This window comes from Chlorobium phaeovibrioides, assembly GCF_003968655.1.
Taxonomy (GTDB): domain Bacteria; phylum Bacteroidota; class Chlorobiia; order Chlorobiales; family Chlorobiaceae; genus Chlorobium; species Chlorobium phaeovibrioides.
This window is the reverse complement of sequence record NZ_RXYK01000003.1, coordinates 114,217-171,887: the sequence shown is the minus strand read 5'-3', so window position 1 is coordinate 171,887 and position 57,671 is coordinate 114,217. Positions and strand designations below refer to the sequence as shown.

50 protein-coding genes (2 of these 50 only partly in view) are annotated in these 57,671 nt (G+C 54.5%); 28 read left to right on the top strand and 22 right to left on the bottom strand.

The window, feature by feature from the left end; all coding sequences use genetic code 11:
- Together sppA and EKD02_RS03500 are read right to left on the bottom strand one after the other, a co-directional pair.
- A protein-coding gene (sppA, locus tag EKD02_RS03505; protein WP_126383820.1) for a signal peptide peptidase SppA crosses the window boundary here: on the bottom strand, positions 1–932 show its 5' portion. It extends 883 nt beyond the left edge of the window; only the first 932 of its 1,815 coding nucleotides appear in the window; its start codon is at positions 930–932; the stop codon falls past the left edge of the window.
- Positions 929–1,942, bottom strand: coding sequence for an ABC transporter ATP-binding protein (locus EKD02_RS03500; protein ID WP_041469874.1), 1,014 nt, complete (start codon positions 1,940–1,942; stop codon positions 929–931). Before EKD02_RS03500 ends, sppA begins: the two co-directional genes overlap by 4 nt.
- A 254-nt stretch (positions 1,943–2,196) precedes the next feature.
- Here EKD02_RS03500 and rsmI point away from each other — a divergent pair, with 254 nt between their 5' ends.
- The 5 genes from rsmI to acs all read left to right on the top strand — a co-directional run bounded on the left by rsmI (position 2,197) and on the right by acs (position 10,738).
- Positions 2,197–2,895 carry a 16S rRNA (cytidine(1402)-2'-O)-methyltransferase gene (rsmI, locus tag EKD02_RS03495; RefSeq protein WP_185805690.1) on the top strand — a complete coding sequence of 233 codons (699 nt, stop codon included), beginning with the start codon at positions 2,197–2,199 and terminating at the stop codon, positions 2,893–2,895.
- Positions 2,879–3,757 carry a pantoate--beta-alanine ligase gene (panC, locus tag EKD02_RS03490; protein ID WP_011890657.1) on the top strand — a complete coding sequence of 293 codons (879 nt, stop codon included), beginning with the start codon at positions 2,879–2,881 and terminating at the stop codon, positions 3,755–3,757. Before rsmI ends, panC begins: the two co-directional genes overlap by 17 nt.
- Positions 3,758–3,864: 107 nt before the next feature.
- Complete coding sequence (locus EKD02_RS03485) at positions 3,865–6,063, top strand: polyribonucleotide nucleotidyltransferase (RefSeq protein WP_126383818.1); 2,199 nt, start codon at positions 3,865–3,867, stop codon at positions 6,061–6,063.
- Between the two features lie 112 nt (positions 6,064–6,175).
- The gene (gene leuS, locus EKD02_RS03480) at positions 6,176–8,593 is read left to right on the top strand and encodes a leucine--tRNA ligase (protein WP_126383816.1); all 2,418 of its coding nucleotides are present in this window, start codon (positions 6,176–6,178) and stop codon (positions 8,591–8,593) included.
- Positions 8,594–8,761: 168 nt separating this feature from the next.
- Positions 8,762–10,738 (top strand): acetate--CoA ligase, encoded by a 1,977-nt coding sequence (gene acs, locus EKD02_RS03475; protein WP_126383814.1) that lies wholly within the window; start codon positions 8,762–8,764, stop codon positions 10,736–10,738.
- A 69-nt stretch (positions 10,739–10,807) separates the two neighbouring features.
- On the opposite strand, the gene EKD02_RS03470 is transcribed toward acs, so the two are convergent.
- Positions 10,808–11,290, bottom strand: coding sequence for a TspO/MBR family protein (locus EKD02_RS03470; RefSeq protein ID WP_126383854.1), 483 nt, complete (start codon positions 11,288–11,290; stop codon positions 10,808–10,810).
- A gap of 189 nt (positions 11,291–11,479) precedes the next feature.
- On the opposite strand from EKD02_RS03470, the gene EKD02_RS03465 reads away from it, so the two are divergent.
- Together EKD02_RS03465 and EKD02_RS03460 are read left to right on the top strand one after the other, a co-directional pair.
- The gene (locus tag EKD02_RS03465; protein ID WP_126383812.1) at positions 11,480–12,307 is read left to right on the top strand and encodes an inositol monophosphatase family protein; all 828 of its coding nucleotides are present in this window, start codon (positions 11,480–11,482) and stop codon (positions 12,305–12,307) included.
- A 110-nt stretch (positions 12,308–12,417) separates the two neighbouring features.
- A complete protein-coding gene (locus EKD02_RS03460; protein WP_126383810.1) occupies positions 12,418–13,824 on the top strand; it encodes a bifunctional UDP-3-O-[3-hydroxymyristoyl] N-acetylglucosamine deacetylase/3-hydroxyacyl-ACP dehydratase in 1,407 nt (468 codons plus the stop codon).
- On the opposite strand, the gene EKD02_RS03455 is transcribed toward EKD02_RS03460, so the two are convergent.
- Genes EKD02_RS03455 through EKD02_RS03445 form a run of 3 tightly spaced genes read right to left on the bottom strand, consistent with a single transcriptional unit; the run spans position 13,821 to position 15,718 of the window.
- Positions 13,821–14,375: a CDP-alcohol phosphatidyltransferase family protein gene (locus EKD02_RS03455; RefSeq protein ID WP_011890664.1), complete on the bottom strand. Its 555-nt coding sequence runs from the start codon at positions 14,373–14,375 to the stop codon at positions 13,821–13,823. The two genes, EKD02_RS03460 and EKD02_RS03455, sit on opposite strands and share 4 nt — an antisense overlap.
- 17 nt (positions 14,376–14,392) lie before the next feature.
- Entirely contained in the window at positions 14,393–14,962 is a 570-nt protein-coding gene (ruvC, locus tag EKD02_RS03450) for a crossover junction endodeoxyribonuclease RuvC (protein ID WP_126342040.1), read from the bottom strand.
- A 3-nt stretch (positions 14,963–14,965) separates the two neighbouring features.
- Complete coding sequence (locus EKD02_RS03445) at positions 14,966–15,718, bottom strand: YebC/PmpR family DNA-binding transcriptional regulator (RefSeq protein WP_126342038.1); 753 nt, start codon at positions 15,716–15,718, stop codon at positions 14,966–14,968.
- A gap of 118 nt (positions 15,719–15,836) precedes the next feature.
- Between EKD02_RS03445 and pheA the strand changes: the two genes are divergently transcribed.
- The 6 genes from pheA (at position 15,837) to rpe (ending at position 23,481) form a co-directional block, all read left to right on the top strand.
- On the top strand, positions 15,837–16,679 hold the full coding sequence (gene pheA / locus EKD02_RS03440; protein ID WP_126342036.1) for a prephenate dehydratase: 843 nt from the start codon (positions 15,837–15,839) through the stop codon (positions 16,677–16,679).
- Positions 16,676–19,498 (top strand): DNA polymerase I, encoded by a 2,823-nt coding sequence (gene polA, locus EKD02_RS03435; protein ID WP_126383809.1) that lies wholly within the window; start codon positions 16,676–16,678, stop codon positions 19,496–19,498. The genes pheA and polA overlap by 4 nt, the downstream gene beginning before the upstream one ends.
- A gap of 91 nt (positions 19,499–19,589) precedes the next feature.
- On the top strand, positions 19,590–20,306 hold the full coding sequence (locus EKD02_RS03430; protein ID WP_126383806.1) for a M23 family metallopeptidase: 717 nt from the start codon (positions 19,590–19,592) through the stop codon (positions 20,304–20,306).
- Positions 20,307–20,330: 24 nt separating this feature from the next.
- The gene (locus EKD02_RS03425) at positions 20,331–20,558 is read left to right on the top strand and encodes a DUF2795 domain-containing protein (protein WP_011890670.1); all 228 of its coding nucleotides are present in this window, start codon (positions 20,331–20,333) and stop codon (positions 20,556–20,558) included.
- Positions 20,559–20,612: 54 nt separating this feature from the next.
- Positions 20,613–22,793 (top strand): BamA/TamA family outer membrane protein, encoded by a 2,181-nt coding sequence (locus EKD02_RS03420; RefSeq protein ID WP_126383804.1) that lies wholly within the window; start codon positions 20,613–20,615, stop codon positions 22,791–22,793.
- 22 nt (positions 22,794–22,815) lie between these two features.
- Positions 22,816–23,481, top strand: coding sequence for a ribulose-phosphate 3-epimerase (rpe, locus tag EKD02_RS03415; RefSeq protein WP_126342032.1), 666 nt, complete (start codon positions 22,816–22,818; stop codon positions 23,479–23,481).
- A gap of 29 nt (positions 23,482–23,510) precedes the next feature.
- Here the strand turns inward: rpe and trpC are convergent, their stop codons facing one another.
- The 4 genes from trpC to purD form a co-directional block, all read right to left on the bottom strand.
- Positions 23,511–24,287 (bottom strand): indole-3-glycerol phosphate synthase TrpC, encoded by a 777-nt coding sequence (trpC, locus tag EKD02_RS03410; RefSeq protein WP_126342029.1) that lies wholly within the window; start codon positions 24,285–24,287, stop codon positions 23,511–23,513.
- A 10-nt stretch (positions 24,288–24,297) separates the two neighbouring features.
- Positions 24,298–25,776 carry a carbamoyl-phosphate synthase large subunit gene (carB, locus tag EKD02_RS03405; RefSeq protein WP_126383802.1) on the bottom strand — a complete coding sequence of 493 codons (1,479 nt, stop codon included), beginning with the start codon at positions 25,774–25,776 and terminating at the stop codon, positions 24,298–24,300.
- Positions 25,777–25,837: 61 nt separating this feature from the next.
- Complete coding sequence (locus EKD02_RS03400) at positions 25,838–26,269, bottom strand: M67 family metallopeptidase (RefSeq protein WP_126383800.1); 432 nt, start codon at positions 26,267–26,269, stop codon at positions 25,838–25,840.
- A gap of 64 nt (positions 26,270–26,333) precedes the next feature.
- Positions 26,334–27,617, bottom strand: a complete 1,284-nt coding sequence (purD, locus tag EKD02_RS03395; protein ID WP_126383799.1) for a phosphoribosylamine--glycine ligase — start codon at positions 27,615–27,617, stop codon at positions 26,334–26,336.
- Positions 27,618–27,783: 166 nt separating this feature from the next.
- Between purD and EKD02_RS03390 the strand changes: the two genes are divergently transcribed.
- Both EKD02_RS03390 and lpxK read left to right on the top strand, forming a co-directional pair.
- Entirely contained in the window at positions 27,784–28,401 is a 618-nt protein-coding gene (locus EKD02_RS03390) for a DUF374 domain-containing protein (protein ID WP_126342023.1), read from the top strand.
- Complete coding sequence (gene lpxK / locus EKD02_RS03385) at positions 28,394–29,455, top strand: tetraacyldisaccharide 4'-kinase (RefSeq protein ID WP_126383797.1); 1,062 nt, start codon at positions 28,394–28,396, stop codon at positions 29,453–29,455. The genes EKD02_RS03390 and lpxK overlap by 8 nt, the downstream gene beginning before the upstream one ends.
- Positions 29,456–29,474: 19 nt before the next feature.
- Here the strand turns inward: lpxK and EKD02_RS03380 are convergent, their stop codons facing one another.
- Complete coding sequence (locus EKD02_RS03380) at positions 29,475–30,020, bottom strand: hydrolase (RefSeq protein ID WP_126342019.1); 546 nt, start codon at positions 30,018–30,020, stop codon at positions 29,475–29,477.
- Between the two features lie 112 nt (positions 30,021–30,132).
- Between EKD02_RS03380 and EKD02_RS03375 the strand changes: the two genes are divergently transcribed.
- Positions 30,133–30,639, top strand: a complete 507-nt coding sequence (locus tag EKD02_RS03375) for a methyltransferase family protein (protein WP_126342017.1) — start codon at positions 30,133–30,135, stop codon at positions 30,637–30,639.
- A 42-nt stretch (positions 30,640–30,681) separates the two neighbouring features.
- Positions 30,682–31,338: an isoprenoid biosynthesis glyoxalase ElbB gene (elbB, locus tag EKD02_RS03370; RefSeq protein WP_126342015.1), complete on the top strand. Its 657-nt coding sequence runs from the start codon at positions 30,682–30,684 to the stop codon at positions 31,336–31,338.
- On the opposite strand, the gene EKD02_RS03365 is transcribed toward elbB, so the two are convergent.
- Positions 31,330–32,235 (bottom strand): ABC transporter permease, encoded by a 906-nt coding sequence (locus EKD02_RS03365; RefSeq protein WP_126342013.1) that lies wholly within the window; start codon positions 32,233–32,235, stop codon positions 31,330–31,332. The genes elbB and EKD02_RS03365 overlap by 9 nt on opposite strands.
- A gap of 134 nt (positions 32,236–32,369) precedes the next feature.
- Here EKD02_RS03365 and uvrA point away from each other — a divergent pair, with 134 nt between their 5' ends.
- Positions 32,370–35,198: an excinuclease ABC subunit UvrA gene (uvrA, locus tag EKD02_RS03360; protein WP_126342011.1), complete on the top strand. Its 2,829-nt coding sequence runs from the start codon at positions 32,370–32,372 to the stop codon at positions 35,196–35,198.
- A gap of 84 nt (positions 35,199–35,282) precedes the next feature.
- Here uvrA and EKD02_RS03355 read toward each other — a convergent pair whose 3' ends face one another.
- From EKD02_RS03355 to EKD02_RS03325, 7 genes are all read right to left on the bottom strand, one after another.
- The gene (locus tag EKD02_RS03355; RefSeq protein WP_126342009.1) at positions 35,283–35,792 is read right to left on the bottom strand and encodes a UpxY family transcription antiterminator; all 510 of its coding nucleotides are present in this window, start codon (positions 35,790–35,792) and stop codon (positions 35,283–35,285) included.
- Positions 35,793–35,979: 187 nt separating this feature from the next.
- Positions 35,980–36,714, bottom strand: coding sequence for a YdcF family protein (locus EKD02_RS03350; protein ID WP_318656939.1), 735 nt, complete (start codon positions 36,712–36,714; stop codon positions 35,980–35,982).
- Positions 36,714–38,561: a DNA helicase RecQ gene (gene recQ / locus EKD02_RS03345; RefSeq protein ID WP_244924390.1), complete on the bottom strand. Its 1,848-nt coding sequence runs from the start codon at positions 38,559–38,561 to the stop codon at positions 36,714–36,716. The genes EKD02_RS03350 and recQ overlap by 1 nt, the downstream gene beginning before the upstream one ends.
- Positions 38,562–38,643: 82 nt before the next feature.
- Positions 38,644–40,509: a B12-binding domain-containing radical SAM protein gene (locus EKD02_RS03340; protein WP_126383793.1), complete on the bottom strand. Its 1,866-nt coding sequence runs from the start codon at positions 40,507–40,509 to the stop codon at positions 38,644–38,646.
- Between the two features lie 222 nt (positions 40,510–40,731).
- Positions 40,732–42,360 (bottom strand): hydroxylamine reductase, encoded by a 1,629-nt coding sequence (hcp, locus tag EKD02_RS03335; RefSeq protein ID WP_185805689.1) that lies wholly within the window; start codon positions 42,358–42,360, stop codon positions 40,732–40,734.
- 13 nt (positions 42,361–42,373) lie between these two features.
- A complete protein-coding gene (locus tag EKD02_RS03330) occupies positions 42,374–42,793 on the bottom strand; it encodes a tetratricopeptide repeat protein (protein ID WP_244924389.1) in 420 nt (139 codons plus the stop codon).
- Between the two features lie 56 nt (positions 42,794–42,849).
- Entirely contained in the window at positions 42,850–43,296 is a 447-nt protein-coding gene (locus EKD02_RS03325) for an RrF2 family transcriptional regulator (protein ID WP_011890691.1), read from the bottom strand.
- A 213-nt stretch (positions 43,297–43,509) separates the two neighbouring features.
- Between EKD02_RS03325 and EKD02_RS03320 the strand changes: the two genes are divergently transcribed.
- The 9 genes from EKD02_RS03320 (at position 43,510) to nth (ending at position 53,154) form a co-directional block, all read left to right on the top strand.
- The gene (locus EKD02_RS03320; RefSeq protein ID WP_011890692.1) at positions 43,510–44,436 is read left to right on the top strand and encodes a class I SAM-dependent methyltransferase; all 927 of its coding nucleotides are present in this window, start codon (positions 43,510–43,512) and stop codon (positions 44,434–44,436) included.
- Positions 44,437–44,485: 49 nt separating this feature from the next.
- A complete protein-coding gene (locus EKD02_RS03315; protein ID WP_126383791.1) occupies positions 44,486–44,926 on the top strand; it encodes a heme-binding domain-containing protein in 441 nt (146 codons plus the stop codon).
- A 17-nt stretch (positions 44,927–44,943) separates the two neighbouring features.
- Entirely contained in the window at positions 44,944–45,972 is a 1,029-nt protein-coding gene (locus EKD02_RS03310; RefSeq protein ID WP_011890694.1) for a site-2 protease family protein, read from the top strand.
- 16 nt (positions 45,973–45,988) lie between these two features.
- Positions 45,989–46,939, top strand: coding sequence for a dihydropteroate synthase (gene folP / locus EKD02_RS03305; RefSeq protein ID WP_011890695.1), 951 nt, complete (start codon positions 45,989–45,991; stop codon positions 46,937–46,939).
- An 80-nt stretch (positions 46,940–47,019) separates the two neighbouring features.
- The gene (smc, locus tag EKD02_RS03300; protein ID WP_126383789.1) at positions 47,020–50,556 is read left to right on the top strand and encodes a chromosome segregation protein SMC; all 3,537 of its coding nucleotides are present in this window, start codon (positions 47,020–47,022) and stop codon (positions 50,554–50,556) included.
- Between the two features lie 20 nt (positions 50,557–50,576).
- Positions 50,577–51,278, top strand: coding sequence for an HAD family hydrolase (locus EKD02_RS03295; RefSeq protein WP_011890697.1), 702 nt, complete (start codon positions 50,577–50,579; stop codon positions 51,276–51,278).
- An 11-nt stretch (positions 51,279–51,289) separates the two neighbouring features.
- Entirely contained in the window at positions 51,290–51,784 is a 495-nt protein-coding gene (nusB, locus tag EKD02_RS03290; RefSeq protein ID WP_011890698.1) for a transcription antitermination factor NusB, read from the top strand.
- A 27-nt stretch (positions 51,785–51,811) separates the two neighbouring features.
- Positions 51,812–52,513 (top strand): metallophosphoesterase family protein, encoded by a 702-nt coding sequence (locus EKD02_RS03285; RefSeq protein ID WP_126383787.1) that lies wholly within the window; start codon positions 51,812–51,814, stop codon positions 52,511–52,513.
- A complete protein-coding gene (gene nth, locus EKD02_RS03280) occupies positions 52,510–53,154 on the top strand; it encodes an endonuclease III (protein ID WP_126383785.1) in 645 nt (214 codons plus the stop codon). The genes EKD02_RS03285 and nth overlap by 4 nt, the downstream gene beginning before the upstream one ends.
- 97 nt (positions 53,155–53,251) lie before the next feature.
- On the opposite strand, the gene EKD02_RS03275 is transcribed toward nth, so the two are convergent.
- The 3 genes from EKD02_RS03275 to EKD02_RS03265 form a co-directional block, all read right to left on the bottom strand.
- Entirely contained in the window at positions 53,252–53,710 is a 459-nt protein-coding gene (locus EKD02_RS03275) for a hypothetical protein (RefSeq protein ID WP_126383783.1), read from the bottom strand.
- A 95-nt stretch (positions 53,711–53,805) separates the two neighbouring features.
- Entirely contained in the window at positions 53,806–55,695 is a 1,890-nt protein-coding gene (pabB, locus tag EKD02_RS03270) for an aminodeoxychorismate synthase component I (RefSeq protein WP_126383781.1), read from the bottom strand.
- Positions 55,658–57,211, bottom strand: a complete 1,554-nt coding sequence (locus EKD02_RS03265) for a Ppx/GppA phosphatase family protein (RefSeq protein ID WP_126341989.1) — start codon at positions 57,209–57,211, stop codon at positions 55,658–55,660. Before EKD02_RS03265 ends, pabB begins: the two co-directional genes overlap by 38 nt.
- 163 nt (positions 57,212–57,374) lie before the next feature.
- Between EKD02_RS03265 and EKD02_RS03260 the strand changes: the two genes are divergently transcribed.
- Positions 57,375–57,671, top strand: partial view of a diacylglycerol/polyprenol kinase family protein gene (locus EKD02_RS03260; protein WP_337189547.1) — the start only. 366 nt of this gene lie beyond the right edge of the window; the window shows 297 of its 663 coding nt (coding positions 1–297); the start codon lies at positions 57,375–57,377; its stop codon lies beyond the right edge, outside the window.

Sequence of the window (57,671 nt, the reverse complement as noted above, 5' to 3'; positions counted from 1 at the left end):
GAAATCGTCACAAGGGCCAGTTTCTCCCTTCCTTCATGTTCCAGAGGGCTGTCAAACGAAGCACTGTAACGCCTGCCGTCAACAAAAAAATCGCTCTCCTCCTCCGGCAGGCGGCCGGTCATGGTTTTCTCCAGAGAGGGCTCCAGTTGCCACGCCGGCACCGTTCCGTCAACCAGCTTGAGCCTGATTGCCTCTTCAGCTGTCATAAGCGGCCGGGTATTGACAATCCGCTCCAGAGTCTCCGGTGCCATGGCGCGTCTTCTGGAAACATATCCGAGATACTCCCCGTAAACATCGTCAAGCAGCTCACCCAGCCGCTCCCGGCTCTGGGGGCTCGGACTGCTCCTGACATAAGGCTCCACCCCGCTCTTGTACTCTTTCCACTGCGCGGCCTGAAACGACACCCCTATCTTTGCAAGTGCTGTTTTGTAGTAGAGGGTTTCCGCCCTCAGCCCATCAAGCAGCATGAAGCTGCCTTTTGCCACAATAATAGAATCACAGGCGGAAGCAAGAAGGTAGTCACTGTCTTCAGGGGAGCGGAGAAAAGCAATCACCCGCTTTCCCCCTTTGCGGACCGCTTCAATGGAGGCGCGAAGCTCGCCGATTTTGGCTGGCGCTGCCCTCAGCCCGTCAATTGAAAGGAGGACAGCCTCTACCCGGCTGTCGCCCGAAGCGCGGCGAAGCATAAAAAGCAGCTCCTGCTGGGAAAGCGGTTCCATGGGAACCAGAAAAGGAAGCGCACCGCTCCGGGATGAATGCTCCCGAACCGTACCGGTGAGCGGAATGTGAAGCACAAACCTTTCAGGCAGAGCCGAACGGGAGCGCTGCAGAAAGAAAACCGCAGCGAGAGCAAGCAGAGAAAACACAATCACCGCCAGGCATCCCCTGACCAGGCATCCAGGCCGTTTCCCGCTGTTCCACAACCGGCTCATGCTTTCTCCTCATTCATGCTTCTCTCCTCTTCATAGAGAAGGCAGCTGACAAGATGAAGGGGCCGGCCGGCAAGAGGTTGGAGGGGCGGCCGGCGAAGGGCGCACTCCGGCCTTGCAGACGGGCAGCGGGGATGGAAACCACACCCCGGAGGAACCTGCATAGGCCCCGGCTGGTCACCATGCAGCAGAATCCTCTCCTTCCGGGCACCGGGCTCCGGAGAGGGAACGGCGGAAAGAAGCGCGCGCGTATAGGGATGGGCCGGATTGCGATAGAGTTCATCGGCTTCGGCAATCTCCACAATTTCGCCAAGATACATAACCGCGACCCGGTCGGAGATATACTCAACCACTGAAAGGTCGTGTGCAATAAAAAGGTAGGTCAGAGCGAAATCCCGCTGAAGATCTTTGAGAAGATTGATGATCTGCGACTGGATGGAGACATCAAGTGCCGAAACCGGCTCATCGCAGACAATGAGTTTCGGATTAAGGGCAAGGGCACGGGCAATACCGATGCGCTGACGCTGGCCGCCGGAAAACTCATGAGGATAGCGATTGTAATACTCTCGCGAAAGCCCCACAACATCCAGCAGTTCATGGATTCTCCTCCTTGCTTCGGCCCCACGGGCAACCCTGTGAACCAGAAGCACCTCGGAGAGCATCTGGCCAACCGTCAGGCGCGGGTTGAGAGAACCGAAAGGATCCTGAAACATCATCTGCATCTGGCTGCGCAGCGGACGGAACTCCCCATTGGACAGGGTAGAGAGTTCCTGCCCGTCAAACTCAATTTTCCCCGAAACCCGACCATTGCCGAGCCTCAGAAGCGCACGGCCGAGAGTTGTTTTCCCGCAGCCCGACTCCCCCACCAGCCCGAGCGTCTCCCCTTCGAACAGCTCAAACGAAACCCCGTTCACAACATGGAGAGGTACGGGAGGGCGAAGAAAGCCGCTCCCTGGCATCAGAAAATCCACCCGCAGGTCATCTACCCGCAAGATTGGCTGCCGTTCGCTCATCTCATAATCAGGCTCTGTTAAAAAAGGAATCCATGCCCCCCTGAAAAATCAGGGCACTCTTCATTATATTAAGTAGTATATACTAAAACTGGAGTGAACCTCTATTTATTGTCGCCAGCGCTGTGCGCAACACAGAAAGAGAGGTACCCTGGAAAGCATTCTCAATCCTGCCCCGGCAGAGCTCCTCCTGAATTTTGCACAGAGAACAGCAGCAGAACGGGCCCCCCGCTGGACATCCCAACGGAACCCTTTACATGGTTGCCACCCCGCTTGGCAATCTGGACGACATCACCATACGGGCAGTCGAAACACTGAGAACCGTTGAGGCCATAGCCTGTGAAGACACCCGGCGTGCATCCATACTCCTGCGCCACCTTGGCATAGCCGGCAAAAAGCTTATCAGCTACCACTCGTTCAACGAAGAGAAAGCCATAGAGCGCATTACCGGAATGCTTGAAGAGGGCATCGACCTTGCCCTCATCACCGATGCCGGCACCCCGGCCGTCAGCGACCCCGGATACAGCATTCTGGCCGCTCTCAATAACAAAGGACTGAGAGCCGTTCCCATACCGGGCCCCTCGGCGCTTTCGGCCGCCGTTTCCGTCTGCCCTCTGCCAACCAGCAGCTTTTACTTCGCCGGATTTCTCCCTCATAAAAAAGGGAGAAAAACCAGACTTGAACAACTCTCTGCCATGCAGACGCTTTTCGTCCTCTATGAATCACCCTTCCGCATTCTGAAGCTGCTTGATGAACTGGAGGCACTTATCCCCGACTGCCGGATATTCATTGGACGGGAGATGACCAAAATGCATGAAGAGTATATCACCGGTTCAATCGGGGAAATCCGCCTTCACCTTTCAACAGGAAAAACACGGGGAGAGTTTGTCGTCGCCGTCCAGCCACCTGAACAGAAACCAGCAAAAAGGGGAAAATACGATGCAGACCGTCACTGATCCTGTCGAAATGCAGACAATTTCGGAAAAACTCCGTCTCGGCCGACAGCTCATCGGCGTGGTCATGACCATGGGGGCCCTGCATGAAGGCCACATCAGCCTTGTCAAGCTGGCCAGAGAGCAGGCCGGCACCGTCATTCTCACAATCTTCGTCAACCCCACGCAGTTCGGACCGAACGAAGACTTTCACAGATACCCCCGTCCCTTTGAGCAGGATGCAGCGCTTGCCCGCTCGGCAGGGGTTGACTACCTCTTCGCCCCCGAAGCCGGAGCCATCTATCCCGAAGGGTTCAGTACCGCAATCTCCTGCAGCGGCGTCAGCGATCTGCTGGAAGGGGAAAAACGGCCCGGTCACTTCAGCGGTGTAGCCACCGTCGTCACCAAGCTGCTGAACATAACCCGTCCTCATCTTGCCGTGTTCGGCGAAAAAGATGCACAGCAGCTCGCAGTCATCAGACGGGTCGTCACCGATCTGAACATTCCCGTCAAGGTAGTCGCCGCACCGACAATGAGAGAATCGAACGGCCTTGCCGTCAGCTCACGCAACATCTATCTCACTGCCGGCCAGCGGGAATCAGCCGGAGCAATCTGGCGCTCCCTCCAGCATGCGCTCGACAGGCTTGCCGCAGGCGAAACCGGACTGAAGGAGCTTGCAGAAGCAACAGCCACAATGATTGCCAGTGAATCCGGCTTCAGGGTTGACTATGTGGCCTTTGTGGATGAGGAAACATTCATGCCGGCCGAACGGGCCTTGAAAGGGCGTTCCTACCGGATTCTTGCCGCTGTCTTTGCCGGCGGCATCCGCCTCATAGACAATGCATGCTTTGCCAGTCCGACGCACATTGCCGGGGAAGAAGCATGAGTAAAGTAAAAGGAAACAGATTTTTATACTATATTTAAAGACAGGGCAAAATCCATTCAAGTGGACAGACCCGACAAATTTCCCATCACCAACACCAAACGATGTTTATGATTATCACGAAAGAAATTGATCTCGGCCAGGGCAAAACGATCTCGATTGAAACCGGAAGAATGGCAAAACAGGCAGATGGCGCCACTGTTGTCCGCATGGGTGACACAATGGTCATAGCGACTGTTGTTTCCAGCAAAAAAACGCCCTCCCCCAACCAGGATTTCTTTCCGCTCCAGGTTGAATACCGCGAAAAATATTATGCCGCAGGCAAATTCCCCGGCGGCTTCTTCAAACGAGAAGCCCGTCCCTCGGAAAAAGAGATTCTCTCAGCCCGCCTGATTGACCGTGCGCTCCGCCCTCTCTTCCCGACTGGGTATTACTATGAAACCCAGGTCATCATCAATGTCATTTCCAGCGACCAGCAGAACGATGCCGATGTTCTCGGTGGTCTTGCTGCGTCAGCGGCCATCATGGTCTCCGATATCCCCTTCGAGAACGCAATGTCCGAAGTCAGGGTCGGAAGAGTCAACGGCCAGTTCATCATCAACCCGACCATTGACGAGCTTGAAGGAAGCGACATCGACATCTCCATCGGCGGCACCGCAGGAACCATCTGCATGCTCGAGGGTGAAATGAAGGAAATTTCGGAAGCAGAAATGCTTGAGGCAATCCGTTTCGGCCACGAAGCCATCAAAAAACTCTGCGCACTTCAGGACAGCGTGCAGGCAGCAGTGGCAAAAGCAAAACGCCCCTTCGCTCCTCTCCAGGTACCATCCGAACTCGGTGCATTCATCAGTGACGCATGCAAAGCCCGTCTCAAAGAGCTTGCCTACACCGCACTTGCCAAGGAAGAACGGGCCGAGCGCACCAAAGAGATCTACGGTGAAACCCTCAAAAGCGCGGTTGAACACTTCAGTGCCGCATTCAGCTCCGAAGACCTTGCTGCCGATCCATCCAAGGCGCTCTTCACCAACGAGCACATCATCGAAGAAGAGATCCACTCCGTTGAAAAAGATGTCATGCGCCGCATGATTCTTGACGACGCCAAACGGCTTGACGGACGCACCCTCGACCAGGTCCGCCCCATCTCCATAGACCTTGGAGTCATACCACGCGCCCACGGTTCAGCACTCTTCACCCGTGGCGAAACCCAGGCACTGGTTGCCGTCACCCTCGGCACCAAAAAGGATGCACAGTCGGTCGACACTCTCACCAACAGCGCCGACAAACGCTTTATGCTCCACTACAACTTCCCGCCATTCTCGGTCGGCGAAGTCGGCAGACTCGGCACAACCGGACGCCGTGAAATCGGCCATGGCAACCTTGCCGAACGGGCAATCAGAATGGTAGCCCCAACCGAGCAGGAGTTCCCCTACACAATCCGCATCGTCTCGGAAATTCTTGAGTCAAACGGTTCATCCTCAATGGCCTCGGTCTGCGGCGGCACGCTCGCCCTCATGGACGGTGGCGTCCCCCTGAAGAAAGCAGTATCGGGAATCGCCATGGGTCTCATCAAAGAGGGATCCGAGTACGCAGTCCTCTCCGACATCCTCGGCAACGAAGATCATCTCGGCGACATGGACTTCAAGGTATCGGGCACCCGCGACGGCATCACCGCATGCCAGATGGACATCAAGATTGACGGCCTCGATTACCACATCCTTGAAACCGCCCTCGAACAGGCTCGTCGTGGAAGGTTCCACATCCTCGACAAAATGGAGGAAGCCATTCCCGCCTCCCGCGAAGATCTGGCACACTACGCACCCCGCCTGACCGCAATTCAGGTACCCGTTGAATCAATCGGCCTCATCATCGGAAAGGGTGGAGAAACCATCCGCAGCATCACCGAAGAGACCGGTGCGGAAATCAACATCGAGGACGACGGCACAGTCACCATCGCCTGCTCAAGCAACGAGGGGACCAAAGGAGCTGTTGAAATCATCAAGGCGCTGATTGCCAAACCCGAAGTAGGCACTGTCTACATTGGAAAAGTTCGCGACATTCGCGATGAACTCGGTGCATTTGTAGAATTCATCCCGAAAACCGACGGGTTGGTCCACATCTCCGAAATCGCCAATGAGCGGGTTGCCAAAGTCAGCGACCATCTGAAGGTTGGAGAGCGGGTCAAGGTGAAGCTTGTCGACATCCGCAAGGATCCCAGAACAGGAAAAACCCGTTTCGCCCTCTCCATCAAAGCAGCTCTTGATGCTCCCGATCCGGGAACGGAAGCCGCTGCTGCAGAAACAAACAGCTGAGGCAGAACAGTCAACGAAACTCATCACTGAACCCTTGAAGCCAAAAAGCAGTGCAGAAGACCCTGCACTGCTTTTTCTTTTACGAACAAAGACCAGAACGACACTGCGCCCCATGAGGTACGATTTTTCAAAGACGGAAAAAAAATGGCAGGCCCGCTGGAAACAGCAGGAAACATTCAAAACCGGAGAAGCGCCCGAAAAGCCCAAATACTATGTGCTCGACATGTTCCCCTACCCCAGCGGCTCAGGGCTCCATGTCGGCCATCTTGAAGGCTACACCGCCTCCGACATCTCTGCCCGTTACCGGCGCAGCCGCGGGTACAATGTGCTCCACCCGATGGGATGGGACGCTTTCGGCCTTCCAGCCGAACAGTTCGCAATCAAAACAGGAACCCACCCCAGCGACACGACACAAAAAAACATTGCCAACTTCAAGGAAACTCTTCAGGCAATGGGTTTTTCGTATGACTGGTCGCGCGAAATCAACACCACCGACCCAGGATACTTCCAATGGACACAGTGGATCTTCCTGAAACTTCATGAAATGGGGCTGGCCTATATGTCGGAGGTGGATGTCAACTGGTGCGTTGAACTCCGTGCAGTGCTTGCCAATGAAGAGGTTGAGGAAAAATTGGCAGACGGCCTTACCGTTGTCCGTCGCCCGCTCCGCCAGTGGGTACTGAAAATAACTGCCTACGCCGACCGTCTTCTTGAAGACCTTGACGGGCTCGACTGGCCCGAAAATGTGAAGCAGATGCAGCGCAACTGGATCGGGAGAAGCGAAGGAGTGGAGGTTGACTTTGAACTCCGCTGTCACAGAACAATGCTCCGGGTCTACACCACCCGACCCGATACACTCTTTGGAGCCACCTATCTGGTCATCTCCCCGGAACACGCAATGGCTGAAAAACTTGCCACTGCGCAGCAGCTGGTTGCCGTCAAGGAGTACATCGCAAAAGCGAAGCTCAAAACCGAGCTGGAACGCACCGGACTTCAGAAAGACAAAACAGGTGTTTTCACCGGATCCTACGCAATCAACCCCGCCACCGGCGAACCGCTCCCCGTATGGATATCTGACTTCGTGCTCACCAGCTACGGCACAGGCGCAATCATGTCGGTCCCTGCTCACGACAGCCGCGACTGGGAATTTGCAAAACAGTATGGCCTCCCGATCATCGAGGTGGTCAAAAGCCCCCACGATGTCCAGCAGGAAGTCTTTGAAGGCAAAGACAGTACGGTTGTCAACTCCAGCAACAATGACATCAGCCTCAACGGCCTTGCCTTTCCGGAAGCATTTGAACTGATGGCTTCATGGCTTGAAAAGAAAAAAGCAGGAAAACGAAAGGTCAACTACCGTCTCCGCGACTGGATATTCAGCCGTCAGCGTTACTGGGGAGAACCGATACCCATCAAACATTACCCCGATGGAACACTGAAACCCGAAACCAGCCTCCCCCTGATGCTGCCGGAGGTTGAGGCATACCAGCCCACCGAAACCGGTGAATCACCGCTGGCCAACATCCCCGAATGGCTTAACGGCACTGATGAAAACGGCCCCTTCCGTCGTGAAACCAACACCATGCCGCAATGGGCCGGGAGCTGCTGGTACTACCTCCGCTTCATTGACCCCCACAACAGCAAGCTTCCCGTCGACCCTGCCAAAGAGGCCTACTGGATGAATGTTGACCTTTACATAGGAGGTGCGGAACATGCCGTACTCCATCTGCTCTACGCCCGATTCTGGCACAAGGTACTCTTTGACCTCAAGGTCGTCAGCACAAAAGAGCCCTTCCAGCGGCTCTTCAACCAGGGAATGATTCTGGGAGAAGACAACGAAAAAATGTCTAAATCCCGGGGCAATGTCATTCCTGCGGACCATGTACTCCAGACCTACGGCGCCGACGCAGTCCGGCTGTACGAGATGTTCCTCGGTCCCCTCGAACAGGTCAAGCCATGGAACACCAATGGAATAGAAGGCGTCAGCCGGTTTCTCTCACGGGTATGGCGGCTTGTCTGGCCAGAGCCAGAAGGCACACGGGCCGACCTCTCCACCCTCGCACCCTCCCCTGACCTCCTGCGACGGATGCACAAAACCATCAAAAAAGTTGCTGCGGACACTGAAAACCTCAAATTCAACACCGCCATTGCCGAAATGATGGTGTTCACCAACGAACTGCACCGCACCGGAGAAAGCAGCCGCATTGCCGTCGAAACCCTTCTCCTCCTGCTCGCCCCCTATGCGCCTCACCTCTCGGAAGAGCTCTGGGAAGCACTCGGCCACCAGGAATCCATTTCCCTTGCTCCCTTCCCTGAGTTTGATCCGGAACTTGCACAGGACAAAGAAGTGACCATAGCAGTCCAGGTCAACGGAAAACTCAGAGGCTCATTCACCGCAGCACCGGGCTGCCCGAAAGAACAGCTGCTGAATGAGGCCAAAGCCCTTGAAGGGGTGAAGAAATTCCTTGAAGGGGTCACAATCATGAAAGAAATCGTTGTTCCCGACAAACTCATAAATTTTGCCGTAAAATAGGGTGAGCGATACGGCAAGAGCCCGGAGAGAGGCTGTCACAATCATTGATGAAGAACATTTTTTTATGTAACATTCCTGTTCAGGCTTCCCCCGGTGTGACGGAAGTGAGTCATGCCGCCAAAAAAGAGGAAACCCGTGATTTTTTCAACACATAAATCCTGGCGATCAATGGCTACAGACGACAACAAGAAAGGGACAGACGCGATAAGCTCTGTCATGTCTGAAAAGCGAAAATTTCCCCCTCCGGCAGCATTTTCGGAAAAAGCCCGAATCGGAAGCATGGAAGAGTACGAAACACTGTACAAGGCAGCCGCAGAGGACCCCGACAGCTACTGGGGAGGCCTTGCCGAAGAGTTTCACTGGTTCAAAAAGTGGGACAGCGTGCTCGAATGGGATACCCCCTATGCAAAATGGTTCAACGGCGGCACCACAAACATCTGCTACAATGCCGTTGATGTTCACGCCAACAGCTGGAGAAAAAACAAAGCCGCCATCATATGGGAAGGCGAAGAGGGTGAGCAGCGGGTACTCACCTACGGAGAACTCCACCGCCAGGTCTCAAAGTTCGCCAATGTACTGAGAATTGCAGGAATCAAACCCGGTGACCGCGTAGCAATCTACATGGGCATGGTGCCTGAGCTGGTCATAGCTGTTCTGGCATGTGCACGAGTAGGCGCTGTCCACAATGTCATCTTCGCAGGTTTTTCAGCCCACGCCATTACCGAACGGGTCAACGACTCCCGCGCAAAACTCATCATCTGCTGTGACGGCACCCGTCGCCGCGGTGGTTCAATCAACCTCAAGAATATTGTCGACGAGGCAATCGTCAACACCCCTTCCGTCCGCAGCGTCATCGTCCTGAAGGTGACCGGAGAGGAAATCAGCATGCACGACGGCATGGATCACTGGTGGCACGACCTCATGGGGCTGGCATCCGACGAATCTGAACCCGTGGAGGTTGAATCCGAACATCCGCTCTTCGTCCTCTACACCAGTGGCTCAACAGGAAAGCCCAAAGGCATTCTGCACACCACCGCCGGCTACATGGTCCACGCAGCAAGTTCGTTCCGCTATGTCTTCGACATCCGCGACGATGACATCTACTGGTGTACTGCTGATGTCGGCTGGATCACCGGCCACAGCTACATGGTCTATGGGCCGCTTCTCAACGGCGCAACCCTGCTCATGTATGAAGGTGCCCCGAACTACCCCCAGTGGGACCGCTTCTGGGACATCATCAACCGCCACAAAGTCACCATTCTCTACACGGCCCCTACCGCCATCCGCGCCTTCATCCGCGCCGGCGACGAATGGGTCACCAAGCACAACATCAGTTCGCTGCGCCTTCTCGGCACAGTCGGCGAACCAATCAACCCCGAAGCCTGGATGTGGTATCACAAGGTGGTAGGGCAGGAGAAATGCCCGATTGTCGACACCTGGTGGCAGACTGAAACCGGTGGCATCATGGTCTCTCCCCTTCCCGGAGCAACCCCGACCAAACCCGGCACCGCAACCCGTCCCCTTCCCGGCATCATGGCAGATGTCGTCCAGAAAGACGGCACCCCATGCGGCCCGAATGAAGGCGGCTACCTGGTCATCAAAAAGCCATGGCCATCAATGCTCCGTACCATCTACGGCGACAACAAACGGTATGAAGAAACCTACTGGTCAGAATTCCACGACATGTACTTCACAGGTGACGGTGCACGAAAGGATGAGGACGGTTACATCTGGATCATGGGCCGCGTTGATGATGTGGTCAATGTATCAGGTCACAGGCTCGGCACCAGCGAAGTTGAAAGCGCCCTCGTCTCATACGAGGCCGTTGCAGAAGCCGCAGTAGTCAGCCGTCCCGACGACATCAAGGGCAACGCTCTTGTTGCCTTCGTCACCCTCAAGGACGAATACGAAGGCGACATGAAGCTGCGTGAGGCACTGCGCAACCATGTAGCCAAGGAGATCGGCCCCATAGCCAAGCCCGACGAAATCAGGTGGGCAAAAGGACTCCCGAAAACCAGAAGCGGCAAAATCATGCGTCGCCTCCTCCGCGAGCTGGCAACCAGCAACGAAATCAAGGGAGATGTCACCACCCTTGAAGACTTCGGCGTTCTTGAAAACCTCCGCGAGAAGGAAGATGAAAGCTGAGCAGGAGACGAACATGAAAAAAGCCCGGCATCCACCGGGCTTTTTTCATTGTACACCCTATACCCCCACTCAGTTCATCTGCCAGATGATGAAGTTCAGGAAGCCCGCAAAACTGACCCAGGCGAGATAGGGAACCAGCAACCATGCTGCAAGGGGAACAACAGCACGGAACTGCATCATCGTCACAACAATTGCCGCCCAAAGCAGCACAATCACGCCCATGGCAAGAAGCGGAGAGTGGAGGCCGAAAAATGCCGTGGACCAGGCCAGGTTCAGGACAAGCTGGCCCACAAAGACAATCCAGGCCGAGCGCACCTGCTCCACAGGAGCCCCCTCTTTGCTCGCCACAAGCCCCATAGCCGTACCCATCATCAAGAACAGTACCGTCCAGACAGGAAGAAAGAGCCAGTCCGGCGGATTCCAGGAAGGTTTGTTGAGTATCTGGTAATACCACTCCGAACCGGGCAGCGGAGTAAAAATGCTGCCACCATAGGCAAAAACGAAACAGATCGCTATCGCCAGTCCTGTCTTCAATGGATTGAGATTTTTCATGATCATGATTTGTATTAATTGGACTCTTATCAGGAAAGAGTATTGTTGAGACACCCAATGCAACATAGTACAAAGAGGGATAATTCCCGCCATGCAAGCCGCCCGTTCCGAACGGAAATACCAGCGAAATACTATATTGCCACCTTGAAACAGTCATAACCATCTTAATCTGACCCTCCGCCAACAGCCATGCCGCAACAATCCCCGGAAATCCTTACCGCCACGCGAGCGGCCCATGCAGCAGGGGCAATTACCCTCAATAAATTCGGCGAGCTCCGAAAAAGCGAAATCCACACCAAAGAGTTCAAGGATTTCGTCACAGAAACAGACAGGCAATGCGAAGCCGAAATCAGCCTCATCCTCTCCGAAGCCTTCCCCGAGGACGGTATGCTCTGCGAAGAGGGGACAACAATGACGCCCCGATCTGGACGCAGATGGATAGTCGACCCGCTTGACGGCACACTGAACTTCATTCACTCCTTTCCTGTATTCTCCATCAGCATAGCTCTTCAGGGAAGCGACGGAGAACTCATCGCAGGCGTAGTCTATCTTCCCATCACCAACGAACTTTTCACTGCTGAACCGGGAAAGGGAGCCCTGCTCAACGGCAAACCCATCCGCGTAACAGACCGGCAGGAAGAAGATGGCTACCTTATAGCCACGGGGCTCCCTTTCAAGGACTATGGCTATCTCGACAGCTACATGGAGATGCTCCGCGATGTCATTCATATCTCTTCAGGCGTCAGGCGCGCCGGCTCCGCGGCAATCGATCTGGCATATACCGCCTGCGGACGGTTCGACGGCTTCTGGGAATACAAACTTCTCCCATGGGACTTCGCCGCGGGAGTGCTTCTTGTACGCGAAGCTGGCGGCATAGTCACCGACTTTCATGGAAAGCGGGATGTTTTCAGCCATAAAAGCATCATTGCAGGCAGCAGCCTGACTCACCCTCTCCTGCTGTCAATGGCACAACGACACTTCCCCCCGGAAGATCCACCCTCTTCAACTCCTCTATGATTTGAAGAGAATCCTCTTCTTTCGTATCTTGAAAATCATCACTTTTGCCTCATGACACAGGGGCCCATTTTCCGCCACGGCTGTCCTGGCGGGAGCAACAACAACACACGATGCTCATTCATCAGCGCACACTCAAAAAAGAAGCCTCCCTCTCGGGAACAGGACTGCATACCGGCAAGGAATGCAGAATCACTTTCAAGCCGGCACCGGCCGGATACGGTTACCGTTTCATCAGGACCGATGTGGCGGACAGCCCCGAAATCCCTGCGCTGATAGACAATGTGGTTGAAGTGCTCCGCGGTACCACCATCGGCATTGGCGGCGTCAAGGTCTACACCACGGAACATGTTCTCGGAGCCCTCTACGGCCTGCAGGTTGACAACTGCCGCATTGAGATGGACGGACCGGAACCCCCGGTCATGGACGGAAGTTCGCTCCCTTTTGCAGAAGCCCTCATTGAAGCTGGCTTTGAAGATCAGGATGAGCCGAAAAACTATCTGGTCATAGACGAAACCATTGAGTACCACGACACCGAAAACAGTGTGGACATCGTAGCTTTGCCGCTTGACAACTTCCGCACCACTGTCATGGTCGACTACAAGAATCCCGCCCTCGGTTCACAGCACTCCGGACTCTTCGACCTGGAACAGGAGTTCCTCACCGAGTTCGCACCCTCCCGAACCTTCTGCTTCCTCTCTGAAGTTGAAGCACTTGCCGGCCAGGGCATCATCAAAGGCGGTGATGTCGACAACGCCATTGTCATCATTGACAAGGAGATGGAAAAAAGGGAGATGCTGGATCTCGGCGAAAAACTGGGACTCGACAGCGACCACCTTGTCATTGGAGAGAACGGAATCCTCAACAACCGCGAGCTCCGCTACAAGAACGAGCCTGCCCGGCACAAACTGCTCGACCTCCTTGGCGACATGGCGCTTCTCGGCATGCCAGTCAAAGCCCAGGTGCTTGCAGCCCGTCCCGGACATGCATCAAATGTCGAGTTTGTCCGCCAGCTTAAAAAATATGCCGACCGCAACAAACTGGCCCGTCAGTACCAGCACGAGAAAAAAGCCGGCGTGATTTTTGACATCAACGCCATCCAGAAAATGCTGCCTCATCGCTACCCATTCCTTTTGATAGACAAAATCGTCGAGTTCAAGCTTGACGAAAAAATTGTCGCCATAAAGAATGTCACCATGAACGAGCCATTCTTCCAGGGGCATTTCCCGGGCAATCCCGTCATGCCGGGCGTGCTCATCATTGAGGCAATGGCGCAGACTGGAGGCATCATGATGCTCAACGGCAAAGACAATACGAAAGAGAGCGTTGTCTACTTCATGGCAATAGACAAAGCACGGTTCCGCAAGCCGGTACTGCCGGGCGACACACTTGTTATTGAAGGGGTCATGGTCAATATGCGAAGAAGCGTCTGCCAGTTTGAGGCAAAAGCCTTCGTAAGGGGCGAACTGGTATGTGAAGCCTCACTGATGGCAACCGTAATGGACAAGCCCGGGAACTAACTCCTGAATTCAAGTCCCTTGTGAATCCGGTAAAAACGGATGCAGTAGAGAACAAAGGAGTAGAACAGCATGATGGTGGAAAGGTAGAGGAAAAGCTCCTTGAACGGCCAGCTCTCAAAAATCGGGAGCGGCCACACCATTGTGATGAAGAGCATGGACACAAAACCCACAGCCCACTTTCCGGGCCATAGTGAAGTAGTGACCATCTGGTGACGGTGACGCACCCAGGCAGCCCCGCCGAAAATCACGAGATCGCGCACAACGGCAAACAGGACAAACCAGAGGGGAAGCTCACCAACCCAAAGGTAATAGAGCGCAACACTTGCCAGACAGAGCTTGTCGGCCAGGGGATCGAGAATCTTGCCCATCTCCGACACCTCATTCGTCCAGCGCGCCGCCTGCCCGTCAAACCAGTCTGAGAGGACGGCAACAAGCATCAGCGATACAGCTACAGTTGTATTCCCGACATGGAGATAATAGAGAAACCATGGGATCAGAAGAATCCTGAGGAAACTCAACGCATTGGGAAGGTTGAAAATATGACCCTGCAAAGCGTATGATTTAATGGTTAGAGAACCCTGTCCGGACTTGCACGCACAAAATCACCCCAGCTGCACAACCCTCCACCCGAACCCTTCATATCTGTCTGGCGTTCTTTCTGACCACCCCCGCACCGCAGGAGATCACAGAGCGCAACACCCAGCGCATCAGTCACATCAAAAGGCTTCGGCACACTGCTGAGGGAAAGCATTGAGGCCACCATGAAGGCAACCTGCTCCTTTGCAGCTCCTCCACGACCGGTCACCGCTGACTTCACCTCCCGGGGAGCATACTCGAAAATCGGCACCCCGCTATTGAACGAGAGCGCCATGATGGCCCCCCTCACCTGCCCGAGCTTGAGGGCCGACTGTACATTCTTTCCAACAAAAGCGGTTTCAATGGCCACCCGATCCGGCTTCAACTCACCAATCAGCTCACTGAGCTCCCGATATATCTCCCCCACCCTCACAGCATGGCTCTTTCGGGGATGGAGGCGTATCAGACCGCAGGAAAGTGCCCGAAACGACTCCCTTCCGTCCCCGGAAACAACGCCGTAACCGGTAGCGAGACTTCCGGGATCTATCCCCAGCACAACCATACTCTACTCGTCAAGGCTGTCCATGGCACCCTCGCTGATCTCCATGTTGCTGAAAACGGCCTGTATATCGTCATTACCCTCAAGAGCGTCAATCAGTTTGATGACCTTGCGGGCGTCATCAGCCTCAAGCTCAATGAAGTTCTCCGGGATCAGATCCATTTTGGCGTTCTCATAAGCTATTCCGGCCTCCTCAAGGGCTTTTTTTGCCGACTCAAGATCATGCACATCTGTAGTCACAGTATAACCACCCTCAGCGTCTCCACCAATATCCTCCAGACCCGCATCAAGAAGCACCTCCATCAGCTGCTCCTCGGTGGCCGATCCACCCGGCACCTCGATACTTCCCTTTCGATGGAACATCCACGACACACTGCCACTCTCACCAAGAGAGCCGTTGTTGCGGCTCATGATGTGCCGCAGGTCGGCAACAGTCCGGTTTTTGTTGTCCGTAGCTGTTTCAATAATCAGGGCAATGCCTGCCGGTCCATAGCCCTCATAGGTAATTTCATCATAACTTACACCCTCAAGCTCACCGGTTCCTTTCTTGATGGCCCGCTGAATGTTGTCCATCGGCATCGAGTTCGACCGGGCCGTATCAATGGCAAGGCGCAGCCTGGGATTTCCAGCCGGGTCACCGCCGCCCATTTTTGCGGCTATGGTAATCTCCTTGACCAGCTTCGTGAACAGGTTGCCCCGTTTCTGGTCTGTTGCCGATTTTTTTCTCTTGATGGTTGCCCACTTGCTGTGTCCTGACATGGCGAAAAACTTCTGAAATGATTGTTCGGGAAAGGGCCTGTCTATGATAATAGATTTATTTTCTTTAAAGTAAATCTATTCCAACGGCTTTAGTGCAAGGTAATCACAAGAAAAAATAATGACAAACCTGAAGATAGCCTACCAGGGGGAACCTGGAGCGTACAGTGAAATTGCGGCCCTGCGGCTTGGTCAGCCCCTTCCCTGCAACTCGTTTGAAGAGGTGTTTTCCGCCGTCGAAAACCGGAGAGCAGACATGGCAGTCCTTCCGATGGAAAATTCTCTGGGAGGCAGCATTCACCAGAACTATGACCTCCTGCTCCAGCATCCGGTTGTCATCAAGGCAGAAACCTTTGTCAAGGTGGAACACTGTCTTCTGGGTCTCGAGGGTTCTTCGCCCGAAACAGCACAGCGCGTTCTCTCGCACCCCCAGGCCCTTGCCCAGTGCAGGAATTTCTTTGCCACCCACCCGAACCTTACCGCCGAAGCCGCCTACGACACCGCCGGCAGCGCCAAAATGATTGCATCGGAACAAGATCCCACAAAACTGGCAATAGCCTCACAGCGGGCAGGGGAGCTCTACGGGCTTGAAATCCTTCAGCGGAACCTCGCCGACGAAGAGTGGAACATCACCCGGTTCTTCTGCATCACCCATGCCCAGCATCCTGAATCCCTTGAACAAACTGCCGGGTATGACACCTCGCGCCAGAAAACCACAATCGTCTTCACCCTGCCAAATGAACAGGGATCTCTCTTCAAGGCGCTCGCCACAATGGCATTGCGCAACATCGACCTCACAAAAATTGAATCACGCCCTTTCCGCAAAAAGGCCTTCGAGTACCTTTTCCATGTCGACATCCTCGGCCATTGTGACGATCCGGCAATCAGCCACGCCCTCTCTCATCTCAGAGAGTTTGCCACTATGGTCAAAGTACTTGGCAGCTATGGGGTGGTGAATGCATGAACACACGCCAGTACGACTTTTTTCCTGAGGACAGCGTCAAGAACAGTACCGCACAACCGCCTGCGGGCACAAAGCCATCGCTCTTCCTCATTGACGGCATGGCGCTGCTCTACAGGGCACACTACGCTCTGCAGCGCTCAGGCATGCAGAACCGGAGCGGCCAGCCGACAGGCGCCCTCTTCGGCTTCCTCTCCACGCTCATCAAAATCTTCGAGACCTACCATCCCGGCTACCTCGCCGCCGCATTTGACAGCCGGGAAAAAACCTTCCGCCACGACCTTTACGATCAGTACAAGGCCAACCGGCAGGCCCCGCCTGAAGACATGCTTGCCCAGATTGAACCTCTCTTCAAGCTGCTTGAAGCTCTCGGAATACCTATCCTGAAAACCCCCGGCTACGAAGCAGATGATCTCATAGGGAGTGCTGCACGGCTGTTTGAAGACCAGTGCAACATCTTCATCGTCACCCCCGACAAAGATCTCGCCCAGCTTGTTCATGGAGGGGTATCGATGCTCCGCCCCACAAAAAACGACAGCGAACTGCAGCTGCTCACCCCGGAAGGAATTGCTGAACAGTTTGGCGTTCCGCCCGCTCAGTTCACCCAGTTCCTCACCCTCACCGGTGACACTTCCGACAACATTCCCGGAGCCAAAGGGATTGGCCCGAAAACCGCAGCAACGCTTCTCGGACGATTCGGCTCTCTGGAAAATGTCTACGAAAAGCTTGAAGAAATTGCCCCCAAAACCCGAGCCAGCCTTGAAGAGTTCCGTTCCCGCCTTCCTCTCATTACCGACCTGGTAACCATCCGTACTGATCTTGAGCTCCCCGTCACCCTGCAGGAGCTTGCCTGCACCACGCCAGAGAGCAATGCGATCCTCGCTCTGCTCAAAGAGCTTGAACTGAAAACCATTGCGCGACGCCTGCCCGATGCGTTCCCCGGATTTGCCACAGCAGGAAATGCTCTGACGGAAGGCACTGAAGCGCCCGAAAATAAGGAAACTGACGCCCTTGGCGACCCCCGTGAAGGATCTGACTATAGAATGATTTCCACCGAAGAAGGGGTCAGCAGCCTTGTCGCAGAACTGATGAAAGCAACACTTGTGGCCGTTGACACTGAAACAACTTCACTCAAGACCTGCGAAGCCGAACTTGCCGGCATCTCGCTCAGTGCCACTCCCGCCACTGCCAGCTTCATCTCCTTTGCCCGTACAGGCCTCAGCCGTGAAAAGACAATCGAACTGCTCCGCCCGCTTCTGGAAAACCCCGCCATAGCCAAAACGGGACAGAACCTCAAGTACGACCTTCTGGTCCTCAAAAACTATGGTCTGGAACTCAGCCCCATCAGTTTCGACACCATGCTGGCAAGCTATCTCCTCAACCCGGAAACGACGCACAACCTCGACGACCTTGCCGCCCGCCACCTCAAGCTGCGCACCACCAAATACGACGAGCTGACAGGGACAGGGAAAACGAAACTTCACATTGACGATGTCGAGCCCCGAAAACTCACCGACTACGCATGCCAGGATGCCGACATAGCACTCCGCCTTACCGCCATCCTGCAAAAAGAGCTGGCTGAGGAGCCAAACCTCCGCCACATAGGCGAAACTCTTGAGTTCCCGCTGATCAGCGTTCTTGGCGCCATGGAATCACAAGGAATCAGTATTGATACCCGCCACCTTGCCGCCACATCCGAAAGCGTCGGAACGCAGCTGCTGCAGTTGAAGGAAACCATCCACAGTGCAGCCGGAGAAAGTTTCAACATTGACTCACCAAAACAGCTCTCCCGGATCCTCTTCGAGGTGCTCGGCCTCCCCACAAAGAAAACCACCAAAACCGGCTTCTCAACCAATGTTGAAGTGCTTGAAGAGCTCGCCCCTCTTCATCCCGTTGTCGGAAACCTGCTTGAATACAGGAGTCTGCAGAAAATCAAGACCACCTATATTGATGCCCTGCCGAAAATGCTCAACCCCCGGACAGGACGCGTGCACACATCTTTCAACCAGCACATCACCGCCACAGGCAGACTCTCTTCGTCCAACCCGAACCTGCAGAACATCCCCATCCGCACCCCGCTCGGAAGGGAAATCCGTAAAGCCTTCATCCCCACCGACCCCCGAAACCTTCTGCTTTCGGCTGACTATTCCCAGATTGAGCTGCGCATCGCCGCAGAAATCTCCGGTGATGGCAAACTCATTGAGGCGTTCCGCAATCGCGAAGACATCCATAGCGCCACGGCGCGGGTCATCTTCGACACCCCCGACATCACTCCCGACATGCGTCGCAAGGCAAAAGAGGTCAACTTCGGGGTTCTCTATGGCATCCAGCCCTTTGGCCTCTCCAAAAGGCTCAACATACCCCGAAGCGAAGCCGCAGACATCATCAGCACCTATACGGCTAAATACCCGGGCCTCTTTGAAGCCCTCGACACAATCAAAACAACCGGCAGAGAGAAAGGCTTTGTCACCACCCTTCTCGGCAGACGCCGCTACCTCCCCAACCTCTCAAGCAGAAACGGAAATCTGCAGAAAGCTGCCGAGCGGGCGGCCATGAACACCCCCATCCAGGGCACCGCAGCCGACATCATCAAATGCGCAATGATCCTCTGCAGCAAAAGGATGAAGGAACATGACATGCAGTCATCAATGCTCCTGCAGGTCCATGATGAGCTGGTCTTTGAAACAACGCCCGAGGAGCAGGAAAACCTCAGCGCCTTGGTTGAAGAGGCCATGATTGAAGCTGCCGGCGTGTGCGGAATGAAAACCGTCCCGGTTGAAGTGGACTGCGGAACCGGAAAAAACTGGCTCGAAGCGCACTGAAGAACTATTCACGAGCTTATCAAAAAAAAATTTTTATATTCAAAAAATTATAGCCTGAACTCCCGCAGAAAAGCGCTAATTCACTGACTGTATGGCATTGAGAATACCACAGGCCCAAAGAAGTGCGGGAATACGGCGCGCCATCAAGCCGATCGGCTTCATACTCTTTTTCCTGCTTTTCTTTACAGCCTTGCCCATGCAGCTCAGAGCTGCCGAACCCCCCGTCACGAACATGGCACCGGGAACGGAGCAGACAATAGAGCAGCTGATCATGCAGATTGAAGAGGGGGACAGCAGAAAAGCAGCACCGGCTGAAGGGCTCAAAAACTCACAGCAGAGTCCTTTCCTGGCATGCGTACCCAACATCAGACCTGTCAGCGGGCCCGTCACCAGCTCATTCGGTGCCAGAACACACCCCATTTACAAGGTGCGGATGTTTCATACAGGAGTTGATTTTTCGGCCCCAAAAGGCTCACATGTCGAAGCAACCGGAGACGGCACGGTAGCATGGTCCGGCTATGACAGGGGATACGGCCAGAAAGTTGTCATCAACCACGGCTACGGATTCACTACCCTGTATGCTCATCTATCGAAATCACTTGTCCGGATGGGCCAACGCGTTCGACGAGGGGAGATCATCGGCCTTGTCGGCAGCACGGGAATATCCACCGGCCCCCACCTGCACTATGAGGTCATGCGCCGTCAACAGAGGGTTGATCCGGCAGCATACTTCTTTGATGCAGCCCATCCTGAAAAATTCATATCCAACCAAAGCCCTGCAGAAGAAGACAACGGAAGCAACTCGTAATATGAACAAAACAAAAAACTGAATATGTACTGGAATCTCGACCTTGCCCGATACATAGCAGACGCGCCATGGCCGGTAACAAAAGACGAACTGATCAACTATGTCAACAGAACGGGAGCACCGCAGCAGGTTGTTGAAAACCTTGAGGATCTGCCCGACAGCGACGACATGTATGAAAGCCTTGATGAAATCTGGCCAGACTACCCGACCGATGAAGACTTCGGATACAGTGATGAAGAGCTCCAGAACTGAAATGCACCCTCACTCCGGATTTTTTTTTTGACCCGCCACCGCTCAATTCACACCATGAGGGTCGGCGTGGGACTGCTGCTTCTTTTTCTCTTCGTACTGCCGGCACATGCAGCTGAACAAGAACCCGCCGAACCCTATGTCGGGAAAGTGCTCTTCACCGGCAACCGCGCAGTCAGCGACGAGGAGCTGAGCCAGGTCATCATGACCACAAGAGAGCGGTCGTTTCTCGGCCTCGGCCTCTTCGGCAAACAGCGAAAACCCTTCAGCGGGGAAGAGTTCACAAAAGACCTGCTTCTTCTCAAAAAGCTCTATACCTACAAAGGATACTTCTTTGCCGACATTGACACCCTCCTTCAAAGAAAAAAAGGAGGTCAACGGATCGATATTGACTTCCGGATAACGGAAAACCAGCCAACCACAATAGACTCCCTTGCCTATCAAGGGCTTGGCACCATCGCGCCTGAACTCAGAAAGCGGTTCTTTTGGGAACAGAAACTGCACAAGGGCGACATCTTCTCCGTTGAAGGGCTCATTGACGAACGGGACCGCGCTCTGGCATTCTTCAGGGAGGAAGGCTTCGCCTTTTTCAATGAAGACAGTCTCAAAATCACGGTTGACACCACCGGCACCCGCGCCGGCATTACATATATGCTCAGCCTCCCCCGGCAGCTTCATTATGGCACCGTGACAGCAGTTGTCCATAACCCGCTGAAACGACGCTCCTCCGGCCCCCCTGTAACAACCTTCCAGGACAGCACCCGCATCACCATTCCTGAACGGGTAAACATTTCACCCGTACTCATCAGCTCGGCCATCAGCTTCCGGCCCGGAGAACTCACCCGTCGGAGCCGCGAAGAGCGCACACTCCAGAACCTCGGCACTACAAACATCTTTTCATCCATCTATATCAAAGAGGATTCCGTCAAAGCAGACAAACTCTACAGCACCGTCCATCTCGAACCCGCCCCGAAACATCAGCTGGAACCCAAACTTCTGGTTGACAACCGCTACGGCTCTCTCTTTATCGGAGGCGCCCTCAGCTACGAAAACCGGAACCTCTTCGGAGGAGCCGAACAACTGCGGACTACAGCAGAATACGGAAGCCAGACCGGCAGCAGCAACAACCTCCTTGACAACCTCACCTCCGACCAGTACGACAAAGTGACCCCCTATGAACTCAGGCTCAAAAACACGCTGCTCCTTCCCGTCCTGAGAAACCCGGGCAACTTCTACAGCGTCACGGCCGAATATGCAAAAACAGAGCTGCCGGTCCTCCTCTCAAACCGCTACGCCCTTCTCAGAGCGAGCTACAGCGCAAAAAAAGGGCCCTCGTCACAACTCAATTTTGACTTCTTTGATATAGAATTGGTCGAAAAAGACTCCCTCAGAGGCTTCAAACAACTCTTCACAACAGATTTGGCAGAGAACATAGGCATCGATCCGACCGACACCGATGACCTCAACGCCGGGCTTGACAGCCTGCTCGACACCCATATCAACCAGACCTTCAGGCTTCGGTTCAACACATCAAACCGCCAACGGGTCCCGGCCCGCGGAACCGTCCGCACTGTCGACATCCTCCTTGAACACGCTGGTGCCCTGCCCTGGCTGATCGATGAATACATTGACACCTCCGGGAAAGAGGGGTTCACCGACAATGACCCGCAGATCTTCGGCACAACCTACTCGCAGTATGTCAAGGCCGATACACGCATCACCCTCATCCGCCAGCTCTCTGCAAAAGAGCAGCTTGCCGGCAAACTGGATGTTGGATGGATGGCGCCCTGGGGCAAAGCCGAAGCAACCCCGGAAGAGCGACGATTCTATGCCGGAGGGTCCAACAGCATGCGGGGCTGGCTTTTCAACACGCTCGGTCCCGGCAGCAGCGAAAGCGACGCCGCGTCAAACTTCGGAGCTGACATCAAGCTTGAAATGGCTCTGGAATACCGTCTCAAATTCTTCCGTCTGTTCGGACAGGAGTCCGGCGTCACCTTCTTTACCGACATTGGAAACATCTGGAACCGCAACGGCGCCTACGCCCTCAGCTTCAACTCCCTCACACGCGACTTCGCCTGGGACTACGGACTCGGACTCAGGATAGGCTCGCCCATCGGTCCTTTCCGGTTTGACTTCGCATGGAAACTCCACGATCCGGTACTCGATAATCCATGGGTCATATCGAGCGGAGGTCCGGGAAATGTCACCTTCAACTTTGGAATCGGCGAAGCTTTTTAACCACACAAAACCCTCGACAGCCATGCCAGAACAGTCAACTCTCATTGCCCCCTCCATCCTCTCCGCCGATCTCACCCGTCTGGGTCAATCCCTTAAAATAGCGGAAGATGCAGGTGCTGACTGGATCCACTGCGACATCATGGACGGCAATTTCGTCCCCAACATCACCTTCGGCCCCATTGTCGTTGACGCCATAGCAAAAAACACCCCGCTTGTCATCGACACGCACCTGATGATTGCCGACCCCGACCGATACATAGAAGCGTTCGTCAAAGCCGGGTCTCATCAGATAACCGTCCATCAGGAAACCTGCCCGCACCTGCACCGCACAATCCAGTTCATCAAGAGCCTCGGAGCCAAAGCAGGCGTATCGCTCAACCCGGCAACTCCCATATCCACGCTTGAATCCATCCTCCCCGACCTGGATCTTGTTCTCATCATGTCAGTCAACCCCGGATTCGGAGGACAGAAATTCATCCCCTCCTCCGTAGAAAAAATCCGTCTTCTTCATAAGATGCGCACACTGCGTAACCCCGATATGGTCATTGCCGTTGATGGAGGAATCACCGAAGAGAACGCGCAGGAAGTTGTCTCGGCAGGAGCCGATGCGCTGATAGCCGGAACCGCGTTTTTCAGGGCAGCAGACCCGAAAGCAGCTGCCGCAAAAATCAAAAGTGCATCCCGATAGGAAAATAAAGGAAGGAACTGGCCGGAGCCTCAGGCGTTCGGCCAGGAAAGGGAACGAAGTTCACTGCTGACCTGAAGACCCTCACCGATGAGCACGGCATCAAACCCCGCATCTCTGACAAGAGCAATGTCATCTGCGGTTTTCAGCCCGCTTTCCGAAACAGCAATGACACCGGAAGGGAAATAAGGACGAAGTGAGGCCGAGGTGGCAGGATCAACCGAAAAATCTTTCAGGTTCCGGTTGTTCACTCCGACCACCTCCGCTCCTGATTCAATGGCCAAAGCAAGCTCATGCCGGTCATGAACCTCCACAAGCACATCAAGCCCGATCTCTCCGGCCATCTGCAGATAATCGTGAAGCTCGGAGGGTTCAAGCGCCGCCACAATAAGAAGAATGGCATCGGCGCCCATGGTGCGAGACTCGAAAATCTGCAGCTCATCAATAATGAAATCCTTGCGCAGGACCGGAAGGGAAACCGCAGCGGCAACCTGCTGCAGATACCCGGCTGAACCCTGGAAAAAATGCCTGTCAGTCAGCACGGAAAGAGCAGAAGCCCCCAAAGCCTCATAGGCAAGCGCAATGCGGACAGGATCAAAATCCTCAACGATGACCCCTCTTGAGGGGGAGGCTTTCTTGACTTCGGCTATGAGACGAATGGAGCCCCCCTCACCCTGAAGGGCGCGGGCAAATCCCCTACAGGAAGGGAGGGATGAGGCAACATCACGATACCTTGCAGACGGATTCTGTCGCTTCAACGCCTCCACCTCCCTGCGCTTCTCCTCAAGAATGGCGGAAAGATATTTCATAGTCTCCTTCTCACTCCGCCAAGGCAAGCTCGCGCAGCCCGTCCTCACACACAACAATCTGACGGATATTGTCAAGAAACCAGCGGTCGATGGCAGTTGCCTGAAAAATTTCATCAACCGTTGCCCCCGCCTGGAAGGCATAGCGGATATAAAACATTCTATCTGCCTTGGGAACCTTGATTTTCTCCAGAATATCCTCCTTGGCAAACCGTTTCTGCTCCGGGGTCATATCAACAACATTCATAAGATCCTTTCCATCAGCACCCAGCCCCGCACGGCCAATTTCAAGACCGCGAAGCGATTTCTGCAGCGCCTCACGAAAGTTCCGTCCAAACGCCATCACCTCACCAACAGACTTCATCTGGACACCAAGGCGGGCGTCGACATTCTTGAACTTCTCAAAATCCCAACGGGGAACCTTCACCACGCAATAATCAATGGCCGGCTCAAAACTCGCAGGTGTTGACTTGGTGATGTCATTGAGAATTTCGTCAAGGGTATAGCCCACAGCAAGTTTGGCCGCCACCTTGGCAATCGGGAAGCCTGTCGCCTTAGAAGCCAGCGCTGAACTGCGCGACACCCTCGGATTCATTTCAATAATAACAATCCGTCCATTCTCCGGATTGATGGCAAACTGGATGTTGCTTCCGCCGGTCTCAACACCGATTTCACGGATAATGCGAACGGAGGCATCCCGAAGCTCCTGATACTGACGGTCACTGAGGGTCTGTGCCGGAGCAACCGTTATGCTGTCTCCCGTATGCACACCCATCGGATCCACATTCTCAATACTGCAGACAATAATCACATTGTCAGCAAGATCACGGATAACCTCAAGCTCATACTCCTTCCAGCCAAACAGGCACTCCTCAACCAGCACTTCGCCAATCGGGCTCTCTGAAAGGCCATGACGCACCGCATCATAATATTCCGCCTTGGTCTCGGCAAACCCTCCACCCGTCCCACCAAGCGTAAACGAAGGGCGGATAATGATTGGCAGACCGATCTCCTCAAGGGCTTCCCGGGCCTCTTTTTCATTCCGGACAAAAAATCCTTTCGCCATCTCAAGGCCAAGCTTCTTCATGGCATCGCTGAACAATTCACGGTTTTCAGCCTTACGGATGGCACGGAGTTTGGCTCCAATCAGCTCAACCCCGTTGCGCTCCAGAATACCCGACTCGGCAAGACTCACAGCCGTATTCAGGGCCGTCTGGCCTCCCATTGTCGGAAGAAGCGCATCAGGCTTCTCCTTCTCAATTATTTTCTGCACATACTCCGGAGTAATCGGCTCGATATAGGTGGCGTCAGCCAGATCAATATCGGTCATGATTGTCGCCGGATTGCTGTTCACCAGAATGACCCGGTAACCGTCCTCCTTGAGAGCCCGGCAGGCCTGAGTACCCGAATAATCGAATTCGCACGCCTGACCGATCACAATCGGACCGGCACCGATCACTAAAATGGACTTGATGTCTTCCCGCTTTGGCACTGGTATCTGGGTCTTAGGTCTTAGGTAAGTTTCAATGGCTCATAATGTACAAAATTTCCAGCTATTCCACGACGCGTATCGGCTCCTGATGAAACCCGCCAGACTCCCGGCGAAGCCACGCAGTCACCTCGCTCGGACGGCCGTTCACCATGGAAATGATGAGCATGGTATGGCCCGGTCGGGCAAAATCCACATCATGGAGCGAAGGTACCGCAGGAGAGTGGATGTGGGAGTGATATGAGCCGACGATGGCGTAACCCAAAGCCGAAGCCTCGCGGTCTATGTCGTCATACTCCTGTCGGGAAATCTCGAACCCGCTTTCACGGCCATGATACAGGCAGTTCCGGCAGGGGGCAACCTCGTGAACCATGTGTTCAATCTCTCCCCTCCGGCCTGCCTGCTGTACTCCTGCGAACAACCCGCAGCACTCATACGGCAGTTCACGGAAAGCCTGTTCCTGAATGATTTCAAATGCTCTGCGGGGTATTTTCATTCTTGTACTGCACAATCAGATTACTGAAGTCTCAACCCTTTTCCCTTCGTTTATCTTTGAAGGCTCAAAGCGCCCTTGCCCCTATATCCCTGCGGAAAACCGCCCCATCAAAATGGACAGCAGCAACAGCCCTGTAGGCTGACTGAAGGCTTTCGCGTAAAGTCGGGCCAACAGCCGTCACCGAAAACACTCTGCCCCCGGCCGTCAGAAGCCTTTCCCCCTCAAGCGCCGTACCGGCATGGAACAGCGAGCACTCCTTCATCGCCTTCAGCGAATCGTCAATGGCAACGGCAATACCTGTAGGGTAACTACCGGGGTAGCCTTCCGAAGCCATCACCACCGTGGACGCTGAGCCGGAGCGCATTGCAAAAGGAACATCCCGAAGCCCGCCCTCCACACTGGCAAGAAGCGCCGCAGCAAAATCGCTCTCAAGAAGAGGAAGCACCACCTGTGTTTCCGGATCGCCGAGGCGCACATTGTACTCCACAACCGACGGTTCCCCCCCATCTATCATCAAACCCACATAGAGAAACCCCGTAAAAGGGCAGCCCTCACTTCGCATCCCCTCAAGCGTGGGAACAACAACCCGTTCCTCAACTTTTTTCATCACCTCCGCCGTAACCACAGGAGCAGGAGCATACGCGCCCATACCTCCCGTATTCTTTCCGGTATCACCCTCACCTATGCGTTTATGGTCCTGAGCGGGAAGAAAGAGCCGGTACTCGATACCGTCAGTCAAGACGAAAACACTCGCCTCCTCTCCTTTCAGAAAATCCTCTATCACCACCTCATCGGCAGCATCACCAAACACCCGTTCATCAAACATCTCACCAATGGCACGGTGGGCACTTTGAGGGTCAGGCGCAATAATGACACCCTTGCCTCCGCAGAGGCCGCTCGCCTTCAAAACCTGCGGCCAACCCGAAGCCGGAAGTGAATCAAGATAAGCCATCGCACTCCCCCGATCGCTGAACACATTGTAGGCTGCGGTAGGAATATTGTGGCGCTTCATAAAATCCTTTGAAAACACCTTGCTGCTCTCAAGCCGGGCTGCATCACGCCGTGGTCCGACAATTTTCATTCCGGCACTCCGGAAACTGTCCACAATCCCAGCCTCAAGAGGCTGTTCAGGACCCACAACAGTCAACCCTATACCTTCATTCCGGGCAAAATCAAGCAGCGCATCCACCGCCGCAGCCTTCACATCAACATTGCGAACCTTGCCCCCCATCATGGCGGTTCCCCCGTTACCAGGGGCAACAAACAGGGCCGAAACAAGATCACTTCCGGCAAGAGAGTGAGCCATGGCATGCTCCCTCCCCCCGCTTCCTATAATCAATACCTTCATTCACTCTCCCTTTCCCCCTGTGGTTTATAGACAGGGGTTTATTACATTACTCTCATCTCAACCTGAACGGCAACAAAGGTATATAAAGCAGAGCGTGTAAATAAAACAATTAAAAAATTTCACAGCCCCGCCCCCTGAACCCCGGGGTGCGTTGTATCATACCATCATGGCCATATCGCCGATACTCTCCCGCCACATTCTTCCCGGCGCCCTCAGCCTCCTCTACCGGAGCCTGAGAATACAGGTGTCGCCTTCCGGCTTCAAACTTCCCGACAACGAAAAAGGCTGCATTGTCGCCTTCTGGCACGGCCGCATGGCAGTTGGCTGGCTACTCGCCCGTTCACTCGCCAAAGGGCGAACGATTGCGGCCATAGCAAGTCTCTCTGAAGACGGCAGCATACTTTCCGACGCCCTCACAACACTAGGATTCAAGCTTATCCGCGGCTCAAGCTCCACAGGGGGGGCAGAGGTCCGCAGTGCCATGCAGACGGAACTGGAGAAGGGCACCATAGTATGCATCACCCCCGACGGCCCCCGCGGACCCTTCGAACGAATGAAATACGGAACCGTGCGCATAGCCTCCGAAGGGAAGCTTCCCATCATCTTCGCTGAAATAGACATGCCAGCCAGCCGCCAGCTGAAAAGCTGGGACAGGTTCCTCATTCCCCTTCCCTTCAGCAAAGTTCAGGTTACCCTTCACACCATTCTCCCTCCCCCATTCAGCTCCGAAGAAACGCTTCGGGCATTCTCCGAAGAGCTCTCAGACCGGTTCGCCCATGCATAAGCGCCCCCTCTCCATACTGCTCAGGCCGCTGGGACTCCTCTATGGGCTGATTGCCGAAATCCGTAACACCCTGTTCGAAACCGCCCTCCTCACCCCATGGCGCCCCCCCTGCCCTGTTGTCTCCATCGGCAACATCACGGCCGGAGGAACAGGAAAGACCCCGATGGTTGACTGGACAACGAAATATTTTCTCTCACTCGGCTGCAGAGTTGCCATCATCTCGCGGGGCTACGGCAGACTCACGAAAGGAGTGCAGATGGTATCTGACGGGCGCCATCTTCTTTTAAGCGCAAGAGAAGCTGGAGATGAAACGGCAATGCTGGCAGCAAACAACCCCGAAGCCATTGTCGTTGCCGCTGAAAAAAGAAAAGAGGGCGCCCGTTTCATTCAGAAAACCTTTGAGAATTTTCCGCCCGATGTCATTATCCTCGACGACGCTTTCCAGCACCGCCAGATGGCACGCGACCTCGACATCGTCATCGTCAGCGCCAGCGAACCTTTTTTCAAGGCACGGATGCTGCCCGAAGGACGGCTGCGCGAACCGCTCCGGAACCTTGCACGGGCTGACATCATCCTTCTGGGAAAAATCACCGACCCCGACGAAGCCGATGCAATAGAGCATGCACTCACAGCAACCGGTCGGCCAGTCTTCAGAACACGGGTACATACGCTCGGCCTCGAGCCCGTAACTGACCGCTCTGAAGAGTCCGCCAACACCGGCGTTCAGCTTCAGGCGCTTGCCTTTGCAGGCATTGCCGCACCCGAAGAGTTCCTTGCCAGCCTCCGCAGAACAGGAACGGATGTCCGGGCCCACAGATTCTTCCGCGACCACCAGCCCTACACCACCGAAACAGTTCGTTCACTCATCAGGGAGGCAAAAGAGAAAGGGCTATCGCTCGTCACAACCGAAAAAGACTGGTTCCGCCTGTTGGGCGACCCCCAACTGAAGGAGCTGATGGAACATGCTGGATGCAGCTACCTGAAAATAGAAACCAGGCTTCCTGAGGGAGAAGAAAAGCTCCGTATGGCACTCAGAGATCTTGTGGGGAGATAGAAACTTCAAAAAAGAGGGCTCACTGCTCCTTGAGAATGGCTGACACAGCCTTGAAGCGTTCACTTCCAGCCTCTCGAAGAAGCTCGAAAAGAGCCATTTCAGTACTGGTAAGCAATGCTCCCGCCCGCTCCATGCAGCCTATACCCAACTGCCTGTTCCCTTCAGTGCGCGATGAAACCGCGTCGGTGAGAATATGGACATTGTAGCCGAAATCAAGCAGCTCGATGGCGGTCTGATAGACACAGACATGGGTCTCCATGCCGGCGATGAGAATGTCGTTCCGACCGTAGGAGCGGAGAGATGCCATGAAATCATCGTCGCCGCAGCAGCTGAATGAAAGCTTTTCAAGCGGGAGAGCACCGGGAAGCAGCTCCATGATCGGCTCCACAGTGCTTCCGAGCCCTTTGGGGTACTGCTCGGTCACCATAACCGGAACTTCAAGCACAGCGCAGCCCCGAACCATACGCGAAACCGCTGCAATGAGGGAGTCGCTTCCAGCAACGCTTGCCGCAAGCCGTCCCTGGACATCAATGACGAGAAGCAACGACTCTTCAGGTTGAATCATGGGAGGAATTGTCTAATAAAAACAATGGTTGGAAATACAGCGCAGAGATAACTTCTGACTGCAAATATCATACCTTTCTGTAACTTTAAAGATACAAAATCACACGAAATTCATGCAAAACAAAACTGCTGCACCTCATTACCAGCCACCCGGCAAACGGGGAGAATACCTTGTCGCAATCCAGTTCCTCCTGATTTTCAGCTTCATCGCCCTTCCTGTCATGCCTGCGGTCCCGGACTCACTCGCCAGCTTCATTCCCGAACCCCTGCGCTGGACTGTCCTGATTCTCTTCTCCATAGCAGCAATGATCTTCGGCTCACTCGGCTCCCGCCATTTGAAAGAGGTACTCACACCCCTTCCCTATCCGGTTGAGCACAGCCGCCTCATCACCACAGGCATCTACAGCCTTGTGCGTCACCCGCTTTACAGCAGCCAGCTCTTGCTGGCCACCGGATGGAGCATCTTCAGCCTGAGCCTCTCGCACATGCTCCTCACCATTCTGGCCCTCGCCTTCTTCAGCTTCAAAGCCTCCCGCGAAGAACGGTGGCTCACCCTGCGCCATCCTGAATACAGCGACTACCGGAAACAAGTGAAAAAATTCATTCCCTGGATATACTGAAACAGGACGGAAAACCCACAACCTCAAACCATCACCATAGCAATGAAAAAAACAGGTGTCATTCTCTCAGGCTGCGGATTCCTTGACGGATCGGAAATCCATGAAGCTGTCCTCACCCTGCTTGCCCTCGACCGCGCCGGCATTGAAGCCGTCATGCTCGCCCCCGACATACCGCAGACCCATACAGTCAACCACCGCACCGGCGAAGTGGAGGAAGGCCAGATGCGCAATGTACTCGACGAATCAGCCCGCATCGCACGGGGAGCCGTCACCGACCTTGCGCTTATTGACACCCTTGAGCTCGACGCCCTGATTCTTCCGGGAGGATACGGAGCCGCCAAAAACCTCAGCGACTACGCCTTCAAAGGAGCCGAATGCAGCCTCAATCCAGATGTCGCCCACGCAATACGATCGTTCCATACTGCAGAAAAACCCATCGGATTCATCTGCATTGCCCCCGCTCTGGCCGCACAAGTCCTTGGAGCAGAACACCCCCCGCTCACCATCGGCAACGACCCCTCAACAGCAGAAGATCTTGAGAAAATGGGAGCCCGGCATGTCGACTGCCCGGTATGGAATGCAATCGTCTGGAACGAAGGGAAAGTGGTCAGCACACCCGCCTACATGCTGGGCCCCTCCATCGCCGAAGTGGCAAAAGGCATTGACCGGCTGGTTGAAGAACTTGCCAGGCTACTCTGAACGGCGGTTTTTATAAAACGGGACGCCCGCCTCTCGGGGAGCGGCCGAATGGCCCATGAAACCAGCCAGGACAAGCAGCGTCACCACATAGGGAATTATCTGCAGCAGCTGCGAAGGAATCCAGCCGCCCTGGGTCCATATCTCCAGAGACTCGGCAGCGGCAAAAAACAGGCTCGCAAGTGCCGCCCCCAAAGGGTTCCACCGCCCGATAATCATTGCCGCCAAAGCAATATACCCCCTGCCGGCCGTCATATTGTCGGTGAAGGTATGCTGCTGGAACACAAGAAACGCACCGCCAAGAGCGCCGAGAAGGCCTGAAACAAGCACCCCCGAATACCGCATGCCCTGCACATTGATGCCGGCACTGTCCGCCGTTGCAGCGTCCTCACCTGTCGCACGCAGCCTAAGGCCATAAGGAGTATGGTAGAGAATCCAGTATCCGGCGGCAACGGAAACGAGAGCAGCAAGGAAGAGCGGGTCAAGAAAAAGAGAGGCCGCTCTCAAGCCGGGAATGCGAGGAGAATTGATGGAACTGCCATAGAGCAGCACCAGACCGAACCGTGTCGCACCCATCACAAGAATATTGACGGCAATACCCGCAACAATCTGGTCGGCCTTCAGGGTAACGGTAATGAATGCAAACAGAAGAGCGACCAGAAGACCGAGCAGAAGAGCGCCTGCCATGCCCCCCAACACCGAACCGGAAACATGCTGCCCCGCAGCCGCACCGAACGCGCCAGCCAGCATCAGTCCCTCAAGCGCAAGGTTCACCACCCCGCCGCGCTCCGAAAAAACCGCCCCGACGGAGGTCAGCACATAGGGAACTGAAATACGCAGAATCTGCAAAAAAACAACCCCGAGCGTCGCGCCCGTCAGCCCATACTGCAGTTCATCCATAAGAGCTTTTTATCATTTTTTTCAAAATAGGCATTTTCTTCCCTTCACCATACAATGATTTCATCTTGCATACTGACAGGAATTAGCGTTATTATCCTTTTCACCCCTTGAAGCAACAGACGATAACAGACCGAATGGAATTCAGCCACATCACCATACAAGGTGCACGGGTACACAACCTCCGCAACATTTCACTCAAAATCCCGCGCAACAGGTTTGTTGTCATTACCGGGCTCAGCGGCTCAGGAAAATCCAGCCTCGCCTTCGACACCATATACGCCGAAGGCCAGAGGCGCTTCATGGAGACCCTCTCCCCCTATGCACGCCAGTACATCGGCAACATCGAACGCCCCGATGTCGACTTCATTGAAGGGCTCTCGCCCGTCATCGCCATCGACCAGAAAAGCACCAGCCGCTCACCCCGTTCCACCGTCGGCACCATCACTGAAATTCACGACTTCGTCAGGCTGCTCTTCGCAAAAGCCGGCCGACGGTACGACCCCGTAACCGGCCAGATGCTCCAGAAACAGAGCGAAGAGAGCATTGTCGACTCCATCATGGCATTGGAGGAAGGCACCAAAATACAGATTCTCTCTCCCCTCGTTACCGGAAGAAAAGGCCACTACCGCGAACTCTTTGAACGGCTCATGCTCAAAGGGTGGCTGCGCGTCCGCATTGACGGCAAGTACCGCGAGCTTGAAAAAAACATGCAGCTCGAGCGCTACAAAACCCACACCATAGACCTTGTTGTCGACCGTCTGGCCCTCGCCCCCGATCTTCGGGAACGCATTACCAAAGCAGTCGCTCTTGCCATAGCAAACTCCGAACATCGCTCAACACTCTCCTGCGACCCGCTCGATCCGGAAATGAAAGAGATGGTCTTCAGCACCCGCTACGCCTACTCCGACGGCTCCGTCCCCGTCGACACCCTGGCACCAAACCACTTCAGCTTCAACTCCCCCTTCGGTGCATGCCCCGAATGCAACGGCATTGGCGAACTCATGCAGCTCTCGGCGCAACTGATACTCCCCGATCCCACTCGCTCCCTGAACGAAGGCGGGCTCGACCCACTCGGCAAACCCGGAAAAAGAAACATCTGGCAGATCATACGGGCAATCGCCCGCGAATACAGCTTCAACCTCGACACCCCAATTGCCGACATTCCCGACGAAGCAATTGAGATTCTGCTACACGGATCGGGAAGCAGAGCCTTTGATGTCACCTACAGCAACTCCGGACTCGACACATCCTACCCGCAGAAATTTCCCGGAGCCATTCCCTATGTTGAAGAGATCAGCAGCAACGCCTCCACCCCGAAAATCCGAGAATGGGCAGAAAGCTACATGGTCCGCATGCCATGCCCCGAGTGCGGCGGAGCAAGACTTCGCCGTGAAAGCCTGCTCGTAAAAATCAACGGCCTCAACATAGCAGAAACCGAATCCCTTCCCCTTCAGGAATGCCTCGACTTCTTCAGCACACTTGAAGGAGGACTGAGCGCAAAAGAAAAGCTGGTTGCAGAGCCTGTCCTGCACGAAATCACAAAACGGCTCCGGTTCCTGCTCAATGTAGGCCTTGACTACCTCACCCTTGACCGCGGCTCACAAACCCTCTCAGGAGGGGAAGCCCAGCGGATACGGCTCGCATCACAGCTCGGATCACAACTCAGCGGTGTTCTCTATGTTCTCGACGAGCCCAGCATAGGACTTCACCAGCGCGACAACCACAAACTCATTGCCTCCCTTCTCCGCCTGCGCGACCTTGGCAACACAGTACTCGTCGTTGAGCACGACCGCGACACCATGCTCCAGGCCGACGAAATCATCGACATGGGGCCCGGAGCTGGAGAGTATGGCGGAAAAATCGTCACTCAGGGCACAGCCGATGCCCTCGACCCCCGCTCACTCACCGCCGGCTACCTCAGCGGTTCACTGAAGGTCGCATGTGCAGCAGAGCCCGAGCAGAAAAAAGCCCCGGAGCACTCTCTCAACCTCACAGGCTGCACCGGCAACAACCTCAAAGAGGTCGATCTCCGCATCCCCCTCGGCTCCCTCGTCAGCATCACAGGTGTCAGCGGCTCAGGCAAATCGACCCTCATCAACGAAACCCTCTACCCTATACTCGCCCGCCACTTCTACCGATCCAAACTCTTCACCTACCCCTACAAAGCAATTGAAGGGCTTGAACACATCGATAAAGTCGTTGGCGTAGACCAGTCCCCCATAGGACGCACCCCCCGCTCCAACCCCGCCACCTATACCGGAGTCTTCACCTTCATCCGCGACTTCTTCAGCCGCCTGCCCGAAGCCCAGATACGCGGATACAAAGCCGGCCGGTTCAGCTTCAATGTCAAAGGAGGCCGATGCGAAGCATGCCAGGGGGCAGGCACCCGAAAAATAGAGATGAACTTTCTCCCCGATGTCTATGTCCAATGCGAAAACTGCAAAGGGGAACGCTACAACCGCGAAACGCTGCTCGTCAAATACCACGGGAAATCCATTGCCGATGTTCTCGACATGACCATCACCGAAGCCGCCGACTTCTTCACCGACTTCCCCCGCATCCGCCGCATCCTCGCCACCATGCAGAGCGTCGGACTCGGCTACCTCAAGCTCGGCCAGCCCTCCCCCCTCCTCTCCGGCGGCGAAGCCCAGCGCATAAAACTCTCAGCCGAACTCGCCAAAATCCAGACAGGCAAAACCCTCTACATCCTTGACGAACCCACAACAGGCCTCCACTTCCAGGACATCCAGCACCTCCTCGAAGTCCTCCGCCGCCTCGTCGACAAAGGCAACACCGTCATCATCATTGAACACAACCTCGACATCATCGGCAACAGCGACTGGATCATCGACCTCGGCCCCGAAGGCGGCCACGGCGGCGGCCACATAGTAGCCGAAGGCACCCCCCTCACCCTCACCAACTCCCACACAGCAAAAGAACTCAAAACCTGGCTCGCCATCTAAAAAAAAACCGTAAAAGTTGGGGACACTCATGACTGAGTGTACTTATCCGACAAAAGGTCGCACTCGCAAGGATACTCAAAACCCTTACAGCGGCAGCAGAAAATCAGGAATGATGCTGACCTCAATGCCCTGCATGATGCTGTCAAAAAAGATGACCATCCTGTCTTCACGGCCCTGTTTGACCACAATCCCTTCAAGATCCTTGAAGGGACCGGCAAGCACCCGAACCTTCCGGCCGGCAGGCATGGTTGAGACAGTCTGGTGCAATGCATCAGGCTCCCTGACGAGAGTACGGAGCCATTCAATATCGCGCTCGCTGATGACAGAGGGGTTCCGGCCAATGCCGATGAACTTCACAACCCCTTCAGTTTCAAGCACTTTTATATGCTCGTGCTTCATATCGATATTCACGAATACATAACCGCGAAACAACGGCTCGTATACCTTTTTCTTCCGGTCGCTCCACTGCCGCATGGTTTCAAGAAGCGGAAGAAAACTGGTCAACTCCTTTTCCTCCAGCCACTGATGAACCTTTTTTTCGTAACGGGAACGGACATAGACCGCATACCAATGCGGATTCAACTCTTCAATCATAGACAAGGATCCTAACGGACAAAAATTTTAAGGCGGCCCTCCTCGGGAGCCCGTAAACTCCCCTCAATTCCGACGCCTCACTGCGTAAAACATTGGCCACAAGGGCAAGGAATGTAATCACTGCCAAACCAAATACCCTTCCCGGGATCAAAAATAATAGCAAAAATCACAAAAAACAGTCGAATTCTCACAAAAGAAGCACACGATACCACGCAATTCCCATCATCTCCCGCAACGCCGTGAATGACAGCTGCAAAGCCTCGGGATCCGGGATGAACGAGAGAATGGTAGTGCGGGCTGAAGGCTGGACCCGGTAATCCACCCGGAAGGGCACCACAGTGAACCCGGCAGAACGGAACAGCCGAAGCGACCGGGTCATGTGAAATGCACTGGTGACAAGGATAATGCGTTTGTTCGGCCCAAGAAGCCTTGCGGCAGCACGGGCCTCTTCTGCCGTATTGCCGGCAATACCAGTTACCCTTACCCCATCCGCCGGCACCCCGAGCAGAACGGCACGGCGTCGGAGCAGCTCCCCCTCCGGCTCGAAATTCTCCCGCCACGGCAGCCGGCCCCCGGTGAAAACCAGGAGCGGCGCCCGGCCGGCCCTAAACAGGTCAACACCTGCCTCGAACCGATCGGCGGCATCACCCCATTCGCCAGACGGTGCCCCGGGAATTTGCAATGTCATTCCGCCAAGCACCACAATAGCCTCCGCTGGAGCAATTGATGAAACCGCGACCCGCCGGCCGGGACCCTCAAGGACGCGCATCAGACCATCTCCGGCAACAGGAATCGACATGAGCCAGAGCAGTCCGATTCCCATCCATACGAGCCATCGGCGATGAAGCACCATGCCAGCGGCTACCAGCAGAATCGAGAGCCCTGGCGGAAGCAGCAGCAGCGGCAGAATCTTATACAGCATCAGCATTGCGCCACATCCCTCCCCTCTTCAGCCGGATGATCAAGCAGCCAACGGTCAATGAGCCCGAGAAACTGCCTGCCGTATCGCTCAAGCTTCACCTCGCCAACACCCGAGACCGAAAGCATCTCCGCTCCACTTCGGGGACAGAGAGAAGACATCAGGCGAAGCGTCCTGTCGGTAAAGACCTGATAGGGGGCTATTCCCTGCTCATCGGCAAGAACCTTGCGAAGCGAGCGCAACTGCTCAAAAAGAAGGGGGTCTCCCTTCTGGTCATCCCCCTCGGCAGCAGTCCTGGCCGCCGATTTTGCCACCACCTCCAGTGCCATGGAAACCGTTGTTTCACCGCGCAGCACCCCGACAGCCTTTTCACACAGCATCAGCACAGGATAAAGTCCTTCAGCCTTGGCAATCACATTCTGTGCAAGCAGTTCATCAATGAGCTGCCGCCAGAACTTTTTATCTTTCCCCTTGCCGACCCCGTAAGTTTTAATGCGGTCATGGCCACACTCTTTGACTTTCCTGTTTTTGCTTCCAACCACCACATCAACAATATGCGCAGCTCCGAACCTCTCATCGGTGCGTGCAATTGCCGACAGCAGGATCTGCGCTTCAACCGTGCAGTCAACGCTCCTGAAATGGCCAAGACAGACATCGCACGAACCACAGTTCTCCTTGCTGTACTGCTCCCCGAAATAGTTCAGCAAAGCTTTGCGCCGACATACCCCCGACGAGGCAAAAGATGCCACCTTCCGGAGTGCCTCAAGCGCACGGGCTTTTTCCCCTTCGTCTTCCATGGTGTCAATGAAAAAACGCAGTTTTGCCTGATCACCCTGCGAAAACAGCAGGGTACAGTGCGCTGGCTCGCCGTCACGACCGGCCCTGCCTGTCTCCTGATAATAATTCTCAATACTTTTGGGCATGTCGGCATGAATGACAAACCGGATGTTCGACTTGTCGATACCCATACCGAACGCTATGGTTGCAACAATAACATCAACCTCATCACGGATGAAGGCGTTCTGGTTCCGCTCCCGCTCTTCATCACCCAGACCCGCATGATAAGCAAGAGCCCGAAACCCCTTGGCCTGAAGCATGGCGGCAGTATCATTGACACTTTTACGGCTGGTACGGTAGATGATGCCCGCCTTGCCGGAATGGGCCCGAAGCAGTGAAACAATCTGTGCATCCACGCCATCCTTGAAAAGGACCGAATAGGTAAGGTTCGGGCGGTCAAACGAAGCCCTGACCGTAAAGGGCTCACGAAGAGCCAGCCGCCGGAGAGTATCGAGCTGCACCCGCTGGGTGGCGGTAGCGGTAAAGCCCGCCACGGGAACATCCCGGAACATGGTGACCAGAGAAGAGAGCTGGAGGTAATCAGGCCTGAAATCATGCCCCCATTCAGAGATGCAGTGCGCCTCGTCAATGACCGCCATGCTGACGGGCACCTTCCCGATCAGCTTCCGGAAAGAATCGAGGGCAAAGCGTTCGGGGGCCACATAGAGGAGGTCAAGTGAACCTGACTCCAGCTCATCAAGAACCTTGCGGCGATCAGCCAGAGAGAGAGAACTGTTCAGATACGCTGCACGAATGCCGTTTGCTCTCGCCCCGTCTACCTGATCTTTCATGAGCGCAATCAAGGGACTGATAACCATGCAGGTACCCGGAAGCAGAACCGCCGGGAGCTGATAGCAGAGTGACTTGCCGCCACCCGTCGGCATTACGGCAAAAACATCTCTCCCATCAAGAAGGGCCCGGACAACTTCCCGCTGATTCGGCCGGAACCCCTTGAACCCGAATACCTTCTGCAGTGCATCATGCATCGCCTCCTCAGAAACCGGAACCCTCATACCTTCTGGAAATAATTTCATGACACCGGAACTCTCCGGCAAAGAAAGTATATACAGAGAACCGCCCCCGAATGCAACGCCTTCATGTCACTGCACCGCCGGCCGCCGGCCCCGGAGCCCCCCCCGAAAGCAGCCCCGCCATTTGAACAGCGGAACCAAGCAGCTCCCTATCGGCAAGAAACGGAAGGAACCGGAGGGCTTTCTCGAAAGGTTTATCGCGATTGTTCCTGAGCCACTCACTCTGATAGAGCACTGCCATCAAACGGTCCATTGACAGAGAAAAAGCGAAACGAACCACCCCCTCAAGCCTCAGCCCGGATCCATTAAAAGAAGAGCTGCCTCCGTGAAGCTCATCCGTATGCAACGGCGTCATGCAAAGCTCGCGACGCCCCCCACCTTCTCCAAGCCTGAAATCAATCGCCCGGCCACCGCTGAGCAGGAGGCGAAAAGCCACTGGCCGTAATGGTTTCCGGGAGGGATCTGCGCGCCACTCTCTCTTGACGGAACCACCCTCCCGGGCGCCAAACTCCAGCAATGCTCCGCCAACAGCCTCTTCAACATCACTGATAGAGAGACTTCTGTTGACACGCAGAAGAAGACAGACATGCAGGAGTTCCGATATGCAGCTGACAATGACACCCATCGTTCCTCTCCTCTTGAGAAGCGGCATCAGTCGACTGAAAGCAATGTCGCAATAGGCCATCATCCCGACAAGCTCACGGCAATCCATTCCTCCCGCAGAAACCACAGGACTGAAATTGTTGTAAAGGTCCCAGTCATAGGAATGGATCCTCTTCTCTGCCTCGTATTCGCCGAACACCCCGGTACCCGGATAGGGCGTCATCACCATGAACAGCGCCTGACCGAGTCCGAGGGAGCGGGCATAGGCCGGATAGGCAAAGCTGTCGGCAGCAGTTTCGTTCAAGCACCCGAGAATGAAATATCCTTCGGTACCGATGCCATGCTTCCTGCATAGAGCAACGGCCTTCTCAACATCATCCGGGGCATTGTTCTTGTTCATCAGCCGCAGCGTCTCCGGGTTCGGGCTCTCAATACCAATCCCCACTTTATCGAGCCCCACAGCCTTCAGTTTCGGCAGAATCCTTGAAGCCCGGACCAGATCCGCCGCCCGAGTTTCCGTCATAATCCGAAAATTCGTCAACCCCCTCTCAATCATGAGATCACAGATTCTCTCCGCCCGCCTGATGCTGGTCAGAAAGTTTGCATCCCATATCTTCAGCAGCTTTTTCATCTTCGGATCGTGCAGCAGCGCAATCTCCTCCACAACATTTTCCGCAGTTCTCGGTCGCCATTTACCATGCATCTGTCCGTTCGCACAGAACGAGCACGACCAGGGACATCCACGGGAAGTGTAGATGGTGTCAATGAAATACCGGTTTCCCTTTTCACCATACCGATTCGGCCGGAGGCTCCTGAGCGGAAAAGCAATGGTATCGATATCGGGGATGACCGGCCTGAGTTCGTTGCAAACCACAGTACCCTTCTCCCGAAAAGCTAAACCCCGGACACTGCGTGAAGGGCCATAGAGCACCAGTTCCCGGAACGACTCCTCCCCCTCTCCCCTCACCACCGCGTCAATATCGCCCTCCTGCAGCACCTCCAGCGGCAGCGCCGTGGGATGGAAGCCGCCGACAACCACAAACGCACCTGCCTCGCGGGCAATGCGCGCCAGCTTAAGAGCCTGACTCCAGGCTCCGGTCATTGAAGAAATTGCCACAAGATCACAAGGGTGCTGCTTCAGGAGAGTGCGGAGGCTCTTGAAAATACCGTCATTGTAATAGTTCTCCGGCATGACGATGCTCTCCACATCCCGCTCTACGGCAGCAGCAAGATAGCAGACGCCGATGCAGTCTGAAATGTATCGGGGGAAGGGCGTAATGACCGCCTGCGGTGCCTCAAGAAGGCACAGATGCTTGAAATAAGCCATAAAGACTCAGGAGCTATAGCGTACGAAAAAACCAGCAAGAAAGACTGTCTCTTCACTTGCCCGCCCTTTATTGGCACTGTGGTGGGGTTGCCCGGGACGGCAGACTGCTCGAGATGTGTGTATAATGAATATAGGCAAACATGGCGGGGGATAAAAAAACAAGGCCACCCGGAAATAAATCCCGGGCAACCTCTAAGTAAACATGATGAAAAGTCCGGCAGATTATGCTCCGGCCATCATCGCCTCCACATCACCCTCCACGCTGTCAATGGGCTTGATACCGAACTTCTCCACCAGAACGGCGGCAACATTCGGAGTCAGGAACTCCGGAATTGTCGGTCCAAGACGGATGCCTTTCACGCCCAGGTAAAGAAGAGCAAGGAGCACGGTGACCGCCTTCTGCTCATACCATGCAATGTCGAAAGAGATCGGCAGATCGTTGATGTCATTGAGCCCGAACACCTCTTTCAGTTTCAAGGCAATGACAGCAAGCGAATAGGAATCATTGCACTGACCGGCGTCGAGCACTCTGGGAATACCACCGATATCACCGAGCTGCAGCTTGTTGTAGCGATACTTGGCACAGCCTGCAGTGAGAATCACCGTATCATCAGGCAGCGCGCCGGCAACTCCGGTATAATACTTCCTTGACGCATGGCGGCCATCACATCCCGCCATCACCACAAACCGCTTGATGGCTCCCGACTTCACGGCCTCAACCACCTTGTCGGCAAGAGCAAGCACCTGGTTGTGGGCAAATCCGCCAACAATCTCGCCCGTTTCAATTTCAACCGGCGGCTGGCAGGTTTTTGCCAGCTCCACAAGAGCCGAAAAATCCTTGTTTCCACCCTCTTTCCTCGCCGGAATATGCACAAGGCCCGGATACCCGGCCATGCCTGTAGTGAACATCCGCTTCCGGTAAGACTCACGGACAGGAACAATGCAGTTCGTCGTCATCAGAATCGGGCCATTGAACGACTCAAACTCACGATCCTGCTGCCACCATGAACCGCCATAGTTACCCACAAAATGGGAATACTTCCTGAAAGCCGGATAGTAATGTGCCGGAAGCATCTCGCAGTGGGTGTACACATCCACCCCTGTACCCTCGGTCTGCTTCAGAAGCTCCTCCATATCACGGAGGTCATGGCCCGAAATCAGGATGCCCGGCTTTGTACCCACGCCGATATTGACCTTGGTGATTTCCGGATTGCCATAGGTGGAAGTGTTTGCCCTGTCAAGCAGCGCCATTGCCTTGACAGCAGTACCCCCTGTCTCAAGAACAAGGGCGGTCAGTTCATCAGGAGAAAGATCCTCAACCAGTGCCCCAAGACCTTTTGCATAGAATGCATTCACCTCGTCATCATCATAGCCAAGCACAGCAGCATGGTCCGTGTAGGCAGCAAGCCCCTTCAGACCATAAAGAATGAGGCTTTTCAGCGAGCGGAGATCCTCATTCGCACTGTAGGACTGAACTCCCACCGTCTCGGCTTTTGCAAGGAATTCATCAAGCGAGCTTCCGGCCCAACGCGCTGCATCATGGTCAGGAACAGCAGGAAGAAGCGCATTCAATCGATCACGCATAGCGAGGGTTTTCTTGATTTCCTCAACAATGGCAACATCATCAAAATTAGTGTTGGTAACCGTCACGAACAGTGACTCGCTTATTCTACGACCCGCTTCTCTCGACACCCCGCCCGCCTGCCGTCCGGCCGCAAGGGCCAGGCCCACAGTGGCGTACACCAGCGTATCCTGCAGTTTTGCCGTCATTTCATCCTTCCCGCAGACGCCCCTTGCTGTGCATCCCGTCCCATGGATGCTCTCCTGACACTGATCACAAAACATTCCCATTCTTTTTCTCCGTTTATTGTTGTGCTGCTGTTTCCGACGCCACCTGTTCAGCCATCCGTCTGTCTTCGGCCGCACCTGCCGCGTCACCTCTCTTCTCCTTCATTTCAGCCCTGCTTCGAAACGCCGCCCTATACAGACGGGCATTGTTCGGGCGGAGGTTGATAATTGCGCTGAAATCCTCGATTGCCCCAACCATGTTCCCCATCTTCGCCCGTACCAATCCCCGGTTTCCATACGCCACAATCATTTCACGAAACCTGAGTCCCATCTTCAGCGCCATGGTATAGTCAGCAACAGCACCCGCCCAGTTGCAGGAGCTACTCCTCGCGTTCCCGCGGTTGAACCAGCCCTCTGCGTTTCCAGGCTGATCCAGAATCATCCGGCTGATCTCCAGCTCTGTTCCTCGGTACCCGCCCATGGCATCTTTCATCATCGACTTAGCCTCCTCACAGTTTCGCCCATTCATCCGACACACTATCTCCCTTCACCTCAACCCTCATCGCCCCCGTCGAGCACCGGCCGATGAGCCTCCTCAAGGTCCCGCATCAGCTTGCCTATCGTAATGCCTGCGAACTCCCGCTGCACTACATGCTCAATCCGGAGAATTTCATGACGAAGCACACAGTTGGAGCGGTTCACGCATATCTGCTTTCGGAACATGCACTCCGACACCTGCACCGGCCCCTGAAAAATCTCTATGATGTCGAGAAGGGCAATCTCATCAGCATCCTTCACAAGCCGGAACCCCCCTCTGGCACCCTCGCGGGACTCCACCATACCATGGCGTATAAGATCCTGCAGCAGGCCGCGCAGAAACTGATAGGGCATCTGCTGCCCTTCGGCAATCACACGGGCCGAGAGAAACCCATCACCCGCCGCTCCAAGAGCAAGCAAAGCCCGCACCGCATAGTCACTTTTTTTGTTCAGTACTTTCATCTGTTCGCTTAATTGATACCTTTTACATATCAGTTATAGAAGAGAATAAGGAGAATCGACGACAAATAATTTCCCTCCGGATGTTTTTTTTAAAAAAAATTCTCCACCCACCACCCTGAACCCCATAACAGCACGCATTGTGTGAAATTGAGCTACATGTGTATATTGAAAAAAGAGAGCCCCTGGCAACCCGAAAAGAAGCGGAGCTGGATTATGCTGCAACTCAGGACCCCGGGGTACAGGGCAATAGACAATCTCCGCCGGCAGAGGGAATTCCCGACCGGCTGGAGCAGTATGACGGATCTTGAAAAGCAGGCCAACAGTTTTCTGGAAGCCTTTCACAGGGAACGGCATGAGGTTTCACGACAGTTCGGACCAGGCTTTTTTCTCCCCGAACTGATTGACGGTGCCCTTCGCACCTCGAAAGCCGAACATATGGATATGACGGCACTCTCCTCCACCCGGAAACTCCAGCTTGTCCGTGCACTTGAAAGGCTGACAGCCATGCTCGCACTCAACCGGCGGTATGTCAGCTTTCTACGCAACATCATCATAGATATTGCTGAACGCAGCGGCCGCAATGCGCGGGTTCTTGAACTTGCCGGAGGAGCAGGAGGCCTTGCCTTAGCCCTTGCCGAAGAGGTTTCGCACAACAGGTTGCCCGCAGAGATAACGAGTTCCGACATTGTCCCCGCTTATGTTGCAGAGGGGAAGGAGACAGCCAGGAGAAAAAGACTCCCTGTCTCCTTCCGCACACTTGACGCCTGCAGCTTTGAAGGTATTGAGCCCGGCTCAATAGACCTTGTCATTATGGCTCAAAGCCTCCACCATTTCACCGGTGGACAGCTCGCCATGATGATTGCGCGCTCAAAAGAAAACGGGGCAATGGCATTTGTGGGCATTGACGGATTCCGGAGCTTGATGCTGGCCGCAGGAGTACCGCTGATGGCATCCCTTCAGGGAATCCCGGAATTCACTCTGGATGGATTCACCTCGGCAAGAAAATTCTACTCGGAACCCGAACTTGACGCACTGGCGGAAATAGCCACAGGCAAAAGAGACCACTCCGTCCTTTCCCGCTGGCCACTGACCATTACAGCCATCAGTTTTGATGGATCACACACCCCGGCGGCACTATAGCCTGAGAGGCTGATCACTTCAATCCCAAACTCCAAGGAGCTCGCGAACAATGAAACCAGCAACAATCATCGGAAGTGCCGCACTCTTTCTTGCCGCTATCCAGCTCGTTCCCTACGGCAAAAACCACACCAACCCCCCCATCACCGGAGAGCCGGCATGGGACGCCCCGCAAACACGGGAGTTTTTTTTCAAGACCTGCAGAGACTGCCACTCCAATGAAACCCTCTGGCCATGGTACAGCCACATAGCCCCTCTCTCCTGGCTCACCCAGCTTGATGTCTCGCTTGGCCGGGCCAAATTCAATGTATCAGAATGGGGCCGCGAGGGAAAAAACGAGGGAGAAGACGCCGCCGGTGAGGTGCGGGAAGGAACAATGCCCCCATGGTTCTACCTGCCCGCTCATCCCGAAGCCAAACTAACCGATGCCGACGCTTCAGCACTTGCTGATGGCCTGGAAGCCACATTCGGCGAAAAAAAGCATAAAGAATAATCCCCCCGACAATCAGTATGAACTTTCCGCCAAACTCCCGACTCGCCATACTCAGGGAGCAGAACATTCCGCTCCATCTGGGGCTCTTTGCCGCAACCCTTCTCACAACCACTGCGGCAGGGGTCTTCTGGGCAGGCGGCACCCTTGCCTTCAACGGCACGCTTGCCCTCATCAACTCGCTCCAATCCGGCATCAGCTATGCACTCTCGCTCATCCTTTTCCTCAGTGTGCATGAATTCGGTCATTTCTTTGCCGCACTCCATCACCGTATCCGCACCACGCTCCCCTATTTCATCCCTCTTCCTCCGCTTCCGATGCTTCTGGGCATCGGCACAATGGGTGCCGTCATCAGAATCCGGGAACGGATCAAAGATACCGACGCCCTCTTCGACATCGGCACCGCCGGACCGCTCAGCGGATTTGCAATCTGTCTCGGCCTTCTCATCTACGGATTTCTGAACCTGCCCCCGGCCGATTTCATCTTCACCATCCATCCCGAATACATTGCAGCCGGAGGCCCGCCCGCCACACCGCCCGAAGGAACGCTCCAGCTCGGCAAAAACCTCCTCTGGCTTCTGCTTGAGAATACGCTCCCTACCAGGAACCTGCCGCCGATGACGGAAATGTACCACTACCCCCTTCTCTTTACCGGCTGGCTTGGCTGCTTCGTCACCGCACTCAACCTGCTTCCCGTCGGGCAGCTCGACGGCGGCCACATCACCTACGCCATGTTCGGCACAAAAGGGCACCGAAGAGCCGGACACATCACCCTCACCCTCATCACCCTGCTCGCCCTCCCCTCTCTTCTGGAACTGGCCGCATCCCTCACGACGCTTGTCCCCGTAGGGGCACTGCCCGCGACATTTCTCAAGCTTTCATGGCCCGGATGGATTCTCTGGGTCTTCATTCTGATGAAATTCATCGGCACCAGCCACCCCCCAACAATGAACGACCATCCTATCAATACCGGCCGCACCATCATCGGCTGGATGTCTATTCTGGTGTTCCTTCTGACCTTCACACCCGTACCATTCAGCATAACCTGACCTTGACTCAGCCCCAATGGCCCCAATCAGACCCGAAACCCTTACCATTACCTGCCGAAACCGTCTGCTTGATTTTCAGCAGGGCCCCAAAATCATGGGCATTCTGAACACCACCCCCGACTCATTCCACGACGGAGGGGCGTTTGAACCCCACCCGGACCACCCCAACCAGACGCCCGGCAGTATAAACCTGAATGCCGCACTGGACAAGGCTCTCACCATGCTCCGCGAAGGGGCCGACATCATCGACATCGGCGGAGAATCAACACGGCCCGGAGCATTGCCCGTCACCGCCGAAGAGGAAACCCGGCGAACCGCCCCGCTCATAGCCATGCTCCGCCGACATACAGACGCACTCATCTCCATAGACACAAGCAAGGCTGAAGTTGCCGAAGCCGCACTGCTCGCAGGAGCCGACATTGTCAATGACATCTCCGGCTTTACCTTCGACTCCGAAATGGCAGGAATATGCGCCCGGCACAAAGCGCCAGCAATCCTGATGCACGCCCCATTAAAACCTGAAGCCATGCAGTGGAGCACCGACACACTGCAGGGGAATGGTGATATTGTCGAAACCGTCATCACATTTCTGAAACAAGCCATCAAACGGGCCGAAGCAGCCGGAGTAAGGGGCATCATCATCGACCCCGGATTCGGATTCGGCAAAAGCGTTCAAGAAAACTTCACGCTTCTGGGGCGTCTCAAGGAGTTTCGCCAGACAGGGCGGCCAATCCTAGCCGGAGTGTCAAGAAAATCTTTTTTGGCTCATGCAATCAAAAGTGAGGGGGAAAGCTCCCCGCCAACTGCCGACAGGCTGAATGCCACAATAACAGCTGAAACCATAGCCATCCTGAACGGTGCAGATATCATCCGGACACACGCAGTCAAAGCCGCTGCCGAATGCTGCAGGGTCATACAGGCGATGCGGAAAACTGAACCCTCAGAAAAACCGCATCAGGCCGAATAAGCACATACTGGTTTTTTTCTTTACTTTACTGAACACGACACAAGAGAGAGTTCCCCCAAGCGTATCATCGAACCGTCGCAATGTATCTGTCCAAAATTGAGCTGTTCGGCTTCAAAAGCTTTGCAAACAGGGTAAGAATTTCCTTCGACAAAGGACTTACCGCCATTGTCGGCCCCAACGGGTGCGGAAAAACCAATGTCGTTGACGCCATCCGCTGGGTGCTGGGTGAACAGAAAAGCTCGCTTCTGCGGTCGGCAAAAATGGAAAACATCATTTTCAATGGCTCACGGAACCTCAAGCCTCTCAGCTTCACCGAGGTCTCACTCACTATTGAAAACACCCGCAACATCCTCCCCACCCAGTACACCGAAGTCACCGTCACCCGCAGAATATACCGCAACGGTGAAAGCGACTTTCTCTTGAATCAGGTCCCCTGCCGCCTGAAAGACATTCTCGACCTCTTCACCGATACCGGCATGGGCAGCGACGCCTACTCGGTCATTGAGTTGAAAATGATTGAGGAGATCATCAGCAACAAAAGCGAAGAGAGGATGAAGCTGTTTGAGGAAGCCGCAGGAATAACCCGTTACAAACAGCGGCGTAAACAGACCTTCCGTCAGCTTGAGAGCGCCTCGCGCGACCTTGCGCGGGTTGACGACCTTCTCAGCGAGGTTGAAAAAAAAGTCCGCAGCCTGAAACTCCAGGTCCGAAAAGCAGAAAAACTCAGGGAGCTGAAAACCCACAGGCGCGAACTCGACCTTCAGCTCTCATGGCACACCATGGAATCGCTGCAGGAAAAAATCGAACCACTCAACCGGAGCATTGAACAGGAAGAACTGCAGAACCATGAACTTGCTGCCCGAATCGCAACCGAAGACAGCGCCATTCTTGAAGCCGAACGGCAGCAGCTTGAAGAGGATCAGGCGCTTGCCAACCTTCAAAAAGAGGTGAACAGAGGCAACGAAGAGATCCATGCTCTTGAAATGCAGCTTCTTCAGCTTGAAGAGCAGCAGAAAAACCTTACCGGCAGAATTGAACGAACAGAAACGCTGGCCACTGAAAAGCAGGATAAAATCCTCAATCAGGAGACCCTTGAAAAAGAACTGGAAACGAAACTGCCCGAAATAGAGAACCTCTCTTCAAAGCGCCAGGAAGAATTCCAGACACTTGCAGCCGAACATGACCAGCTGAACACAACACTGGGCGAACAACGCAGCAGGCTCACCCTTGAACGCACAAAAAGCGCTGAACGCCAGCAGGCCGTCAACCGCCTTGCAATTGAACGCCAGGCACTTGAAGCCGAACAGCAGCACAGAGAAAACGAACAGGAAAAAATCAGAACAAAGCGGCAAGCCGCCAAAGCCCGACTCGAAACAATCGCCTCATGGAAAGAAGAGAGCACCCGGGAGCTGAGGCAGAAGCAGGAGCAGCTCACCCATCAAAGAGAAAAGGAAACCCTTCTGCACAAAGAACGAGAAAAGCTTGCAACAGAACTTGAACAACTCAAAGAGCGCCTCCTCAGCCTCCGTTCCTCGCACAATCAGCTGCACAACCAGATTCTGTTTGCCAACTCCATCCTCGAAAACTTTGAAGGAATGCCCGAAGGGATCGGGTTCCTTGAAAAACACAAAGATGGACGGCCCGGTATAGGGTGCCTCTCCGACCACCTCTCTCTGGACGACTCAGCACGAAAAGCCGTCAATGCCGCACTGGGCGAAAGTATGAACTACTATGTCTGCCGCACCCTTGAAGAGGCGCACAGAGGGATTGCCGCCCTTCGAAGCTCAGCAAAAGGCAAAGTAAGCTTCCTTGTGCTCGACCTTGTTCCCCCGCCACCCCCCAAAAGTGGCCCCGACATCCCCGGAGCACAAAAAACCATAGAACTTCTCTCCGCGCCACCGGAGCTGCATGATGCACTGGCAATGCTTCTTTGGGGCAGCTATACCGTTCCAACAGCCGAAACAGCCGAAGAGCTCGCATTCCACCACCCTGACCTCTCAATGGTTACGCGTGAAGGAGAAAAATTCACAGCAAAAGGGCTTCTGCTTGCTGGCAGCCCGAAAAGCAGCGAAGGGCTCCGGCTCGGTAAAAAAACCGAACTGGACAGCCTGGAAAAAAAGCTTAAGGCAATGGAAAGCACCATCTCAGGCGAAGAAATGCGGACGGCAGAGCTTGAGCATACGCTCCGCGAGCTCAAAACAGGCAGCCTGCAACCCGCCATCCGTGAAACAGAAACAACAATCATCGGTCTCGAAAAAAAGCTCGCACTTCTTGAAGCCGAAGAACAGGGGCTCAATACCCAGATCCTCTCCGGAGAAACTGAAGCAGTAGAACTGAAGCACGCCGCTGACCAATGCACCGAAAAGCTTCTCGTGCTCCTGGGCGCCATCACGGAAGAAAGCAGCGGCAACGAAGGGTTTCAGGAAGAAATCACAACACTCCAGGCCAATCTCAGCGGGCTGGAAACACGGCACCACGAACTCGGAAAAGAGGTACAGCAACGCCAGAGCAGCTACCGCGACGCCCTTCAGGAACTCGACAAGCTGCGCATTGCAATTGAAAACTGCCGCATAGCCCGCACAGCCCTCCATGAAGAAATCACAACACTCCATACTGAAGCAGCATCGGCAGCCGAAAACCTCACGCTATGCAATGAAGCTGCCGCAACACTGAAAAAAGAGCTTGAAACCAGACGCATCCGGGCAGCAGAACACCAGAAAAAGCTCAACGAAAAAGAATCAAGGTACCATCAGCAGCAGGCACAACAGCAGGACGCCCGAAACACTGTGCGCGAAATGAACAGAAAGCTTGATGTCGGACGCCAGCTGCAAACCGCATTAGCCACTGAACGCTCAACAATGCACCAGGAGCTTGAACGAATCTTCACCTCAATCAAACTCAAATACAACTGTGAACTCGCCACCATGGAGCGGCCTATAAAAGAAGAGCCATTCAACTTCAACGAAGCGACCGAAACACTCGCCTCCCTTGAGGCTCAGTGCGACCAGTTCGGAGCCGTCAACGAACTTGCCCTCGATGAATATCAAGCCGAAAAAGAACGGCTCGACTTCCTCACAGAACAGAAAAACGACCTCTACGCCGCTGAAACGCAGCTTCGCGAAACAATAGAAGAGATCAACCGGACCGCCCTGGAGAAATTCGAAGCAACATTCCACGCCGTACGGAAAAACTTCACCACAATTTTTCAGGAACTCTTCGACCCCGAAGACGAAGCCGACCTTCTCATCCACACCGCCGACGACCCGCTCGAATCCCATATTGAAATAGTCGCCAAACCAAAAGGCAAAAAACCCCTCTCAATCGAACAGCTCAGCGGCGGAGAAAAAGCTCTCACCGCCCTCTCCCTGCTCTTTTCCATCTATCTCGTCAAACCCAGCCCATTCTGTATTCTTGACGAAGTTGACGCCCCACTCGACGACGGAAATGTCGGCAGGTTCATTAAACTCTTGAAAAAATTTGAGAATAACACCCAATTCATTATTGTTACGCACAACAAGAACACCATGGCCTCCTGCCAGGCACTTTACGGAGTCACCATGGAAGAAGAAGGGGTATCAAAACTGATCCCTGTCCGTCTTGAAAAAATCAGGCATTGAAAACATGCCCGTTGCCTACTATGACCAAGAAACTTGTGCTGTTTGACATCGATGGAACTCTCCTCTCAGTAGGGAGCATCAACCGCCGTGTTCTATGCGACGCGCTTCGGGAGGTCTACGGAACCGAAGGAACCGCCTGCTCCTGCAACTTCGCAGGCAAAATGGACAGCGGAATCATCTATGAAGCACTCCGCCCCGCAGGTCTCGACGACGAAGAGATCGGCCGGAAATTCAACCAGGCAAGGCAAACCTACTGCGACCTCTTTCGTCAGCACGCAAGCCTCTCTGACATCACCCTCATGGCCGGAGTGCACGAACTGCTCCAGCAGCTTTCCCTTCACACAGATCTTTTGCTCGGGCTCCTGACAGGGAATTTCGAAGAATCCGGTCGCCACAAGCTCACGCTTCCAGGACTCAACCACTACTTCCCGTTTGGAGCATTTGCCGATGACGGCTACCATCGAAACGAACTACCCCCCGTCGCTGTTGAAAAAGCATACAGCCTTACCGGAAAAACATTTACCGAAAAAAACATAGTCATTATAGGCGACACTGAACACGACATTACCTGTGCCCGGGTGCTCAATGCCCGATCCATAGCGGTTGCTACCGGCACATACTCCATGAGGGAGCTTCGGAAACACCAGCCGGATGTCCTTCTGGAGGATCTCAGCCAGCCGGAAACGGTCCTCAGGGAGATACTCAAGACCTCTACCACCTAACAGTCCCTCGAATGAAAACCTATAGACGACAGATCCGCGAAAAAATATTACAGGCGCTCTACACCCTTGAACTCCGTGATACCGACATAGACTCAGCCGCCGGGTGGCTCCTCACGCCCGAAATTCTGGCCGACCCGAAAGCCATGAAGTTCTTCAACCTTCTGCTTGGCAACATCAAAGAGCACATGGAGGAAATCGACCGCTACATAGCCGCACACACCTTCAACTGGGACATGAGCCGCATAGCCATCATAGACAAGAACATCCTGCGCATGGCAATGGCAGAGCTTCTTTACTGCGACGACATTCCACCCAAAGTCTCCATCAACGAGGCCATTGAAATCGCCAAAAAATTCAGCAGCACCGACAAAAGCAGCAAGTTCGTCAACGGTATCCTTGACGCCATCTTCAATGCCCTCAAAGAGGAAGGAAAAATCAACAAAAACGGACGGGGACTCATTGACCACACCCCTCCCCGCGCGGCAAAAACCGACGCCAAGAGCTGATTGCGTCAACAGGAAAGGAGGGGACACATGCAGACTTCACTCAGTGAAGAGCATAGGATCATAGCCATCGGCGACATACACGGCTGCATCAACACCCTCAGGGCTCTCATTGAAAAAATCAACCCCCGTCCCGACGATCAATTTGTGTTCCTCGGCGACTTCATTGATCGTGGCGAAAACTCAAAAGAGGTGGTCGACTACCTCATAGAGCTCAGCCAGCAGTTCCTCTGCCATTTCATTCTGGGCAATCATGAACTGATGCTGATTGAATACCTTAAAACCGGCGAACCCGGTCCATGGTTACTCAACGGAGGAAGAGCAACCATGGACTCTTATGGAGAACAGGGAGGAATCAACCTCCCTCCCGAACACATGAAATTCTTTGCCGGCTGCATGAGCCACACCACCACCCGGAACTGGTTCTTCACGCACGGAGGGCTTGACCCGGAACTTTCAATAGAGGAAAACCTTGCCTTTCACGACCCCGAAGAACTCGGCTGGCAACGCGAACACATGCGCGAAGCATACCTCAGTGCCGGCAGCTACCCCTGGGAAAAGACCCTCGTCTGCGGACACACCCCGACCGCAGAACCCATCATGCTCGACCGGCTCATTGCCATAGACACCGGCTGTGTCTACACCCGAAACCCCCTGCTTGGAAAACTGACCGCCCTCATCCTCCCCGAACGCACCATTATCCAGCAGAAGAATATCGAGACAACCGCATGAAACAGACCCCGAAAGAAAAAATCAAGTTTCTCAAAGAAGTGCTTGGTACCCGCTACCCCGAACCCCGAAGCGAACTCCTCTTCGAATCCCCCTTCCAGCTGCTCATAGCAACTATCCTCGCCGCACAGGCAACCGACCGTCAGGTCAATATCATCACCCGCGAACTCTTCCGTGCAGCCCCCGACGCAAAAAGCCTCAGCCTCCTTGAGCCCGAAAGCATTCTCAAGCTTGTCCGCAGCATCAACTACTGCAACAACAAAGCCAAGAACATCCGCAGCGTCAGCATCATCCTCACCGGGCAATACGCAGGGAAAGTCCCCGAAACACGAGAAGAGCTCGAAAAGCTCCCCGGAGTCGGCAGAAAAACCGCCAATGTCGTCCTCGCCGCCGCCTTCCACCAGCCCGTCATGCCCGTCGACACCCATGTCCACCGCGTCTCCAACCGCCTCGGCCTCTGCCATACATCCAAAGTTGAAGAAACCGAAGCCGCCCTCATAGCAATTATTCCCGAACCCTGGGTCGTCGACTTTCACCACTACCTCCTCCTCCACGGCCGCTACACCTGCAAAGCAAAAAAACCAGACTGCCCCACCTGCCCCCTCGCCACAATCTGCCCATCCACCGGCAAAACAACATCGTAGAGTTGGAAAGAGTTGGGGACACTCATGACTGAGTGTACTTATTCACAAGTACACTCAGTCATGAGTGTCCCCAACTCTGGCAGCTGTTTCTGGCGGGTTACCGGAGTTCGATTTTGCGGTCTACGGCGTAGATCCATTCACCTTCAGGGCGGTGGCGCGAACCGGCCCAGAGCTCAAGGGTGACTCCTTTAGGAACTGAGACGGGGGAGGTGAAAATCTCTACCTGATAGTAGAATTCATCGAGGAGGTCGCCCCATGCCTGCTGAAGAGGCATATCGGATTCGCCGTATGCAGCGGTCGGGATGAGGGTAGTGGTGTCGGGCAGAAAATAATCGGAAAGGTAAACAAAGCTGTCGGGCATGAGAAACCCTCCACGGAATGTACCGCGGGTGCGTTTTACGCCGGGCACTTCAACCCAGAACTCAAGCAGTGAATCAGCAGTCAGTTTGCCGTCTGCCGCCAGCTTTTCAAGCAGCTGCTGCAAAGTGGTGCTGATAAGGGCGCGGTTCTCGGCACTGAGTTCATGCATGGTGAAGTTTGGCGTATGGTCTCGCATAGCAGGTTCAGGATGGTATTAAGAGGAAGTGTAAGACAGAAATATACAGCTAATTCCATGCTCCTCCCAAACACCCCTGTCAGAGGGATGAAGAGTCATTGCGCCGAAACAGTCTCTCCTGTAAAAATTGCCGGGCGCAGGCCCCGAACTGCATTTGCAAGGAACAGCCTTTCGCCCGGATTGAGATCTTTCAGCAAAAGCATTGCCTCCATTGCTCCCGGGCGCGTTTTGAGCAGGTAGCCCCTCATCACCCCCCTGAGAATCCCTGCGCCGGATGGCGGGGTAAGAAGAAACCGCCCCCTCTCTACAAACACTGAACTGATTGCTCCCTCGGCCACTTCGCCCCGTTCATTGGCAAAAAGCACCTCGTCATACCCCTGACGCAGCGCCTCACGGTAATAACGGTCATAGAGCTCCCTCGCCGTGGTTTTATGCTGGAGAAGGGGATTACGGGAATCAACCCGATCCGCTGCAAGGCAGATACGAAGAGCGGCTGATTTTGAAGAACTCACAATGGACTCATGGGTGGCGGAAAGTTCGCCGGCAGGTGAAAGCGTCAAACGCACCTTGAAGCGGGCTCCCGAAAGCAGCATTTCCCGCTCCAATACCGAAAGAAGCTCCAGTGCCTCATGAGGGTTGAAGGGCAGGCCAAGAGCAACAGCAGAGCTCTCCATGCGCTGAAGATGGGCCGGAAGAAAAAGGTACTCCCCGTTCCAGAGCATACTCTCAAACAGACCAACAGCTCCCATGCAGGAAGAGGGGCGCAGAATATCGGCTTTCAGTGCACATTCCCGGAACTCCTCCCTGGCATTGGAATCCCATACGATCCCGCTCCCCGAACCATACACAGCCTCGTTTCCCCTCACCTCCAGCGTCCGGATTGCCACATTGAACACCATCTCACGGCCGGGCGTCATATATCCAACTGTTCCCGTATACACACCCCTCGGTGAATCCTCCAGCTCAGCAATAAGCTGCATCGCCCTGATTTTTGGAGCACCCGTCACTGAACCACAGGGAAAGAGTGCCCGAAACAACTCGTAAAGGTCAACATCCCCGCGCAGTTCTCCCTTGATGCGCGAAACCATCTGATGGAGGGTCGGCCAGCTTCTCGGCACAAACAGTTCCGGAACCCTCACAGAGCCGGGCAGGCAGATACGGCCGAGGTCGTTGCGCAGAAGATCCACTATCATGAGGTTTTCCGCACGGTTCTTCGTGCACTTCTGAAGCTCCTGAAGCCTATGGCGATCATCTGCCTCTGAGGCACCCCGTGGAGCGGTACCCTTCATCGGCATGGTCTCGATATGGCGGCCGCGGCACCGGAAAAACAGTTCGGGCGAGAGCGTAAGAATCTGGCGGTCGGGAGTGTTGAGCATTGCCGTCCAGGAATCCGGCTGTCTTTGGCGCAGAGTGGCGAACAACGCAACGGGGTTTGCAGGAGCCCCAAAGCGGTACCGACCGGTAAAATTGACCTGATAGACATTGCCTGCTGCTATTTGGCGACGGATAGCGGCTATTTTTCCAGCATAGTCCTCTTCAGAGCAGCTGAACGACAGGACTGAGGGGAAAGCAGCGGCCTGAGACGAAAGCGGGAGGAACAACTCCCGAACCTCCTCGCGAGAGAACCGTTGCGGTTCGCGATAGACCCCGAACCAGCCAAAGAGACCGGGCGGACGGGAAGCGGACGGAGCGCCAAAAAGGCCCCTCTCAAAACCTTTTCCCGCTTCATAGCCAAGCCATCCGGCAAGAAAATAGCCCTGATCAAGACGGCTCTCGAGCTCAAGAAAAAATTCAGGGAGTGCGTCAAGCGAAGAAAGTTCAACGGTAGCCACGGGGTTTGAAAAACAGAGTGCACCGCCGCTCTCAACAAAAGCCGACTCAAACCAGAGGGAGCCCGGTCGCTGAAGCAGGGAGGAGAATGCCCCAACTCCAAAAGCGCTGCAGCCTTCAGGCCCGGCAGAAGGCAATCGGCTTCTCCAGAACATTTTCCAGCAGAGACTTCAGCTGATCTGCTGCCCAAATCTCAATCTCAGGCTCAAACTGAGTACTTAACCGCAACACCAACACACCGTTCTTTTCAACCATCTCAACCCTCTCCACATTCCGTCGGTGGCCGCGCTCAAGCCCGTTGGCAATCCGCAGAATTCCCGACAGTACATCAACAGCGTGCCGGTGCTTCGGCTTCAGCGCGAGATAACCGGGATGTTTTTCAGAAGGGGGCGACTTTCGATGATAGCGGGCAACATTGGCTATAATCTCTATTTCAGAAGGGGAAAAGCCGCGAAGGCCTCCATTCTGAATGATGTACTGACTGTGCTTGTGATGGGAAGAGATGGAGATGAAGGTGCCAATATTGTGCAAAAGGGCAGCGTACTCCAGCAGTTCACGATAGTGCTCATCAACACCGTGCTCTGCCGCAAGAGTATCAAAAAGCTGCAGGCTGATGCGGGCAACCTGCATTGAATGGCGCTGGTTCCAGTTGCAGCGGAACCCGAGCTCATAAACGCTTTCGCGGCGGATGTCGATCTCCTCTTCCGAAGAAGGGCGTGAGGACGAATGATGCTGAAGATAGTGCAGCACCATTCCCTCGCGAAGAGAGGAGTCTGAAACCACAACCTCCTCAAAGCCGAACATGCGAAAGAGTATGTTGACAAGAATCAGTCCAGGTACAATCAAATCAACCCGTTTTTCATCAAGCCCGCTCATTTTCCGGCGCTCCGCCGAATTCAGAGGAATCATCGTCCGATACAGCCTCTCAAACTCACTGCGGGTAAACGAACTGCTGTTCAACGACCCTTCGCTTTCACGGCCATGCATGGAATGGATCATGCGGGCGATATTTTCCGCCGTCCCCGATGAAGCAATGGCGCGCTTTACCTTCAGCCGCTTTGCCGCCTCGACGGAAGAAACCATTTCAGCAGAAAAGAACTGTTCCAGAAGAGTTATCTCCCGTTCCGAAACCGGATCAACGGTCACAAACCTCTCAAGCATACGGGCAACGCCAATTTTACGGCTCTCCAGCAGCTTCACTCCCTCTTGATTGGCTATGACAAACTCCACCGAACCGCCACCGATATCAAAAAGAAGATCATTCGTCGCCCGCAGTTTCACCGCGTTACGCACACCGTAATAGATGAACTCCGCCTCCTCCATGCCAGAAATGACCTTCACTTTCAGCCCGGTCTCCTCACGAACCCTGCGAAGAAATTCATGCTGATTTTTTGCCTCACGGATGGCGCTGGTGGCAAAAGCAAGAATGTTATCACGGGTAACGCCATGCTGGGAAGCGAGCACAAGAAAGTTTTTCAGGGCGGCAACTCCCGACTGCATTGATTCCTCATCAAGCATTTTCGTTGAAATGCTCCCCCGCCCGATACAGATCATATCCTTGACACGATCAATCTCAACAATCCCCTTTTCCGGGCTCTCTTCAATAATAACCATGTGAAACGAGTTGGTACCAAGGTCAATGGCAGCAACCCTCAATGCGTCATTCGGCATACTGACTGGAATGAAGTTGCAATAGCGCTTTACCTCTTGAGGGAAAAACGGCTTCAGTTTCAAGGTATGTAATGTAACCAAAAAAGACGGGCGGGAGAGTTGGAAAATTCAATGTATATTCAGGCCATAACACATCATGTGTGACCTCCCCAACAGAGCCCGTATGACAATGGAAGCAAAAGACCGGCTGGAACTTCGCTACGAAGTAGCCAGAAAGGCCATCCATCTCTCATCTCTAGCAATTGCAGTCATCTACTGCCATATCCAGAGAGAGCTCGCCCTTATCATCCTCATCCCGCTCGTTGCCGGTTTTTTTCTGGTTGACCTGCTGAAAAACTTTGAAGGGCCCATCTCCAGGTGGTATCACCGCACTTTTGACTCCATGCTCCGCCATCATGAGCTTGAACCCAAAAAAATGCACCTCAACGGAGCCACCTGCATCACCCTTTCCGCCCTTTTT

Bases quoted from the DNA above. Each gene is read 5' to 3' on its own strand.
- EKD02_RS03265 (WP_126341989.1), bottom strand. From the start codon at position 57,211: ATGCCGAATGACGCATTGAGGGTTGCTGCCATTGACCTTGGTACCAAC.
- EKD02_RS03420 (WP_126383804.1), top strand. From the start codon at position 20,613: ATGAGGGTCGGCGTGGGACTGCTGCTTCTTTTTCTCTTCGTACTGCCG.
- EKD02_RS03285 (WP_126383787.1), top strand. From the start codon at position 51,812: ATGCAGACTTCACTCAGTGAAGAGCATAGGATCATAGCCATCGGCGAC.
- EKD02_RS03295 (WP_011890697.1), top strand. From the start codon at position 50,577: ATGACCAAGAAACTTGTGCTGTTTGACATCGATGGAACTCTCCTCTCA.
- EKD02_RS03485 (WP_126383818.1), top strand. From the start codon at position 3,865: ATGATTATCACGAAAGAAATTGATCTCGGCCAGGGCAAAACGATCTCG.
- EKD02_RS03425 (WP_011890670.1), top strand. From the start codon at position 20,331: ATGTACTGGAATCTCGACCTTGCCCGATACATAGCAGACGCGCCATGG.
- purD (WP_126383799.1), bottom strand. From the start codon at position 27,617: ATGAAGGTATTGATTATAGGAAGCGGGGGGAGGGAGCATGCCATGGCT.
- trpC (WP_126342029.1), bottom strand. From the start codon at position 24,287: ATGAAATATCTTTCCGCCATTCTTGAGGAGAAGCGCAGGGAGGTGGAG.
- EKD02_RS03310 (WP_011890694.1), top strand. From the start codon at position 44,944: ATGAACTTTCCGCCAAACTCCCGACTCGCCATACTCAGGGAGCAGAAC.
- EKD02_RS03500 (WP_041469874.1), bottom strand. From the start codon at position 1,942: ATGAGCGAACGGCAGCCAATCTTGCGGGTAGATGACCTGCGGGTGGAT.
- EKD02_RS03350 (WP_318656939.1), bottom strand. From the start codon at position 36,714: ATGCTGTATAAGATTCTGCCGCTGCTGCTGCTTCCGCCAGGGCTCTCG.
- EKD02_RS03320 (WP_011890692.1), top strand. From the start codon at position 43,510: ATGCTGCAACTCAGGACCCCGGGGTACAGGGCAATAGACAATCTCCGC.
- recQ (WP_244924390.1), bottom strand. From the start codon at position 38,561: ATGAGGGTTCCGGTTTCTGAGGAGGCGATGCATGATGCACTGCAGAAG.
- rsmI (WP_185805690.1), top strand. From the start codon at position 2,197: ATGGTTGCCACCCCGCTTGGCAATCTGGACGACATCACCATACGGGCA.
- pabB (WP_126383781.1), bottom strand. From the start codon at position 55,695: ATGTTCTGGAGAAGCCGATTGCCTTCTGCCGGGCCTGAAGGCTGCAGC.
- EKD02_RS03365 (WP_126342013.1), bottom strand. From the start codon at position 32,235: ATGGATGAACTGCAGTATGGGCTGACGGGCGCGACGCTCGGGGTTGTT.
- EKD02_RS03390 (WP_126342023.1), top strand. From the start codon at position 27,784: ATGGCCATATCGCCGATACTCTCCCGCCACATTCTTCCCGGCGCCCTC.
- uvrA (WP_126342011.1), top strand. From the start codon at position 32,370: ATGGAATTCAGCCACATCACCATACAAGGTGCACGGGTACACAACCTC.
- smc (WP_126383789.1), top strand. From the start codon at position 47,020: ATGTATCTGTCCAAAATTGAGCTGTTCGGCTTCAAAAGCTTTGCAAAC.
- EKD02_RS03470 (WP_126383854.1), bottom strand. From the start codon at position 11,290: ATGAAAAATCTCAATCCATTGAAGACAGGACTGGCGATAGCGATCTGT.
- EKD02_RS03315 (WP_126383791.1), top strand. From the start codon at position 44,486: ATGAAACCAGCAACAATCATCGGAAGTGCCGCACTCTTTCTTGCCGCT.
- EKD02_RS03465 (WP_126383812.1), top strand. From the start codon at position 11,480: ATGCCGCAACAATCCCCGGAAATCCTTACCGCCACGCGAGCGGCCCAT.
- ruvC (WP_126342040.1), bottom strand. From the start codon at position 14,962: ATGGTTGTGCTGGGGATAGATCCCGGAAGTCTCGCTACCGGTTACGGC.
- acs (WP_126383814.1), top strand. From the start codon at position 8,762: ATGGCTACAGACGACAACAAGAAAGGGACAGACGCGATAAGCTCTGTC.
- elbB (WP_126342015.1), top strand. From the start codon at position 30,682: ATGAAAAAAACAGGTGTCATTCTCTCAGGCTGCGGATTCCTTGACGGA.
- panC (WP_011890657.1), top strand. From the start codon at position 2,879: ATGCAGACCGTCACTGATCCTGTCGAAATGCAGACAATTTCGGAAAAA.
- EKD02_RS03325 (WP_011890691.1), bottom strand. From the start codon at position 43,296: ATGAAAGTACTGAACAAAAAAAGTGACTATGCGGTGCGGGCTTTGCTT.
- hcp (WP_185805689.1), bottom strand. From the start codon at position 42,360: ATGGGAATGTTTTGTGATCAGTGTCAGGAGAGCATCCATGGGACGGGA.
- EKD02_RS03430 (WP_126383806.1), top strand. From the start codon at position 19,590: ATGGCATTGAGAATACCACAGGCCCAAAGAAGTGCGGGAATACGGCGC.
- EKD02_RS03460 (WP_126383810.1), top strand. From the start codon at position 12,418: ATGCTCATTCATCAGCGCACACTCAAAAAAGAAGCCTCCCTCTCGGGA.
- EKD02_RS03380 (WP_126342019.1), bottom strand. From the start codon at position 30,020: ATGATTCAACCTGAAGAGTCGTTGCTTCTCGTCATTGATGTCCAGGGA.
- lpxK (WP_126383797.1), top strand. From the start codon at position 28,394: ATGCATAAGCGCCCCCTCTCCATACTGCTCAGGCCGCTGGGACTCCTC.
- nusB (WP_011890698.1), top strand. From the start codon at position 51,290: ATGAAAACCTATAGACGACAGATCCGCGAAAAAATATTACAGGCGCTC.
- EKD02_RS03445 (WP_126342038.1), bottom strand. From the start codon at position 15,718: ATGTCAGGACACAGCAAGTGGGCAACCATCAAGAGAAAAAAATCGGCA.
- EKD02_RS03330 (WP_244924389.1), bottom strand. From the start codon at position 42,793: ATGATGAAAGATGCCATGGGCGGGTACCGAGGAACAGAGCTGGAGATC.
- rpe (WP_126342032.1), top strand. From the start codon at position 22,816: ATGCCAGAACAGTCAACTCTCATTGCCCCCTCCATCCTCTCCGCCGAT.
- EKD02_RS03275 (WP_126383783.1), bottom strand. From the start codon at position 53,710: ATGCGAGACCATACGCCAAACTTCACCATGCATGAACTCAGTGCCGAG.
- EKD02_RS03375 (WP_126342017.1), top strand. From the start codon at position 30,133: ATGCAAAACAAAACTGCTGCACCTCATTACCAGCCACCCGGCAAACGG.
- EKD02_RS03355 (WP_126342009.1), bottom strand. From the start codon at position 35,792: ATGATTGAAGAGTTGAATCCGCATTGGTATGCGGTCTATGTCCGTTCC.
- EKD02_RS03340 (WP_126383793.1), bottom strand. From the start codon at position 40,509: ATGGCTTATTTCAAGCATCTGTGCCTTCTTGAGGCACCGCAGGCGGTC.
- nth (WP_126383785.1), top strand. From the start codon at position 52,510: ATGAAACAGACCCCGAAAGAAAAAATCAAGTTTCTCAAAGAAGTGCTT.
- folP (WP_011890695.1), top strand. From the start codon at position 45,989: ATGGCCCCAATCAGACCCGAAACCCTTACCATTACCTGCCGAAACCGT.
- pheA (WP_126342036.1), top strand. From the start codon at position 15,837: ATGACAAACCTGAAGATAGCCTACCAGGGGGAACCTGGAGCGTACAGT.
- polA (WP_126383809.1), top strand. From the start codon at position 16,676: ATGAACACACGCCAGTACGACTTTTTTCCTGAGGACAGCGTCAAGAAC.
- leuS (WP_126383816.1), top strand. From the start codon at position 6,176: ATGAGGTACGATTTTTCAAAGACGGAAAAAAAATGGCAGGCCCGCTGG.
- EKD02_RS03400 (WP_126383800.1), bottom strand. From the start codon at position 26,269: ATGAAAATACCCCGCAGAGCATTTGAAATCATTCAGGAACAGGCTTTC.